51 protein-coding genes, 2 tRNA genes and 1 pseudogene (1 of these 54 running past the window's edge) are annotated in these 57,671 nt (G+C 46.6%); 25 read left to right on the top strand and 29 right to left on the bottom strand.

Translation table 11 applies throughout. The features are described from left to right. On the top strand, positions 1-1,101 hold the end of the coding sequence (locus tag WJT86_RS08430) for a DUF4159 domain-containing protein (protein ID WP_346337123.1). The gene continues 1,665 nt to the left of window position 1, outside the view; the window shows 1,101 of its 2,766 coding nt (coding positions 1,666-2,766); the start codon falls outside the window, past its left edge; its stop codon occupies positions 1,099-1,101. Further along, positions 1,098-3,170 (top strand): hypothetical protein, encoded by a 2,073-nt coding sequence (locus WJT86_RS08425; protein ID WP_346337122.1) that lies wholly within the window; start codon positions 1,098-1,100, stop codon positions 3,168-3,170. Before WJT86_RS08430 ends, WJT86_RS08425 begins: the two co-directional genes overlap by 4 nt. A gap of 4 nt (positions 3,171-3,174) precedes the next feature. On the opposite strand, the gene WJT86_RS08420 is transcribed toward WJT86_RS08425, so the two are convergent. Next, positions 3,175-3,675, bottom strand: a complete 501-nt coding sequence (locus WJT86_RS08420; protein WP_346337121.1) for a GNAT family N-acetyltransferase — start codon at positions 3,673-3,675, stop codon at positions 3,175-3,177. Positions 3,676-3,873: 198 nt separating this feature from the next. Further along, a complete protein-coding gene (locus WJT86_RS08415) occupies positions 3,874-4,377 on the bottom strand; it encodes an NUDIX domain-containing protein (protein WP_407066950.1) in 504 nt (167 codons plus the stop codon). 139 nt (positions 4,378-4,516) lie between these two features. Here WJT86_RS08415 and WJT86_RS08410 point away from each other — a divergent pair, with 139 nt between their 5' ends. Then, entirely contained in the window at positions 4,517-5,416 is a 900-nt protein-coding gene (locus WJT86_RS08410; protein WP_346337119.1) for a metallophosphoesterase family protein, read from the top strand. A 49-nt stretch (positions 5,417-5,465) separates the two neighbouring features. Here WJT86_RS08410 and WJT86_RS08405 read toward each other — a convergent pair whose 3' ends face one another. Continuing rightward, positions 5,466-6,392 (bottom strand): sugar kinase, encoded by a 927-nt coding sequence (locus tag WJT86_RS08405; RefSeq protein WP_346337118.1) that lies wholly within the window; start codon positions 6,390-6,392, stop codon positions 5,466-5,468. Between the two features lie 212 nt (positions 6,393-6,604). Between WJT86_RS08405 and WJT86_RS08400 the strand changes: the two genes are divergently transcribed. The 6 genes from WJT86_RS08400 to WJT86_RS08375 all read left to right on the top strand — a co-directional run bounded on the left by WJT86_RS08400 (position 6,605) and on the right by WJT86_RS08375 (position 11,686). Next, the gene (locus WJT86_RS08400; protein ID WP_346337117.1) at positions 6,605-7,303 is read left to right on the top strand and encodes a fumarylacetoacetate hydrolase family protein; all 699 of its coding nucleotides are present in this window, start codon (positions 6,605-6,607) and stop codon (positions 7,301-7,303) included. Between the two features lie 139 nt (positions 7,304-7,442). Continuing rightward, positions 7,443-8,288, top strand: coding sequence for a transporter substrate-binding domain-containing protein (locus WJT86_RS08395; protein WP_346337116.1), 846 nt, complete (start codon positions 7,443-7,445; stop codon positions 8,286-8,288). A gap of 132 nt (positions 8,289-8,420) precedes the next feature. Then, a complete protein-coding gene (locus WJT86_RS08390; protein ID WP_346337115.1) occupies positions 8,421-9,266 on the top strand; it encodes a lysine/arginine/ornithine ABC transporter substrate-binding protein in 846 nt (281 codons plus the stop codon). 137 nt (positions 9,267-9,403) lie between these two features. Beyond that, positions 9,404-10,147, top strand: coding sequence for an ABC transporter permease (locus WJT86_RS08385; protein WP_346337114.1), 744 nt, complete (start codon positions 9,404-9,406; stop codon positions 10,145-10,147). A gap of 3 nt (positions 10,148-10,150) precedes the next feature. Further along, on the top strand, positions 10,151-10,888 hold the full coding sequence (locus WJT86_RS08380; RefSeq protein WP_346337113.1) for an ABC transporter permease: 738 nt from the start codon (positions 10,151-10,153) through the stop codon (positions 10,886-10,888). 18 nt (positions 10,889-10,906) lie between these two features. Next, positions 10,907-11,686, top strand: a complete 780-nt coding sequence (locus WJT86_RS08375) for an ABC transporter ATP-binding protein (RefSeq protein WP_346337112.1) — start codon at positions 10,907-10,909, stop codon at positions 11,684-11,686. A gap of 2 nt (positions 11,687-11,688) precedes the next feature. On the opposite strand, the gene pncB is transcribed toward WJT86_RS08375, so the two are convergent. Next, on the bottom strand, positions 11,689-12,981 hold the full coding sequence (gene pncB / locus WJT86_RS08370) for a nicotinate phosphoribosyltransferase (protein ID WP_346337111.1): 1,293 nt from the start codon (positions 12,979-12,981) through the stop codon (positions 11,689-11,691). A 260-nt stretch (positions 12,982-13,241) separates the two neighbouring features. Between pncB and WJT86_RS08365 the strand changes: the two genes are divergently transcribed. Both WJT86_RS08365 and mobA read left to right on the top strand, forming a co-directional pair. Continuing rightward, positions 13,242-14,360 (top strand): Mrp/NBP35 family ATP-binding protein, encoded by a 1,119-nt coding sequence (locus WJT86_RS08365; RefSeq protein ID WP_346337110.1) that lies wholly within the window; start codon positions 13,242-13,244, stop codon positions 14,358-14,360. 9 nt (positions 14,361-14,369) lie between these two features. Then, entirely contained in the window at positions 14,370-14,996 is a 627-nt protein-coding gene (mobA, locus tag WJT86_RS08360; protein ID WP_346337109.1) for a molybdenum cofactor guanylyltransferase MobA, read from the top strand. Here the strand turns inward: mobA and WJT86_RS08355 are convergent, their stop codons facing one another. After that, complete coding sequence (locus tag WJT86_RS08355) at positions 14,997-15,227, bottom strand: sulfurtransferase TusA family protein (RefSeq protein WP_346337108.1); 231 nt, start codon at positions 15,225-15,227, stop codon at positions 14,997-14,999. 19 nt (positions 15,228-15,246) lie between these two features. Continuing rightward, on the bottom strand, positions 15,247-16,083 hold the full coding sequence (locus WJT86_RS08350) for a universal stress protein (RefSeq protein WP_346337107.1): 837 nt from the start codon (positions 16,081-16,083) through the stop codon (positions 15,247-15,249). Positions 16,084-16,692: 609 nt separating this feature from the next. Between WJT86_RS08350 and WJT86_RS08345 the strand changes: the two genes are divergently transcribed. The 3 genes from WJT86_RS08345 to WJT86_RS08335 all read left to right on the top strand — a co-directional run bounded on the left by WJT86_RS08345 (position 16,693) and on the right by WJT86_RS08335 (position 18,293). Next, on the top strand, positions 16,693-17,367 hold the full coding sequence (locus WJT86_RS08345) for a L,D-transpeptidase (RefSeq protein ID WP_346337106.1): 675 nt from the start codon (positions 16,693-16,695) through the stop codon (positions 17,365-17,367). A gap of 139 nt (positions 17,368-17,506) precedes the next feature. Continuing rightward, positions 17,507-17,728, top strand: coding sequence for a NepR family anti-sigma factor (locus tag WJT86_RS08340; protein WP_346337105.1), 222 nt, complete (start codon positions 17,507-17,509; stop codon positions 17,726-17,728). Beyond that, complete coding sequence (locus WJT86_RS08335; RefSeq protein WP_346337104.1) at positions 17,718-18,293, top strand: sigma-70 family RNA polymerase sigma factor; 576 nt, start codon at positions 17,718-17,720, stop codon at positions 18,291-18,293. The genes WJT86_RS08340 and WJT86_RS08335 overlap by 11 nt, the downstream gene beginning before the upstream one ends. 65 nt (positions 18,294-18,358) lie before the next feature. On the opposite strand, the gene WJT86_RS08330 is transcribed toward WJT86_RS08335, so the two are convergent. After that, a complete protein-coding gene (locus WJT86_RS08330) occupies positions 18,359-18,550 on the bottom strand; it encodes a hypothetical protein (protein ID WP_346337103.1) in 192 nt (63 codons plus the stop codon). Between the two features lie 307 nt (positions 18,551-18,857). Between WJT86_RS08330 and WJT86_RS08325 the strand changes: the two genes are divergently transcribed. The 3 genes from WJT86_RS08325 to WJT86_RS08315 all read left to right on the top strand — a co-directional run bounded on the left by WJT86_RS08325 (position 18,858) and on the right by WJT86_RS08315 (position 23,723). Next, positions 18,858-20,804 carry a PrkA family serine protein kinase gene (locus tag WJT86_RS08325; RefSeq protein WP_346337102.1) on the top strand — a complete coding sequence of 649 codons (1,947 nt, stop codon included), beginning with the start codon at positions 18,858-18,860 and terminating at the stop codon, positions 20,802-20,804. 69 nt (positions 20,805-20,873) lie between these two features. Beyond that, positions 20,874-22,169, top strand: a complete 1,296-nt coding sequence (locus WJT86_RS08320; RefSeq protein ID WP_346337101.1) for a YeaH/YhbH family protein — start codon at positions 20,874-20,876, stop codon at positions 22,167-22,169. A 15-nt stretch (positions 22,170-22,184) separates the two neighbouring features. Then, positions 22,185-23,723, top strand: a complete 1,539-nt coding sequence (locus WJT86_RS08315; RefSeq protein ID WP_346337100.1) for a SpoVR family protein — start codon at positions 22,185-22,187, stop codon at positions 23,721-23,723. Between the two features lie 52 nt (positions 23,724-23,775). On the opposite strand, the gene WJT86_RS08310 is transcribed toward WJT86_RS08315, so the two are convergent. From WJT86_RS08310 to WJT86_RS08300, 3 genes are all read right to left on the bottom strand, one after another. Beyond that, the gene (locus tag WJT86_RS08310; protein WP_346337099.1) at positions 23,776-24,552 is read right to left on the bottom strand and encodes a 3-hydroxybutyrate dehydrogenase; all 777 of its coding nucleotides are present in this window, start codon (positions 24,550-24,552) and stop codon (positions 23,776-23,778) included. A gap of 94 nt (positions 24,553-24,646) precedes the next feature. Continuing rightward, complete coding sequence (locus WJT86_RS08305; protein ID WP_346337098.1) at positions 24,647-26,041, bottom strand: GntP family permease; 1,395 nt, start codon at positions 26,039-26,041, stop codon at positions 24,647-24,649. A 293-nt stretch (positions 26,042-26,334) separates the two neighbouring features. After that, positions 26,335-27,372 carry an RluA family pseudouridine synthase gene (locus WJT86_RS08300; protein WP_346337097.1) on the bottom strand — a complete coding sequence of 346 codons (1,038 nt, stop codon included), beginning with the start codon at positions 27,370-27,372 and terminating at the stop codon, positions 26,335-26,337. Between the two features lie 163 nt (positions 27,373-27,535). Between WJT86_RS08300 and WJT86_RS08295 the strand changes: the two genes are divergently transcribed. Together WJT86_RS08295 and WJT86_RS08290 are read left to right on the top strand one after the other, a co-directional pair. Then, positions 27,536-27,611, top strand: a tRNA-Glu gene (locus WJT86_RS08295). Between the two features lie 156 nt (positions 27,612-27,767). After that, complete coding sequence (locus WJT86_RS08290) at positions 27,768-28,019, top strand: hypothetical protein (protein WP_346337096.1); 252 nt, start codon at positions 27,768-27,770, stop codon at positions 28,017-28,019. 56 nt (positions 28,020-28,075) lie between these two features. Here the strand turns inward: WJT86_RS08290 and WJT86_RS08285 are convergent, their stop codons facing one another. The 12 genes from WJT86_RS08285 to WJT86_RS08230 all read right to left on the bottom strand — a co-directional run bounded on the left by WJT86_RS08285 (position 28,076) and on the right by WJT86_RS08230 (position 45,234). Beyond that, a complete protein-coding gene (locus WJT86_RS08285) occupies positions 28,076-28,648 on the bottom strand; it encodes a hypothetical protein (protein WP_346337095.1) in 573 nt (190 codons plus the stop codon). A gap of 195 nt (positions 28,649-28,843) precedes the next feature. Beyond that, a complete protein-coding gene (sugE, locus tag WJT86_RS08280) occupies positions 28,844-29,158 on the bottom strand; it encodes a quaternary ammonium compound efflux SMR transporter SugE (RefSeq protein ID WP_346337094.1) in 315 nt (104 codons plus the stop codon). A 72-nt stretch (positions 29,159-29,230) separates the two neighbouring features. Beyond that, on the bottom strand, positions 29,231-29,620 hold the full coding sequence (locus WJT86_RS08275) for a DUF4260 domain-containing protein (RefSeq protein ID WP_346337093.1): 390 nt from the start codon (positions 29,618-29,620) through the stop codon (positions 29,231-29,233). 105 nt (positions 29,621-29,725) lie between these two features. Beyond that, positions 29,726-32,845 carry an autotransporter family protein gene (locus tag WJT86_RS08270; RefSeq protein WP_346337092.1) on the bottom strand — a complete coding sequence of 1,040 codons (3,120 nt, stop codon included), beginning with the start codon at positions 32,843-32,845 and terminating at the stop codon, positions 29,726-29,728. 457 nt (positions 32,846-33,302) lie between these two features. Then, a complete protein-coding gene (locus WJT86_RS08265; protein WP_346337091.1) occupies positions 33,303-36,416 on the bottom strand; it encodes an autotransporter family protein in 3,114 nt (1,037 codons plus the stop codon). 637 nt (positions 36,417-37,053) lie between these two features. Next, on the bottom strand, positions 37,054-39,456 hold the full coding sequence (locus WJT86_RS08260; RefSeq protein WP_346337090.1) for a glycosyltransferase: 2,403 nt from the start codon (positions 39,454-39,456) through the stop codon (positions 37,054-37,056). Positions 39,457-39,585: 129 nt separating this feature from the next. Beyond that, positions 39,586-40,527 (bottom strand): glycosyltransferase family 2 protein, encoded by a 942-nt coding sequence (locus WJT86_RS08255; protein ID WP_346337089.1) that lies wholly within the window; start codon positions 40,525-40,527, stop codon positions 39,586-39,588. Between the two features lie 5 nt (positions 40,528-40,532). After that, positions 40,533-41,414: a glucose-1-phosphate thymidylyltransferase RfbA gene (rfbA, locus tag WJT86_RS08250; RefSeq protein WP_346337088.1), complete on the bottom strand. Its 882-nt coding sequence runs from the start codon at positions 41,412-41,414 to the stop codon at positions 40,533-40,535. A gap of 25 nt (positions 41,415-41,439) precedes the next feature. Next, on the bottom strand, positions 41,440-42,372 hold the full coding sequence (gene rfbD / locus WJT86_RS08245) for a dTDP-4-dehydrorhamnose reductase (protein WP_346337087.1): 933 nt from the start codon (positions 42,370-42,372) through the stop codon (positions 41,440-41,442). Between the two features lie 18 nt (positions 42,373-42,390). Continuing rightward, complete coding sequence (gene rfbC, locus WJT86_RS08240) at positions 42,391-42,945, bottom strand: dTDP-4-dehydrorhamnose 3,5-epimerase (RefSeq protein WP_346337086.1); 555 nt, start codon at positions 42,943-42,945, stop codon at positions 42,391-42,393. A gap of 20 nt (positions 42,946-42,965) precedes the next feature. After that, positions 42,966-44,027: a dTDP-glucose 4,6-dehydratase gene (gene rfbB / locus WJT86_RS08235; RefSeq protein WP_346337085.1), complete on the bottom strand. Its 1,062-nt coding sequence runs from the start codon at positions 44,025-44,027 to the stop codon at positions 42,966-42,968. 175 nt (positions 44,028-44,202) lie between these two features. Continuing rightward, entirely contained in the window at positions 44,203-45,234 is a 1,032-nt protein-coding gene (locus WJT86_RS08230; protein WP_346337084.1) for a glycosyltransferase family 2 protein, read from the bottom strand. A gap of 264 nt (positions 45,235-45,498) precedes the next feature. Here WJT86_RS08230 and WJT86_RS08225 point away from each other — a divergent pair, with 264 nt between their 5' ends. Beyond that, on the top strand, positions 45,499-48,729 hold the full coding sequence (locus WJT86_RS08225; protein ID WP_346337083.1) for a glycosyltransferase: 3,231 nt from the start codon (positions 45,499-45,501) through the stop codon (positions 48,727-48,729). Positions 48,730-48,766: 37 nt separating this feature from the next. On the opposite strand, the gene WJT86_RS08220 is transcribed toward WJT86_RS08225, so the two are convergent. Then, complete coding sequence (locus WJT86_RS08220) at positions 48,767-49,939, bottom strand: MFS transporter (protein ID WP_346337082.1); 1,173 nt, start codon at positions 49,937-49,939, stop codon at positions 48,767-48,769. A gap of 248 nt (positions 49,940-50,187) precedes the next feature. Here WJT86_RS08220 and thiM point away from each other — a divergent pair, with 248 nt between their 5' ends. Then, entirely contained in the window at positions 50,188-50,985 is a 798-nt protein-coding gene (gene thiM / locus WJT86_RS08215; RefSeq protein ID WP_346337081.1) for a hydroxyethylthiazole kinase, read from the top strand. Positions 50,986-50,992: 7 nt separating this feature from the next. Here thiM and WJT86_RS08210 read toward each other — a convergent pair whose 3' ends face one another. Beyond that, positions 50,993-51,358 (bottom strand): hypothetical protein, encoded by a 366-nt coding sequence (locus WJT86_RS08210; RefSeq protein WP_346337080.1) that lies wholly within the window; start codon positions 51,356-51,358, stop codon positions 50,993-50,995. A gap of 42 nt (positions 51,359-51,400) precedes the next feature. On the opposite strand from WJT86_RS08210, the pseudogene WJT86_RS08205 reads away from it, so the two are divergent. Continuing rightward, positions 51,401-52,132, top strand: a pseudogene (locus WJT86_RS08205) (NAD-dependent epimerase/dehydratase family protein); the annotation flags it as partial. 37 nt (positions 52,133-52,169) lie between these two features. Here the strand turns inward: WJT86_RS08205 and WJT86_RS08200 are convergent. Next, entirely contained in the window at positions 52,170-53,327 is a 1,158-nt protein-coding gene (locus tag WJT86_RS08200) for an MFS transporter (protein WP_346337079.1), read from the bottom strand. Positions 53,328-53,424: 97 nt separating this feature from the next. Here WJT86_RS08200 and WJT86_RS08195 point away from each other — a divergent pair, with 97 nt between their 5' ends. Next, positions 53,425-54,330, top strand: a complete 906-nt coding sequence (locus WJT86_RS08195) for a LysR family transcriptional regulator (RefSeq protein ID WP_346337078.1) — start codon at positions 53,425-53,427, stop codon at positions 54,328-54,330. 10 nt (positions 54,331-54,340) lie between these two features. Here the strand turns inward: WJT86_RS08195 and WJT86_RS08190 are convergent, their stop codons facing one another. Then, entirely contained in the window at positions 54,341-55,369 is a 1,029-nt protein-coding gene (locus WJT86_RS08190) for a LysR family transcriptional regulator (RefSeq protein ID WP_346337077.1), read from the bottom strand. Positions 55,370-55,408: 39 nt separating this feature from the next. On the opposite strand from WJT86_RS08190, the gene WJT86_RS08185 reads away from it, so the two are divergent. Together WJT86_RS08185 and WJT86_RS08180 are read left to right on the top strand one after the other, a co-directional pair. Then, positions 55,409-55,765, top strand: a complete 357-nt coding sequence (locus WJT86_RS08185; protein ID WP_346337076.1) for a DMT family transporter — start codon at positions 55,409-55,411, stop codon at positions 55,763-55,765. A 2-nt stretch (positions 55,766-55,767) separates the two neighbouring features. Then, positions 55,768-56,088 (top strand): DMT family transporter, encoded by a 321-nt coding sequence (locus WJT86_RS08180; protein ID WP_346337075.1) that lies wholly within the window; start codon positions 55,768-55,770, stop codon positions 56,086-56,088. Between the two features lie 16 nt (positions 56,089-56,104). On the opposite strand, the gene WJT86_RS08175 is transcribed toward WJT86_RS08180, so the two are convergent. From WJT86_RS08175 to WJT86_RS08165, 3 genes are all read right to left on the bottom strand, one after another. Then, entirely contained in the window at positions 56,105-56,707 is a 603-nt protein-coding gene (locus WJT86_RS08175) for a LysE/ArgO family amino acid transporter (RefSeq protein WP_346337074.1), read from the bottom strand. A 151-nt stretch (positions 56,708-56,858) separates the two neighbouring features. Further along, positions 56,859-57,287 carry a VOC family protein gene (locus WJT86_RS08170; protein ID WP_346337073.1) on the bottom strand — a complete coding sequence of 143 codons (429 nt, stop codon included), beginning with the start codon at positions 57,285-57,287 and terminating at the stop codon, positions 56,859-56,861. A gap of 133 nt (positions 57,288-57,420) precedes the next feature. Further along, a tRNA-Met gene (locus WJT86_RS08165) sits at positions 57,421-57,497 on the bottom strand. Positions 57,498-57,671: the final 174 nt, after the last annotated feature.

Below are 57,671 nucleotides of genomic sequence, written 5' to 3'. Positions count from 1 at the left end.
ATTCCAAATAGTAATAGGGCATCTGCTGAATCTCCACCCGGATTTTATGGCCCGGAAGAAACCGGAATCGCCCAAAACACCCTGCTTCCGACAGATAACCTCTATACCTTCAAAAATATTCCGGCATCGTTTGAGCAACGGCAGATTGGGGGCAGTGATACGCGTGATTTACGGGCACCAGTCTTACTTGCAGCATTGTTGCTTTTCCTGATTGATACCCTGCTTATGCTCCGTATGAGTGGAACACCCTTACGGATAAACCGTCGCCTCTTCAAAAACAGCCTACCCACTCTTCTGGCAGTATCTTTAGCAACCGGAATGTGGGGAGTTCCCAAGGCTCAGACATCTGAAAGAGAGCCCGCAGCGCTTGAAACAAGACTTGCCTATATCATCACCAATAATCCATCTCTGGATGCGACAAGCAAAGCCGGACTGACTGGTCTGGGGCAGTTTTTAAGTCTCAACACAGCCTTTGAACCAGCTCCACCTTCAGCCGTTGACCCGGAAAAGGATGAGCTGGCTTTTTACCCGCTCATCTACTGGCCCATATCTTCAACACAGCAAACCTTATCCAATAAAGCGATTAAAAATCTCAATGCTTACATGAAGAATGGCGGCACCGTTCTGTTTGATACCCGGGATGCACTGCGTAGTCTTGGCACGATGCAACAAACAGAAGAGACATCAGCACTCAGAAATATCCTGTCGCAGTTTGACGTGCCAGCACTGGAGCCAGTTCCTACAGATCATGTCCTGACAAAGACATTCTATCTGCTCAAGTCTTTCCCGGGCAGATACGACAATAGCCCTTTATGGGCTGAAGCATCAGAAGCACGGGATGCAAATGATGACACTCCAGTGCGTGCGAGTGATGGTGTTTCTCCTGTTCTGGTCACTGGAAATGACTTTGCAGCTGCTTGGGCGATAGGTGAGCGCAATGAGACTTTATTTCCGGTTTCAGGTAGCGATCCACGACAGAGAGAAATGGCCTTCAGAGCCGGTGCTAATATTGTGCTCTATACGCTGACAGGAAATTACAAGGCTGATCAGGTTCATGTAAAAGATCTGCTGGAGCGGATGGAGCGGGAGCACATGCAATGATCTCCCTCTCAATCGCACCGTTTATTTCCATGCCGGTCTTCTGGGGGCTGCTTGTCATCTCGGCCCTGCTCTCGGTCTTATGGATCGCGACACGCGGCCTGTCTGGCCTGTGGAGGAGCCTGTCTCTGGGCCTGCTCTGTCTGACATTACTCAATCCGTCAGTCACGAAGGAGAATGCAGAGCCTGTCAAAAGCATCATTGCAGTCGTCACCGATAAAACTGCTTCTCAAAAACTCGGTCATCGTCAGGCCATTACAGATGCTGTTAAGGCAGATATCACGAAGAAGCTCGAAAAGCAGGACGTAGAAGTCCGTTTCATTGATGTCACTGACGCACCGGATGATGGTGGCACGCGGTTATTCTCTTCCCTGTCATCCGGCCTTGCCGATATTCCAAGAAGTCGGATTGCCGGCACCATAATGATTACGGATGGTGTCATTCATGACATCCCGCAGTCAGCCCAACAGAATGATATTCCCGGCCCGCTTCATGCTCTCATCATAAGCCAGCCCAATGAGATGGATCGACAGATCCGTCTCCTCACAACACCACGTTATGGCATCATTGGCAAAGAACTTGAAATCAAAGCTATTGTTGAAGAGAAAGGTGGTACAGGCATTGCCCCTGTTGCCATCACACAAAACGGTCAATTGTTTGGCAAAGTCGACGTTAAAACCGGAACGCCATTCTCATTCAAGATCAAGCCAGAGCACAGTGGCAGCAATGTTTTTGAGCTGGAGGTTCCACCACTCCCGAATGAGCTCAGTTTGCAAAACAACCGCGCTATTCTGAATCTTGAAGGCATACGGGATAAACTGCGTATTCTGCTTGTTTCAGGTCAGCCTAATCCTGCAGAGCGAACATGGCGCAATCTTCTGAAATCGGACCCTGATGTTGAGCTGGTGCATTTCACAATTTTGCGTCCGGCAACCAAAGGCAACAATACACCAATTGACGAGTTATCGCTGATTGAGTTTCCAATTCATGACCTTTTCGTCAATCAAATTGACAGCTTTAATCTGGTAATCTTCGATCGTTATGCCAATCAGGGCTACATCCCTGCTTTCTATTTTGACAATATCTCACGCTATGTATCAGCAGGTGGTGCCCTGCTAATCGAGGCAGGCCCTGAGTATGTTGATTATACCAGTATTGCCAGAACCAGCCTTGCAAACCTGTTACCTAATCGACCAACCGGCCAGATAGTGGAACAGCCTTTCAGGCCATCCCTGTCAGAAGTCGGCAAAAAGCATCCTGTCACCGGAACGCTACCGGGAAGTGATACATCCCCACCACAATGGGGAAATTGGTTCCGGATTATCGGTAGTGAAGCAGCTCCTGATAAAACCCTGATGGTTGGCCCATCCAATATCCCGCTGCTTGTACTGGATAAATCCGGGCAGGGCCGCATCGCAATGCTGATGTCTGATCAGGTCTGGTTATGGGCACGTGGTTATGATGGTGGTGGCCCATATCATGACTTACAGCGTCGTATCGTCCACTGGCTTGTCAAAGAGCCATCGCTTGAAGAAGAAGCTCTTCGCGCAACCTTAAGCGGAAATCAGATTCTGGTTGAGCGCCAAACAATGAAGGCAGAGCCAGAAGCAACATCTATCCAGATGCCTGATGGGTCAACACAACCAGTTGAGCTTAAACCAGCCGCTCGGGCGGGTATCTTTTCTGGCAGCATCCAGTCTGCTCAATCTGGCCTTCATACTATCAGATCAGAAGAACTAACGCGCTTTATCAGCATAGGACCGGATAATCCGCGCGAATTTATTGACGTGTTCAGCAATACGGAACTGATCCGGAAATTTGCAGAAAGCACTAAAGGTTCTGTTCGCCGTGTCACAGGTTCTGGAGATGATGTCTCCGGCATACCGGCCATCTATGCCAATCATAGCGGCTCAACATTTTCAGGTACGAACTGGATTGGCTTCTCCAGTACCAATAGCCGGATCATTAAGGGCATTGGTTCATATCCGGCGACAACCGGCATTCTGGCCATTCTTGTTCTGGCCGGAATGTTAGTCCTCACCTGGCTGGTTGAAGGCAGACGGAAAAGATAAGTGCTTAAGCGCCAGGTCTGACCTGACCATGCACCTGTTCCATAATACCCGGCTCCAGTTCTGCAGCCAGAAATCTTGCCGGATTAACCGGACCGGGTAACACCAGCTTACCGGGTTGAACAACTTTAAAGCCAAAGCGTCTGTAATAGGGCTCATCCCCAACCAGAAGCACCAGCTTATGGCCAAGGCTTTTAGCTGTCTGCATGGATTTTTCCATGAGGGCCGCACCAATACCACGGTTCTCGAAGTAGGGATCAACTGTCAATGGGCCAAGCATCAATGCTGGCAGATCACCTGCAATAACGGGTGTCAGGCGCACTGAGCCAACAATCAAAGTCCCAACCAACGCCGTGAAAGAAACCTCAGGCAGATGGGGAGCCCCTTCCCTTAATCTTGAAGCCGTGCGGGCAAAACGCCCGGGGCCAAACGCGCGCTCATGCAGACGCTCGACAGCTTCATTATCGGTTGGAAGTTCAGGACGTATAATAAGGGAGAGATTATTCACAGTAGGCCCCTTTGCAACAGGACAGGACAAGGCTCTGCTTTTCAAAGGAAAAGCGGTTATCCAATTCGTCGTCGCAAAGATATCGTCTGCATCAGACCATGAGCCTTTTCAAAGGAGTGAATAAAAACGGTAAATTGCTCTAGCAGTGCTTTCATAACAATGCAATCAGCAAAATTGTATCTATAGGCAACAATTCAACTACCACATGGATGTTGCAGGTATCTTACCTAAAATTTCAGCCAGACGTCTGCGGGTTGCCGGCGTTGTTGACTCAGGCAAAGCATTAATCGGGAAGAAACCGGCCTCAGCGATTTCCCGGTCTGGCTTTTTAGGCGCAATAACCCGGAAGTCCCTTACCACATAAATCAGGACATGATCACGTTTTGAAACGTGCCGATTAAAGAACACGCCATGAAGCAGAGGTTTTCCGGTAATCTCAATATTACCCTCCTCACGCAGTTCACGCGTCAGGGCTTCTTCGACAGTTTCTCCACTTTCCACACCGCCCCCCGGCAGATACCAGCCGGGAAGATAGGTATGCCGGATCAGGAAAATACGCTCCTGATCATCAAGTACGGCAACACGAACACCTAATGTCAGCCCGCGTTTAAAACGCCAGAATATATGGAGCCCGGCCTTTACAATTTTACGGAGCAAACGGATTGCCAGTGAGGGATTATCAACAGTATCCCCCTGCCCCATCACAGGAATTTTGTGTTTTGCTTGATCTGCCATAGTTTTCTTCGCAACGTTCAATTGTTCTGCCTCATCATTATAGAGCAGATAGCTTCATGAAGTTTAAATACTGTTATTTAATATTATTCTCCGTTATGGAGAATTCATGTTTCGCTTGATCCAACTGACAGATTTACATATTGCCCCACTCCCTGCCCTCAAGTTGAGCCAACTATGGGGAAAAAGACTGACAGGCTGGTTAAACTGGCACAAAGGGCGGCACCGTGTTCATAACAGAGACATCCTTGAACAGCTCATTCATGCCGTTGTCGCACAGAAAGCTGATCATATCGCCTGTACGGGAGATACAACCAATCTCAGCCTGCCTCAGGAATGGATAACCTCTGCCGACATCCTGAAAAAACTGGGAAACCCGGAAGATGTCAGTTTTGTACCTGGCAACCATGATGCCTATGTTGAAGGCGCTCTTGAAGGGCTGCTTGAAACAGTCAGGCCTTATGTGCTTGGCGACAGCGCGCAGGATATCCATTTTCCATATGTCAGACGTCGCGGCAAGATTACCCTGATTGGTTTATCATCCGCTATCCCGACACCGCCCTTCAAAGCCTATGGTCAGCTGGGTTCAAAACAGCTACAGGAACTTGAAAAGCTCTTGTTGGAATTGGGTCAGGATCATTCCTGCTGCAGGGTTATCATGATCCATCACCCACCCTTGATCGGTGGCACCAGCCCAGCGCGCGAGTTGAAAGATTCCGCAGCCTTTGAGGAGGTTATAAAAAAAGCCGGGGCTGAGCTGGTCATCTATGGTCATAACCATCGAACCAGCATTGCGCATATCGCAGGCCCTCAACAGGCGGTTCCGGTTATCGGCGCCCCTTCCGCATCGGCAAGCAAAGCCGATGCAACCCATCGTGCAGCCTACCACCTCTTTAAGATAGAAGATAAAGACAACGGCCATGTCATCACGCTGGAGCGCCATGGGCTTGATGAGACAGGTCATGACCTGCTGCTTGAGACACGTCAACTAACGCCAGAACGCCAATAAAAAACCGGAGCCCTCTCAGACCCCGGTATTTCAAAAATGTAAAGGCAGCTTACTTCTGAGCCATAAATGCCTCAACCTGTGCACGGGTTGGCATTGGCGCAACGGCGCCCTGCCCCAGAGTTGAAAGTGCGGCGGCCTCATTGGCAAAAGCTGCTGCCCGGAATGGATTATGATCTTTAACCCATTCAGTCAGGAACGCACCATCGAACACATCACCGGCACCCGTTGCATCAATCGCATTCACAGGGTGGGCCGGAATAACCTGCACCTCAGATTTTGTTGCAATCATTGTGCCTGATTTACCCATTGTCAGAGCAACAATAGAGCTGCCGTTTTTCAAATAGAACTGGCAAATATCTTCAGGTTTATCGAGACCTGTCAGCTGTTGGGCATCATCCATTCCCGGCAGGGCAATATCCGCAAGGCCAACTGCTGCATTAATAACAGCACGCGCCCGGTCCAGATCCCATAACCTCAGACGTAGGTTTGTATCATAACTAACCGTTACACCATTACGGCGTGCATGGTGGATTGCGGCAAAACCGGCATCGGCACAAGAGCCGGATATGGCCTGACTGATGCCTGAGACGTGCAGGATTTTTGTATTCTCAATTGCTTTCAGCGGAAGGTCTGCCGGGCCTACAAGGCTCGCAGCCGAGCCTTTACGAAGATAGGTAAAGATATGTCCCTCTGGGCCATAGCTGATAAAATAAATGCCGGTCCGTGTTCCTGGCCGAACGACAACCGTTGAACGATCAACACCTTCCTTATCCCAAAGCTCCAAAAAGTCTGAACCAAACTTATCTTCACCAAGATGGGAGAATACCCCTGTCTTTGCTCCAAGACGGGCCGCTGCAATGGCACAGTTGGAAACATCACCACCAAAGCCCGGCAGATAAAGGTTATCTTCACCACGCTTGGTTTCAGCAAGTTCCATGAGAGGTTCACCGAAGGCGAGAATATCAAGTTGTGCCATAAATCCACTCCACTTGGTCGTATCTGTGAATACTAAATATCAGCTCCTTACAGATATATCACTTATAACACAGTTATGAAACCTGCTCCTGCGGTTGAATGTCCCGGATGCACATCCCCTTGATCTAAAGCATAAACAGGACAGAGAAAAACACCTTGAATACAAAGGGATATCACAGCATAATCCCTCTATTATCTTTTCTGGAGGCCTCTATGTTTTTTGCGATACCAGCCCCCATCATGCCGACAATTTCTATTGCAGTTTCAAATGATCTTTTTCCGGTACATCGCATCTACTGCGTTGGCCGCAACTATGCTGCCCATGCAAAAGAAATGGGACATAACCCAGATAAAGAACCACCATTTTTCTTCATGAAACAGGCTGACACAGTCCTATCCGTTCCTGACGTGGAACAGGCAGAACTGCCATATCCTTCTATGACGGAAGACTACCACCATGAGGTTGAATTAGTTGCAGCCCTCGGCATTGGTGGAAAGGATATTCCCGAGAATGAAGCTCTTCAGCACGTTTTTGGATATGCGATTGGTCTTGATATGACCCGCAGGGACAGACAACAGGAAGCCAAGAAAAACAATCACCCATGGGAGATTGCCAAATCTGCCGATCATTCCGCCCCAATTGGCCCTCTCCATCTTGTTGGAGATGTCGGTCATCTTCATGAAGGGAGCATCTCCCTTTCTATTGATGGGGTCGAAAAACAAAAAGGCAATCTAAATGACATGATCTGGTCTGTTGCTCAGCAAATTTCATATCTGTCCCGCTATTTCGAATTAAAACCGGGAGACCTTATCTTCTCCGGAACTCCGGAAGGTGTCGGACCTGTCAAAAGAGGACAGTCGCTCTCGGCCAGTATCGAAAAGCTTGGAACAATTAATCTAAAGGTTGTCTAGCTTGTAAACTTTATCTGGAAAAACAGGTTGCTAATGATGTGTTTTTCTATGTTTATACAAACAACGTGCTATCAAATATAATCTTTGCCGCTGATACTCATCTATTATCAAGCGGCGTCTTCATTGAGAGAGGGATATAATGAGCTTCAAGAAAGTGCTTGGTTTAGCTTTGATCGGCGCAACAGCCCTTCTGACTCAGGCAACAGCTCAGGAAAAGAGCATAAAGATTGCACTTGAGGGGGCTTTCCCTCCCTGGAATACCACTCTTCCAAGTGGTGAGATGGCAGGCTTTGAAGTCGAGCTTTCACGTAATCTTTGTGAACGCATGAAGATTAAGTGCATATTGGTTCAGCAGGATTGGGATGGCTTGCTGCCAGGTCTCTCTCTTGGAAAATTTGATGCTGTCATGGACGGCATCAGCATTACGGATGAACGCAGAAAAGTCTTTACCTTCTCCATTCCATACGCTCAGGAACCAAACGGTTTCATTACAGATAAAGATAGCCCACTGGCAAAACTGCCTGGCGATGGCAAAATCTATAATCTTGATAAAAATGAAGCAGAAGCCATCAAGATTATTGATGAGCTCAAACCTTATCTGAAAGGTAAGACGCTGGGTGTCCAGACATCGACAACCCACTCCCGCTTTATTGAAAAATATATGCCGAACTTTGCAAATATTAAGCAATACAAGACAACGCCAGAGCACGATCTGGATTTGGCAGCAGGCCGGGTTGATCTGATTATTGCTGACCGCAGCATTTTCAGGGCTTCGTTAGAAACACCAGCCTTGAAAAACTTCAAGCAGACAGGTCCGATGTTTGTTGGCGGTATTATCGGCAGTGGTGTTGGTGTCGCTTTTGCAAAAGGCAACGATGAACTTAAAGCCAAATTTGATCAGGCTATCAAAGAGGCCATTGCGGATGGCAGCATGAAAGCTCTCTCAGAAAAATGGTTCAAGGTCAGTAACACACCAGAACTCTAATCACTCTCCATGCCTCGGGCAGATAAACAGCATGCTCGGGGCAATGTAAAAGCAATAAATGGGGTACATTCACCAAGCATTGCCATTAAGGAGCCTGTTCATCTATGACAGGCCAGAAAGTGAAGGTTGAGCATGACGTTTCTTAAAGTGATCAGTGTCGCAACAGCAGGCTTTATCGCTATTTGTGGCACAGCAGCTGCTCAGACAAGAACGGTAAAAATTGCCAGTGAAGGCGCGTACCCTCCATGGAACATCACACAGCCAGATGGAAAGCTCGGTGGCTTCGAGATTGAACTGGCCCAAAACCTCTGCGAGCGCATGAAGGTAAAATGTGAGATTTCCGCTCAGGAATGGGATGGCCTTATCCCAGGCATGAACGTTGGTAAATATGATGCGATCATGGCCGGCATGAGCATTACTGAGGAACGTCTGAAAGCCATTGATTTCTCCATTCCATATGCCCGCGAACCAAATGGTTTCATGGTTGAAAAGGGTACCAAGCTTGCAGATATGCCGGGTGCCGGCAAGGTCATCAATCTTGATAAGGATGAGGCTGAAGCCATTAAGGTTCTGAACGAAATCAAACCCCTTCTGAAGGGCAGAACACTGGGTGTTCAGATTTCGACAACCCATTCTCTGCTTGCTGACAAATATCTGAAGGGCGCTGTTGAGGTTAAACAATACAAGAGCACCCCTGAGCATGATCTCGATCTCTCGGCAGGTCGCATTGATATCGTTCTTGCTGATCGCAGTACCCTTGATACATCTCTGGCCACTCCAGAACTCAAGAACTTCACACATGCTGGCCCAATGTTTGTCGGCGGCGTTGTCGGTAATGGTGTTGGGGTCGGTCTGCGCAAGGGCGATAAGGAACTGAAAGCCCTTTTCGATGCTGCAATCAAATCGGCAATTGAAGATGGAACGGTTCAGAAGCTCTCTGAAAAGTGGTTCCACGCAGATAACACTCCAAGAGACTGATTATTTTCACGCTTCCCGCCTCTTGTGACACCCGTTACAGGAGGCGGGATTTCTTTTTTTGAAAAACGAATGACTTCTGGCCTTTTTCGTTATAGATGCTTATTGGCCTATGAGGAAAAGGGAACACACCTTCAAAGATGGAAACCATCATCGGATATATAACGGATATCATTACCGGATATATCGAATTGATATTCGGGGCGAATGGCTGGATTGGCATGTTGCTGTCTGGTGCGGGAATGACGATTCTCGTCGCCATTGGTGGCTTTTGCTTTGGTGGTGTTGTCGGTTCATTCGTTGCCTGGGCAAAGATTGCAGGCGGCACAACGGCCCGTACAGTAGCCAATATTTATACAACCATCCTGCGTGGCGTTCCTGATCTTCTGATCATCTATCTTTTCTATTTTGGTGGTTCTGCACTCCTCACCTCCATCGGGCAGATGTTTGGAAGTAATGCCTTTATTGGGCTCCCATCCTTCATCACCGGTGTTATGGCACTGGGTATTGTATCGGGGGCCTATCAGGCTGAAGTCTTCCGCGGCGCCTATAGTGCCTTGTCCAAAGGTGAGCTGGAAGCAGCAAAGTCTGTCGGCATGCATCGTAACCTGATGTTTCGCCGCATTATTGTCCCGCAGGTTCTGCGCTATGCCATTCCCGGCCTTGGCAATATCTGGCAGCTTATTCTGAAACAGTCAGCTCTGATCTCCGTTACAGGATTGATTGAGCTTTTATTTGTCTCCCGTATGGCTGCCAGTGCCACACGTATGCCATTCCCCTTCTATTTCACGGCTATTGTTATTTATCTGGTTATCACAGCTGTCTCAGGGTGGGGCTTCAAGAAAATGGAACAACGCGCCATGCGCGGTGTGAAGGGGGCATAAGTCATGACCTCCGGCATTTTCCCTACGTGGTTTTCAGACGAGTTAGATTTCTATCTCATGATTTTCAGCAAGCTGCTTACAGGTGTTCCAACAACCCTGCAGCTTGCAATCTATTCGGTCTTCATGGGCTTCTTCTTCGCTCTGTGCCTTGCACTGATGAGCCGTTCAAAGATAGGCCCAGTCTCTGCCCTTGCCCGCGGATATATCTTTACCTTCCGCGGCACACCAATGCTTATTCAGCTGTTCCTGATTTACTATGGCATGGGACAGTTCAGACCATTCCTGCAAGAGATCAATCTCTGGTGGTTCTTCCGCGATGTCTATTATTGCGCAATCCTTGGCCTGACGATGAATACCGCCGCCTATGGCGCAGAAATTATCCGTGGCGGCCTGCAATCAGTTCCCCATGGGCAAATTGAAGCGGCAAGAGCTGCCGGCATGTCTGGTTTCACGCTTTATCGCCGCATCATATTCCCGATTGCACTTCGACAGGCATTACCCGGATATACCAACGAAATCATCCTGATGATCAAGGACACCTCGCTGGCCTCACTGATCACGCTTGTCGAGATTACACAGCTGGCGGACGGCCTTCGTTCCCAGACTTTTAGGCCGGTTGCTGTTTACACATGCGCCGGTGTCATTTATCTGCTGATTAACTTTGTCGTGACCTGGTTGGTCGGAAGAGCCGAATATCGCTTAAATCGGCACTTGCGCCCCATCAAGGTAGCGACTGTATGACGTTTCAAGGAGCATCTCTTGCCTTCTTCATCTGACAATGTGGCATTAAAGGTCAGTGGCATTCATAAAAGCTTCAACGGGAATGAAGTCCTGAAAGGGATTTCTCTTGAAGCTCACGAGGGTGATGTGATCTCAATTCTTGGGTCTTCCGGCTCGGGGAAATCGACATTTCTGCGCTGTATCAACCTGCTGGAAACGCCGGATGCAGGGGATATCTGGATTGGTAATGAGCACATCAAGCTACGCCGCAACAGCAAAGGCATGATGCAGCCTGCTGACCCAAAGCAGATTGATCGTATTCGCTCACAGGCTGCTATGGTCTTCCAGAGCTTTAATCTCTGGTCCCACATGACTATCCTCGAAAATATTATCGAGGCACCTATTCATGTGCAGAAGCGCCCACGTCAGGAATGCATTGAAGAAGCAGAAGCCCTACTGGCCAAAGTTGGTATCGCAGATAAGCGCGATTTCTACCCATCTCACCTGTCCGGTGGACAGCAGCAGCGTGCCGCAATCGCTCGTGCTCTTGCTATGCATCCTCAGGTCATGCTGTTCGATGAACCGACATCCGCCCTTGATCCAGAACTCGTTGGTGAAGTTCTGCGTGTCATGCGTGGCCTTGCTGAAGAAGGCCGCACCATGCTTGTTGTCACCCACGAAATGGGCTTTGCCCGTGACGTCTCCAACAAAGTCATCTTCCTGCATCAGGGACAGATTGAGGAACAGGGCAATCCGAGCGAAGTCTTTGGCAATCCAAAGTCCGAACGCTTTAAGCAGTTTATTTCTAACAGCCGGTAATCTTAAACGATTACCGGTTTAGCCACCTGCTTGCCCACTTCAAATACACGCTGATATCGCTCAATTTCAGCCCGCGGCCCCATGGCTTTCGTCGGGTTGTCGGACAGTTTTACTGTCGGGCGATCATCTGCGGATATGACTTTGCAGACAATTGAGATCGGGTCGAGTTTACCTTCTGGGGCAAAACCGCGAAAATCATTGGTCAGCAAAGTGCCCCAGCCATAACCGATACGCATACGGCCATGGAATTTCTTATGAATGGCCCGGATTGTATCGACATCAAGTCCATCCGAGAAAATCGCAAGCTTCTCTTTCGGGTTCTGACCGCGAGATTTCCACCAGGCAATCGCCTCTTCACCACCAACGAAGGGGTCTTTCGAGTCGATACGGATGCCTGTCCAGTTTGCCACCCACTCTGGCGCATGCTCAAGAAAATGCGTTGTCCCGTAGGTATCTGGCAGAATAACCCGAAGGTTACCTTCGTAATCCTGCTGCCAGTGCTCCAAGACCTTGTAAGGAGCCTTAAGCAGCTCCTCATCATCATTGGCGAGAGCCGCATAAACCATTGGCAGTTCATGGGCGTTTGTACCGGCCGCCTCAACTTCACGGCGCATCGCGATCAGGCAGTTTGAGGTTCCGAGGAAATGACTGCCAAGCCCTTCACTCATCGCCTGCACACACCAGTCCTGCCACAGGAAACCATGCCGACGGCGCGTTCCAAAATCACTGATGCTCAGATCAGGCAGTTCACGTAAGCTTGTAATCTTCTCCCATACACGCGCCATGGCACGGGCATAGAGAACCTGAAGCTCAAACTTACCCATATCTTTCAGGACACTACGGGAACGAAGTTCGTTGAGAATGGAAAGTGCCGGAATTTCCCACATTGTGGTTTCAATCCACGGCCCATGAAATGTCAGGACATATTCACCATCACGCTTTTCAAGCAGATATTCAGGAAAACGGAACTCTTCCAGCCAGTCCATAAATTCAGGCGAAAACATCTGGCGTTTGCCATAGAAGGTATTACCCCGTAACCAGGTTGACTCACCCGGCGTCAGACGAAGAGACCGCATATGGTCAAGCTGTTCGCGTAATTCACCTTCATCAATCATCTCCGCCAACCGGACTTCCTTTGTCCGGTTACGAATACCGAACGTGACCTGCACATCCCGCATTCTGCGAAAAATGGTTTGCGCCATCAAAAGCTTGTAGAAGTCTGTATCCAAGACTGAACGAACAATCGGATCAATCTTCCAGGTGTGATTATAGACGCGGGTAGCAATGTCGACCATTGCGAACAGTTCCTTCTTTGTTACGGCCTGCTCATTAAAGCATTTTTTCCCTAAGGGGAAATTTCCCGTGTGAAGCTCCTACAGGCTTAAAGCCCATATTGCACCATAACCAGTTACGTATCCTTAAAATTGTAACAGAACACCATACCCAGCATTCATAAATATAAGCTATTTGCGCCACAGCGAAGACAGCTTATAAAAATCATATATATCCGTTAGATAATAAAACACCCCTCAGGGATAAAAGGAAGGACTCCCCAGTGTCGATATCCAAAGAGCAGATGCTCCAGGCTTTAGCGCATATCAAGACACCAGTAACAGGTGAGAGCCTTGTTGCTTCGGGTAAGCTATCGGACATCATTATACAGCCACAGGGTCAGGTGATGTTCTCAATTGCAATTAAAGCACCTGAAGCATCCGTATGGGAACCCGTCTGCAGACAGGCAGAAGCTGCGGTTAAAGCTCTTGGTGTCAGTGAGGTGTTTGTTAGCCTGACAGAAGAAATCCCGGCGGGTTCACATCAAAAAGCCTCTGCGCAACCCAAAGGCCCCGCGTCGCGCCCGTCAGTCAAAGCCAGTCAGCCCGTTGAAGGTGTAAGGCATATTATTGCCGTTGCCTCGGGCAAAGGTGGTGTTGGGAAATCAACAACGGCAGCCAATCTGGCCCTTGGATTAAAATCTCTTGGCCTCAAGGTTGGCATTCTGGACGCCGATATTTATGGCCCCTCAGTCCCAAGATTATTTGGGCTCACTGGCAAGCCAGCAGTCAATGCTGATAACCAGCTTGTGCCCTTAGATGGCTACGGCCTCAAAGTCATGTCGATCGGCTTTCTCGTTGATGAAGAAGCCGCCATGATATGGCGCGGCCCAATGGTTATGTCCGCCTTAACCCAGCTGTTACGGGACGTCGCATGGGCAGAACTCGACGTACTAGTCATCGACATGCCGCCCGGAACGGGGGATGCCCAACTGACCATTGCCCAGTCAACACCCCTATCCGGCGCAATCATCGTTTCCACACCACAAGATCTCGCCCTGATAGACGCCCGTCGCGGCATCACAATGTTCAAACAGGTGGAAATTCCAATTCTTGGTCTGATTGAAAACATGGCGACCTTCATCTGCCCTCATTGCGGACAGAGCTCTCACATCTTTGGCCATGGCGGTGCACGCGATGAGGCGGCGAAGCTCAACGTCCCCTTCCTTGGAGAGGTTCCGTTGAATATGACCATCAGAGAACTCTCTGATGCAGGTCGCCCGGTTGTCATTGCTGACCCTGATGGCCCCCATGCCAAACTTTACAAAGATATGGCACAACAGGTCTGGAATTCCTTATCCTCCGGCAATAATCGCAATGCGCCGCGCATTGTTATTGAATAACAACATACGATGCCAAAACTTCCCGAAACAGCTGGCATTATTCTGGCCGGCGGTCGCTCAAGCCGCATGCAAGGATCAGACAAAGCCTTGCTACCTTTCGGGAAGGTGACATTCATTGAGAACGCCGTCATCAGACTGTCCCCTCAGTGCCATCTGATTCTTATCAGCAGCAATAGCGAAGATACATCGTTCAGGCAGTTTGACTGCCCTATCATCAATGATGGCCCTTTCTTGGGCCGCAGTCCGTTAGCAGGCATATACGCAGCAATGAGCTGGCTTGGGGAGCATCGACCGGACATCCAATGGCTTACGAGTATCGCCGTTGATACGCCATTCTTCCCGGATGATTTTGTGAGCAGACTCCACGAAACTCAAAAAACTTCGGGCAAGCTTGCCGTCATGGCAAAATCCGGAGGAAGACAGCATCCGGTCAACAGCCTATGGTCCGTTAAGCTTATTTCGCAACTGAAACAAACCTTGACTGAAAACAGTCACCTGAGCATCAGCCGTTGGTTGCAGGAACGTGATTGTGCAGAAGCTGTCTGGGATCACTCACCCATTGACCCATTCATGAATATCAATACCCCAGAAGAAAAACGGGCTATAGAACAATTACTCAATAAATCGGCTCATTAATCAGTCAATTTTCTGAAGATGAAACCATAATCTTCCATCTTCCTGATACTGTTTAAGTAATACGGCCCCCTGTTCACGGGCTGTATTTGGGATATCAATAACAGCCATTGGATCTGTACAGATAACACGCAACTCTTCCTTTGCCTGCATCTGTATTAGCTTCTTTCTCACACGAAGTGCAGGCAAAGGGCATTTCAGCCCTGTCAGGTCCAGAACAGGTTTATCTTCCACAGGTCCCCACAAGTCATTATCAGTGAGCAAAAAGAACAGGCAACTGTGCTTCATACAGAATTGTATTTGTCGCGCCACCAAAAATCATCTGGCGAAGTCTGCTCTGTGTATAGGCACCTTTGATAAGCAGATCACACTTCTTATCCATGGCTGTTTTCAAGATCATGTTTCCGTATTCTTCAGTCACAGTATCCAAGAACATATGCTCAGCCTTAATGCCACTAATATTGAGCATACGCACCATTTCTTCTGCTGACGGACCACCGACATTCCATCCATGAATACCAAGTACCGTGACGTGCTTAGCTTTCTCGAGCAACGGCTTTGCAAATGCAACAGCACGCGCCGTTTCACTGCTGCCATTCCAGGCAATCATTATATGCTCATTCAGGCTGTGCACTGGTTCTGGTGGGATCACCAGAACTGGGTGTCCACTCTCGAATAAGGCAGATTCCACCGTTGTAATACGCGGAATAGGTTCTTTAGTACTTGGACGACCCACAACCGTAATATCAAAGCACCGCCCTTCGGCACCCAGCATCGTATCCGTCGTTGGTCCTGCCGGATGCCATTGCCAGCACAAACCATCAGGTTTGTCTTCGGCACGGGGTATTTTCTTGGCTGTAAAGTAATTTTCAAAAGTCTGGCGAGAGGCCTCAGCCATTTCTTTACGAATTTCATGATCCCAGACAGAAGGCAGGCCGACAGCAACATCCATGATCGGTACATCAGGCAAATCAACACCAATGGCTGCACCTTCAATATAGCTATCGAAGAGCTTGGCTAAGGTAACACTCGCCTCAAAAACATTATGTATCAAACTGTGCTGTTCAACAGGTACGAGAATGGTTTTCATAGCTCTCCTCCCTTAAGAAAGCTCCAGCCTTATGGAATAGCCAGAACCTTTCACGTGCTCATTAGCTGCTGCCGTAGGCTTCTTACCGCAGCCCCCTTTCATTTCGGGAGCTTTTCCATTGCAACCATATCTGACTTCCGAAGAACGAGCACCAGATCATTTATCCCTCTCCTGCTGTAACCTCATCTTGGGATATAACGTGGGGCAGCATGTCTGAGTTCCGACAAGTGCATAAAATTTCACGATTTATCTCATATATTTGTCACAGACTGCCCTTTTTTACGCCTTATTTACGGGGCTTAATAGCCCTACCAAAGAGGAGAGACCCTTGGGGCAGTGAAAGCTGCCCCATTTTTTTTTACACACACCTCAGAAAAATAATCTCAAAATATCCAAATGCGGATATATGGCATTTAGGTGTGTTTCTTTAGCAACAATACGTTATTTCCCGTACAAAATGTCGCACTAGGTCTTGCACATTCGAATAAGAGCGAGTGAAAGATATATTTATGTGAATCATCCCAAGCGGTTTGCAATTGGTAACAAGGCTCGTTCTTCAGCCTGTTACTATAGTTCAAACAGCTGTATGAAAGAGAAAAGCTTAAAATAATGTCTATCAGCCGCTTTGCTGCCCTGGCACTTCTTGCCCTACCGCTCGCTGCCTGTCAGCCAAATGTTCCTCAGGAATCCATGACAGACCCTCAGGATGCTACTGAGGCAGATATTGCCAGATGGTATATCGGCACGATCCCTGATGATCCTTTTGATATCCCACAGGTTGATACCAATCTTCTCCCAGAAGAAATGGTTCGCCAGACCGTCAAGTATAATGGCTCAGAACAGGCTGGAACAATTGTTGTCGATATTGACAGCCGTCATCTCTATCTGGTTCAGAACAACGGAACAGCCGTACGTTATGGTATTGGTGTTGGTAAGCAAGGCTTCAGCTGGAAAGGCGCAGCTCGCGTTGGCCGTAAAGGCGTCTGGCCAAACTGGAGCCCGACATCAACAATGGTAAGGATTAAGCCTGACCTGCCACGTCACGTCAAAGGTGGTCTTGATAACCCTCTCGGCGCACGTGCTCTCTACCTGTATAATGGCAACGTCGACACACTCTTCCGCATTCATGGCACGAACGAACCATGGAGCATTGGACAGGCCGTTTCATCGGGCTGCATCCGCATGCTCAATCAGGACGTCCTTGATCTCTATCAACGCGTTGAAGTTGGCGCTCCTGTTATCGTAAAGCGGACAGGAAAAAGAGTTGTAGCAAACGCTGAGTAAGTATAAAGACACGCTGAATTGAAAAAATATTCCCCGAAAGTCATTTTTTAATGATTTTTGGGGAACTAAATCGTAAGCTTAACGTTATCGGTGTATGAAGGTTTTCATGCAAAAGGATCGAGAAATGAGGGGTAGGAATTTGCACAATTCGCAAAAAAAATCCGAGTCTCCTGTTCTGCTCGACAAAAAGTTGCGTGACCCTTCGCTTCCCGAGCCTACGCTGGATCAGACTTCGCAAGACCGTATTGGTTCTGAACTCAGAGCCATGTACTCAGATCTTGCCAGTCAGCCTATTCCCCAGCGTTTCCTTGATTTAATCGGGAAGCTCGGAACCACCGAGGACGATGGGCATGGCGAATAAGAACGAAATACGCGAGCCTCTGCTAAGGGCAATCCCAAGTTTACGTGCATTTGCAATCTCCCTCTGTGGCGATATGGATCGTGCAGATGATCTGGTTCAGGATACGCTTGTCCGGGCCCTTGCGAATGTTGAGCGCTTTGAAGCTGGCACAAATCTGAATGCTTGGCTTTTTACAATCCTGCGCAATCTTTTTCATTCTGAATACCGCAAACGCCGCCGTGAGGTTGAGGATGTTGATGGCGCCTATTCGGATACTCTGACCAGTTTGCCAGAGCAGGATGGTCATCTTGACTTTGAGGATTTGCGGGTTGCACTTACACAGCTCCCAGCGGATCAGCGTGAAGCCGTGCTACTCGTCGGCGCTTCCGGGTTTTCTTATGAAGAAGCCGCATTGATATGTGATTGTGCCGTCGGAACAATCAAAAGTCGCGTTAATCGTGCAAGAGTTCGCTTAGCAGAGCTAATGGATATCTCTGATACATCTGATTTATATTCTGACCAGCTTTTAAAAAGCTCATTTCAGACGGGCTCCTTTGCAAACAGAAGCCCTATTGGAATTGGCTAAAAGCATAAAATCAAAATAAAAATCTATTCTCCTCAATCATTACAAGAATAGATTTATCAAATAAATTATTTAGTCTTTTCAGACTTGTTATTCTTCCCCTCCTGAATAGCAAGTTCCACTGCTGCTATACAATTTTCTAATTCAGATATTTTTGTTAAAGTATTATTTGTTGGCAAAACATCTGCTTCAGATGAAACTACAATTAGACGCCTCTGTTCTGCTTTTAAGCGATCTAAAAAAATTTCAATCTTATTCATTTTATCCCCATTGTCTAATAAAGAACCGACGGTTATCTATATCCCATATTTTCTAAAACATACAACCATAATTAGACTACAAAATAAATCATAATCAATTATGTCTTTCTATTAAATATAACATAATTACATATATAAAGTATTTAAAAAAATTTTCTAAAATTATTAATTTTTGAAATAATATTTTACTCAACAATATCCCTTTAAAAATACCCAACCTGCTACCATTGTTTAGGTTTGCAGATGGCAACCTTAACGGCTGGCAAGGGTTATCTCTTTGAAGGAAGTCATTCGAAGGAAGGTTACCATGACCCGTGATATGGACCTCTTCAAAGCCTATACAGAGTCTTACGAACAACGCCGTGAGACTGAGATGTCTCTTATGGAATATCTAGAGGGCTGTCGGAATGACCCGATGATGTACGCATCAGCCCCGGAAAGAATTCTTGCCGCTATCGGAGAACCAGAGCTGGTGGATACCTCCAAGGATACACGTCTTGGCCGGATATTCATGAACCGGACAATCCGCGTCTATCCTGCATTCTCTGAATTCTTCGGAATGGAAGAAACGATTGAGCGTATTGTTTCCTTCTTCAGACATGCAGCCCAAGGATTAGAAGAAAGAAAGCAGATTCTTTATCTTCTTGGCCCTGTCGGTGGCGGTAAGTCATCATTGGCAGAGCGCCTTAAGGCATTGATGGAGATTTACCCCATCTACGTCCTTAAGGCAGGTGATGAAATCAGCCCAGTATTCGAGAGCCCTCTTGGCCTGATCAACCCCGAACAGATGGGTGACCTTGTCCGTGAGCGCTATGGCATCCCTTTACGCCGCTTATCCGGACTGATGAGCCCCTGGGCTCTCAAGCGTCTTGATGAATTTAATGGCGATATATCCCGCTTCAGAGTTGTCAAACTCTGCCCATCGCGCCTCAGGCAGATTGCAATTGCCAAGACAGAACCGGGTGACGAGAACAATCAGGACATTTCCTCCCTGGTTGGTAAGGTTGACATCCGCAAGCTTGAACGCCTTCCCCAGTCTGACCCGGATGCCTACAGCTATTCCGGTGGGCTGAACCGAGCCAATCAGGGTATTCTCGAATTTGTCGAAATGTTCAAGGCACCGATCAAGATGCTCCATCCGCTGCTAACCGCAACGCAGGAAGGCAACTATATCGGAACGGAAAACATTGGTGTCATCCCCTTCTCTGGCATTATCATGGCCCATTCAAACGAAGCCGAATGGGTGACATTCAAGTCGAACAAAAACAATGAAGCCTTCATTGACCGTATCTATGTAATCAAGGTGCCTTACTGCCTCCGTGTTACGGAAGAAGAAGCGATTTATAACAAGCTGGTCAGAAGCTCAGAACTGGCAACGGCACCATGCGCCCCAGGCACACTGGAGATGCTAGCCCGCTTCTCTGTTCTGTCGCGTCTGCGTCAACATGAAAACTCAAATCTGTTTTCGAAGATGCGGGTTTATGATGGTGAAACTTTACGTGAAGTTGATCCGCGAGCCCGTTCCTTGCAGGAGTACAAGGATGTTGCAGGCGTTGACGAAGGCATGGATGGTATCTCAACCCGCTTTGCATTCAAGGTACTCGCGGCAACCTTCAACCATGATACGACGGAAATTGCAGCGGACCCCGTTCATCTGATGTACGTACTGGAATCGACCATCCGTCGTGAACAGCTTCCTGAAGATATCGACAAGCGGTACCGTGAGTTTATCAAGGACGAGCTTGCACCGCGATATGCCGAGTTTATCGGCAATGAAATCCAGAAAGCCTACCTCGAATCCTATCACGATTACGGACAGAACCTGTTCGACCGTTATGTCGACTATGCTGATGCCTGGATTGAAGATCAGGATTTCAAGGATCCAGATACCGGCCAGCTTCTCAATCGGGACCTCCTGAATCAGGAGCTGACAAAGATTGAAAAACCTGCCGGAATTGCCAACCCGAAAGACTTCCGTAATGAGGTGGTCAAATTCTCTTTACGGTCGCGTGCCTCAAATAACGGGAAGAACCCATCATGGACCTCTTATGAGAAAATCCGTGAAGTTATTGAAAGACGCATGTTCTCTCAGGTTGAAGACCTCTTGCCGGTTATCAGCTTCGGTTCAAAGCGCGACAGTGACTCTGAAAAGAAACACGGAGACTTCGTCGAGCGCATGGTTGAACGCGGCTATACGGAGCGGCAGGTCAGACGCCTTGTCGAATGGTACATGCGCGTCAAACAGGCTGGCTAACTGGAGCCGCGATGAAAACAGATATCGCCCGTTTTGGGCGATATCATAAGAAGATTAAGGAGAGGCAGCATGTACATTATTGATCGCCGCCTCAATTCCAGCGGCAAGAGCCTTCCAAACCGGCAGCGTTTTCTGAGACGCATCCGGAGCGAAGTGCAAAAGGCGGTTCATGACCTCTCCAAGGAACGTAAAATCCGTAACCTTGAAGCAGAGGCAGAGATTGATATCCCAACAGATGGTATAAGGGAGCCCTCCTTCCAGAAGAAATCCAACTCAGGCTCACGTTCAGTTGTTCTGCCGGATAACCGACGTTATGTCGAAGGAGATACCATTCCTCGTCCGCAGGGTGGTGCGGGAGGCTCTGGCTCAGAAGGTTCACCTGATGGTGAGGGTGAAGACAGCTTCCGCTTTATTCTCACCAAGGAAGAATTCCTTGATCTGTTTCTGGATGATCTTGAACTTCCGGATATGGAAAAGCAGCGTGTTGCAATGATTGCCTCGGAAGCCCCCCGGCGTGCCGGATATGCAACTGATGGCTCACCTTCACGGCTTGCTATTGCCAGAACCATGCGGAATGCCATGTCACGCCGCCTAGCCCTGAGAAGGCCAACCAGTGGAGAGCTGGAGGCACTGGAAACACAAATCAACGAGGCTGAAGCAAACGGCCAGTATGATCTTTTGGCAAAACTACGGGAAAACTATGAGGCCCTTAAACTCAGAAGCCTCAGAATTCCGTATATTGACCCGATTGATCTGCGTTACCGGCGCTTTGAAAGCTTTCCCAAACCTATGGCGCAGGCTGTCATGTTCTGCATCATGGACGTTTCCGGTTCCATGACAGAACATATGAAAGACCTCGCCAAAAGGTTCTTCATGCTGCTCTATATCTTCCTGAGCCGCCGCTATGACAACGTCGATATTGTTTTCATTCGCCACACACATGAGGCAAGTGAGGTTGATGAAGAGACATTTTTCCGTTCAACAGAAACAGGTGGCACAATTGTTTCATCGGCCCTGGTGAAAATGCGGGAGATTATCGCCGAACGTTATGCCCCAAGTGACTGGAATATTTATGCCGCTCAGGCATCAGACGGTGACAACTCACCGGGAGATCATGTCTCCACATTGGAAACACTGGCGCAAATACTACCAAACTGCCAGCACTTCTCTTACATCGAGGTTTCAGAGCCTTTAGAGATGGCGACGGTCTACGATCATCAGACAAGTCTGTGGCGTAGTTTTACTGAGCTGGTTCCCTATGCCAGCAATCTGGCTATGCGCCGCGTTTCAAACCCGAATGATATCTATCCTGTTTTCCGTGATCTCTTCCTCAAACGCGGGATGAGTACGGAAAAGCAGACCTGACCGGAGGCCCGCGCCATGACTGCTGACCGTCTCCTCTTCCATAGTCCGGATTGGGATTTTCAAACAATCCAGCGCATTCATGATGCCGTTGCCGAGATTGCTCTTGGTGAACTGAAGCTGGATATTTACCCCAATCAGATTGAAATTATCACATCTGAGCAGATGCTGGATGCCTATGCTTCCACAGGCATGCCCCTCTTTTATAAACACTGGTCCTTTGGCAAGCATTTCACAGCCAGTGAAGCCAATTATCGGCGCGGTTTGATGGGGCTCGCCTATGAGATTGTTATCAATTCAAATCCCTGCATCAGCTACCTGATGGAGGAAAACACAACCACAATGCAGACTCTGGTTATTGCCCATGCTGCATTTGGCCATAACCACTTTTTCAAAAACAACTACCTGTTCAAGCAATGGACAGATGCTGAAGGTATTCTGCCCTATCTGGAGTTTGCTAAAAAATTCATTTCACAATGTGAAGAGCGGTATGGCCCGCAGCGTGTCGAGAAGCTACTGGATGCGGCCCACGCCCTGATGGCGCACGGTATCCATCGCTCACCCAGACGTAAACAGCCTGATCTTTTATCTGAGCAACGCCGGGAGCAGGAGCGTATCGCCCATCAGGAAGCCATATACAATGACCTGTGGCGCACAACCGTCTATAATGACGACAAGCAGCCAGTCAAAGATGTTGGCCTCAGCCAGAGGATGGCCTTGCTGGAGCTGCCACAAGAGAATATTCTGTACTTCCTTGAGAAGACAGCCCCCCGTCTCCAGCCATGGCAGCGTGAAATTCTACGGATTATTCGCCAGATTGCGCAGTATTTCTATCCGCAGCGCCAGACAAAGGTTATGAATGAAGGCTGCGCAACATATTGTCATTATCGTATTCTGACACGGCTGCATGAAAAGGGTCAGATATCGGATGGCTCTTTCCTTGAGGTCTTGCAGTCTCACACAAATGTCATTGCTCAACCGGGCTTTGAGCATCCGGCTTTTAATGGCTTCAACCCTTATGCGCTTGGCTTTGCCATGATGCAGGACATTGAACGTATCTGCAAAGAGCCAACTGAGGAAGATAAAGCATGGTTTCCGGAGATTGCCGGAACCGGCGATGAAATGGCTGTCCTGAAAGACATATGGGCAAACTACAGGGACGAGAGCTTCATTGCGCAATATCTCAGCCCACACCTGATCAGGAAGTTTAAGCTCTTCCAGATCACTGAAGATTCTGATGAGCCTGAAATTTCTGTCGATGCCATTCATAATGAACGTGGCTACAGAATGATCCGCCGCACTCTCTCCCGTCAATATGACATCGGTTGGCAAGACCCGGACATCAAAGTCGTTGACGTAGATCTGGCTGGCGACCGTCGTCTGATACTGCACCACAGCACTCTTCAGGGGGCATACCTTGAAGAGAATGGAACGCAGGCCGTGCTCCAGCATCTAGCTGATATTTGGGGTTATGATGTGCAGTTAAAAGAGGTCAGTTCAGTCAGTGGCGTTACATTAGGAGAGTTCACGGCGCATCCACGACCAACATTCCTTTAAAACAAAAAAGGCCTCCAAATGGAGGCCTCTTCTTTTTATGGACACAGGTTGCTTATTGGGCAACCCAGCCACCATCCATGTTCCAGGCAACGCCACGGACCTGATCACCAGCCGGGCTGCAAAGGAAGACAGCAAGACCACCGAGATCTTCAGGACGAACGAAAGCGCCGGATGGGTGCTTTTCTGCAACCAGATCATGGCTGGCTTCTTCAACCGTAATACCCTGTGCCTGTGCCTTGGCTTCGATCTGCTTCTGAACCAATGGTGTCAGAACCCAGCCTGGGCAGATTGCGTTACAGGTCACACCTGTACGAGCAGATTCCAGAGCAACAACCTTTGTCAGGCCAACAACACCGTGCTTGGCTGCAACATAGGCACTCTTCTGGACAGAACCAACAAGACCATGGGCTGAAGCAATATTAATAATGCGGCCCCAGTTCTTTTTCTTCATATCTGGCAGTGCCATACGGATTGTATGGAAGCAGGACGAAAGATTCAGAGAGATGATGGAATCCCAACGCTCAATCGGAAAGTCTTCAACATTGGCCACATACTGAATGCCAGCATTATTGACGAGAATATCAACACCACCGAATTCCTTATCAGCATAGGCGATCATATCTTCAATTTCGGAAGGCTTTGAAAGGTCTGCACCATGATAACCAACCTTTGGTGCGCCAGCTTTTTTTACAGCGGCAACTGCAGCATCGTGATCACCAAAACCGTTAACGATAATGGTGGCCCCCTCTTTGGCAAGAGTCTCTGCAATGCCAAGACCGATACCGCTAGTAGAGCCGGTAACAAGCGCGACTTTTCCTTTTAGCGACATTTTATGTACTCCTTGTTGTTGGCACGATGGCCAACAAGTTAGAACTTCTCTTTATTTGCAATACCCCGCACTTGGCGGGGTATTTTTTGTATTCTTATACAAGACCAGTCGTATAGTAGAAGCCGATCACGAAGAAAACAGCAAGGGTTTTAATGACTGTCACAGCAAAGATATCCTTATAGGATTCTTTGTGTGTGAGCCCCGTCACAGCCAGAACCGTAATCACCGCACCGTTATGAGGCAGTGTATCCATACCGCCAGATGCCATAGCGACAACGCGGTGCAGAACTTCCATCGGAATACCAGCCGCATTACAGGCTGCAATGAACTGCTCGCCAAGAGCTGCAAGCGCAATACTCATACCACCTGATGCAGAACCGGTAACACCTGCAAGGGTCGAAACACTGACAGCCGCATTAACGAGTGGGTTTGGAATGCCAGCCAGCATATCCTTCACGACGCTGAAGCCTGCAAGGGTCGCAATCACCGCACCAAAACCATATTCGGATGCCGTATTCAGACCAGCCAGCATCGCACCTGCAACAGCCTGCTTGCTGCCATCGGCAATCTTCTTGCTGATGGTTTTCCATGCAAAGATAACAATGAAGATGATACCTGTAAGCAATGCACCTTCAACAGCCCAGATACCAACAACGCTGGAAATCTTGGTGACCAGCGGGGCCTTCATACCCGGCATTGAAACCGTGTGGCTCTCGCCGTACCAGACCGGGATCATACGCGTCAGAACAAAGTTGACGATACCAATCAGGAAGAGCGGTGTAATTGACAGAATTGGGTTTGGCAGATCAGCTGTATCAACAGGCTCCGGCTCATTCACAAGCGGACCAGTGGCATAACCTTCACCCTTGGCAACACACGAAATACGGCGCCAGTTAAGGTAGGAAATACCGACAACCAGAACGAACAACGTACCAACAACACCAAGGATAGGAGCGGCCCATGTGGTCGTGCCAAAGAAGGTTGTTGGAATGATATTCTGAATCTGCGGTGTGCCTGGCAGAGCATCCATCGTAAACGAGAATGCACCAAGTGCCACAACGCCCGGAATCAGGTGCTTTGGAATGCTGTTCTGACGGAACAGCTCAGAAGCAAATGGATAAACGGCAAACACAACAACGAACAGTGAAACGCCACCATAAGTCAGAAGTGCGCAGACAATAACAATCACCAGAATGGCGCGATCTGCACCAATCCACTTGATAACTGCCGCAACGATGGACTTTGAGAAGCCGGACAGCTCAATCAGTTTACCAAAAACGGCACCGAGCAAGAAGACCGGGAAGTAGTTCTTCACGAAGTTGACCATTGCACCCATAAAGGTGTCACTGAACATCGGCGCAACAGATGATGGCGATGTCAGCAGAACAGCACCAAGAGCAGCAACAGGCGCCATAAGAATGACGCTATAGCCACGGTAGGCCGCAAGCATAAGGAAGCCGAGTGCGGCCAATACGATAATGAAATCCATGTTCTCCCCCCAGAGATGAGGTAGGTTTTTGAAAATGTACCTGAGGGGGATTTCACCCCTCAAACCAAGTCGGCGAACTTATATTTTTCTCACACTGAAAAATACCCACGCGAGCAGTTTTACTAGGTTTTTTAAAGCCTTAATTCTTATACTTTAGTATAGAAGGAACAGAAAATTATTCTCACAACAAGCTCGGGGAGAAGTAAAAAAAAGATGCCGCAGAGGAAATTCCCGATAAGAATCAAAGAAGAAGGTTATGCGCAAATCTATACTTTTGAATATTCATGCAGAAATTATTTCTGCAGGCATTTAACGACGCGTTGCATATCGTCAGGGATCGCACTTTCAAAGTACATGACTTCACCTGTTACGGGGTGTTCAAACCCAAGAACAGCCGCATGAAGTGCCTGCCTGCCTAATGTCTCCAAAGCCTCACGGGTTTCAGGCCGCAATTTACTGATCTTAGTCAAAAAGCCAGCTCCATAAGTCATATCCCCCAGAAGCGGGTGCCCGATATGGGACATATGTACCCTGATCTGGTGTGTGCGGCCTGTCTCTAACGTACAGCGTACCAGTGCAACAAACGGCTGCTCCTGCCCATCATTAAACGTCTGCTCGACACTATAATGCGTTATGGCAAAGCGTCCGCGACTGCGCTCTTCTTCCTCACCATCATTCTGTGACTGATGCCATTGACGGACAACCGCTATCTTCTCACGGTTATGCGGTGAACGGGCCAGTGGCGCATCAATCGTTCCTTTTTTACGATCAGGAGCCCCCCAGACAAGAGCAAGATACGAACGTTCAAGCGGTCCGGTACGACCATGATCAGCAAATTGTGCGGCAAGGCCCTGATGGGCACGGTCAGTTTTTGCCACAACCATCAAGCCAGTGGTGTCTTTATCAAGACGATGGACAATGCCCGGACGTTTAACTCCGCCAATACCAGAAAGGCTTTCCCCACAATGGTTGATCAGCGCATTGACCAGAGTGCCGGTTTCATGACCAGCAGCCGGATGTACAACAAGCCCGGCCTGCTTATCAATGACAATCAGCTCATCGTCTTCATAAATCACATTAAGCGGAATGTTTTCACTGACAGGCTCCGCAGCAACAGTCGGTGGGATGATAAGTGAGATAACAGCACCCGGGCCAACCTTACGCTTCGTGTCAGCCACAACAGCGCCATCAATTGTAACCTGCCCATCCTTAATCAGCCCCTGCAAACGATTACGAGACATATCAGGCAGAGCTTTCGCCAAGGCACGATCAAGCCGCTCTACGGCTTCATCCTCGGCAATCTGAACTTCCCTGACTTCACTCTCACTCACGCCTGTTACTCCACTGGCTCATTTCAAGTAGTTCGATACCCGCAATCACGCCATTGTGCAAACGCTTGTGGCACAAGCACCAGAGAGTTCCAGCTAAAAAAACAGAATTTATCTGATCTTGAGGCTTGCTGTGAAGCAGAATGACCGATATACCACCCCCAACGCTCCCTTCGTCTAGCGGTCTAGGACGCTGCCCTCTCACGGCAGAAACAGGGGTTCGAGTCCCCTAGGGAGCGCCAGATTTTCCGCCTTTAAGATTCTTAGTTATAGCCTCTGCCAAACAACCTCATTTGCCTATATAATATAATATTTTAAGTGGCACTTTTTCAAAATATCTAGCAAGATTGCAAGATTTTAAAGAAAAATAAGAGCCGAATAGGCAAGGTAACAGAACAATGGCAATTGAATATCAAAAACCGATTAATATAACACTTCTAGAACGCATTCAACGGATGCGGAGTTGTGCTACATATCTTTCAGGTCAAACATTTCAAACCGCCTTCCTAGAAATTAAAAATCAGTTTGAAATTATTCAACATTCGATTTTTGCAGAATCGATAAAAATTGAATTTGAAAAATTATTACGTTTATTAATTAAGATTGAGGAATGTTTTTTCACAACAGAAAACGAACAAAAAAATATATGACATAACTAGACAAATAGAGGTTAGTATTGAAAAGCTTTACAGAAAATATATAAGATTTATTTCTTCTTAAAATATGAAAAAAGACTCATCAAATCAATACCAACTCCCATAAAAGTTGGCTTTACAATAATAGCATCTGCAAGTGAACCGGGGGTTCTTCTATCTATTCTTTCAATAATTCTAAATTTTGAAATGGCAGTTTTATCGTAAATATCAGAAAAAATAGATTTAATTAAATTAACAACATCAGTTGGTGTGTCACATACCTTATTAAGAGGAATAAGTATCATATTCATTTCATCATCATGAATTCTATTATTACAATTATGCCAACGTGAATTTTCCATAAAATATCTTGGATGTCTGTTGGTTATGAGTATTGCAGGAAGTATATTTTTTGTACTTTTATTGTTAATATGATGCCATGATAAAACTTCATTCTCAAAATGACATCCAACACCTCGGATAATAACAGCACTATTTGCAGATGCTTCTTCTGCCATCTTAAAGAAATTATCTTTTAAGGTTTCACTTAATGGTTCTTTCCAACCATAATCCAATATATATATCCAATAATCTCTATTAGTGGAATCTGGTATGTTACTCAACGAGTGAACCATCAGACCCATAAGTTTATCCTTTTTCTCAAAACAGAAAAATACGATTATAAAATTACTGTTTATATTTATTTGTTTCAATTATTATTTTTATATTATCCACTCTCAACTCAGTAGTCATTTTGATCAAATATTCTTCAAATTGACTAAGAATTTATTATTTGCCGCATTAATGATGTGGCATTCTTGTAGCTATCTGCAACCATTTCACGAAGACAGCTTCATCATGACCAAACCGCTGACAATCAGGACAGCTGCGATAATGCGCATTGTATTAGCCGGCTCGCCCAGAAACATCAGGCCGACGATGAAGGCCCCTACCGCGCCGATGCCAGTCCAAATGGTATAGGCTGTACCGAGTGGCAGGGTTTTCATTGACATGGAAAGCAGCGCGAAGCTGGCAATCATGGCAACGATGGTAATGACGGAAGGGCCCAGTTTTGTGAAACCGTGGGATTGTTTCATGAAGAATGCCCAGACGATTTCAAGAATTCCAGCAAAGGTCAGAAGTACCCAAGCCATGTAACGTACCTTTCGCATCGCCTCCGGGCTGACTACGGGGACCCTTAAAACCCGCCCGGGAAATGCACAAACTTATTCAGAGTCTTTCTTTCTACCGATCCGTCCCAGATGGGTATCATGGAACGAAGTTGTAGATTTCAGGCCATAACCCAACACGCGATCAAATGCGATATGGGCCGCCCAGATCAGGGAAAGCTGCCCCAGATATCCGAACTCAAAACAATACCCTATTGCACCAAGAACAAATGGTCCGAACAGGGTATGCATGGCATTATATACAATCGCCCCGACTTTCCTACCGGCAAAATAAGCAAAAAAGCTCAGATCCGGGACAAAGAACAGAATGGCAAACATCGGCCAGGTGTAACCGGCAAAAAAGTATATCGACCATAATATGACGAATAATGCGGCCGCCTCAAACCGTAAAATGATCCCGGCTCCAAAGCCAACCTGCCCTGTCATTTTCTTCTCCTGAAAGAATAGGAGGTTGGCTCTAGCACATTCCCCCCAAAATAAAAAACGCTGCCTTTTCAGACAGCGTTCTTGATTTCGTCTCTATCAGGAGCATTACCACTTGTAGGTGATACCCAGACGGCCATCCCAAGCTTCATAGCCCCGGTTATCCAGAGAGCGGTTGTATGAGCCTGTTGCAAACACCGTCATACGTTCCGATACCTGACCGGAGACGCCGAGGCCGAGTTCGCCCCATGTTCCGTTCAGCGGCGACCGGATGGAGACAGGATTGTAACCATAGATATCCGTCACTGTTGTCTTGGTCTTGCCCATAAACTCATGCCAGACATTGGCACGTATCCATGCCTTGATCATCCTAGGCTGCTTACGCCGGTCTTCCTCAACATTCCATTCTTTGGTCAGACGGACACCGATACGGCCACGCAAGGACTCGCCACCCGTCATATCAAAACGACCACGGCCATCATTAATCTTATCAAAGGACAGGTTCTGATAAGCGATCTGGGCCTGGGGCTCGATTGTATAGCCATTGCCAAGGTCGAACTTATAGCCACCTTCCAACGAGGCAATAATGCCAAAGCCGTTGGTTTTTTCTTTCAGGCCATAAATGGAGCGGCCTTCAACGTCATACCAGGTTCCCTGAACAATGGCATCAGTATACCAGCCATCAGCATCATGATGGGTCCAATAGCCACCAATGGTATAATTATCCATATCAATGCTGCCGGCCTTACCGGACCAGGCACCATCAACACGGGCATCAACCTGACCATAGCCAACATAGATACCAAGCTTGTCTAATGTCCCGTCCTGTTTGACACGGCCATAGAGATCAAGCCCGGCCTGAACTCCAAAAATATCAAACTCGTAATTTGGGCCATTCTTCTCAAAGTTATAAGAACGACCACGATCGCGTGAATGATGATCCCCAATAAACCGGGCCCATGCCCCGTAGAACCACTCCTCACGTTCACGCTTCTTGGCCTCAACTTTAACAAGCTGCCGCTGACCAAGCTTGTCTTTCACGTAGTACTGTTCCGTTGTGGGCGTGAATGGCGGCTCAAATGTATCACCAACACGCTCATGCAATGTATCAAGCATCGCATAGCCATATTGCAAGCCAATCGGCATAATAGCAGACACAAGCGGAACTTCCGGACGGTAGGATGGAACCGTAACTATTGCAGGTGGCTGGGCAGGATCAACCACACCATCTGTAGGAGGAAGAACATTGTCCTGTGTCTCTGAACGCAGGTACCAGTTCTGATCATTCACATCTCCACCCGTTGCAGCATTACCGCCATGGTAGAGGAAATATTCATAAGCACCGGCAAGTACTGGCGCACCGAGCATAAAGGCGCCGTGGGACGTTCCGTCATTGGTTTGGACAAGTTTAATACCATCACCAACAGTCAGGGCTCCCAGACCACCGATGTTATTGACCAATATATTAGCCTGTCCGGACGTTGCACTTCCATTGAGATTCAGGATCAGAAGATCACTGTTCTGCGTCACGCCGTCATTGAGATAAGTATTAAAGATAACGGTACTGCCGGAAGCAAAGGATACCTGATTACTATCAACAGTGAAAACACCACGAACGGACGTCTGATCGCCTGCGATATTCAGCGCGCCACCCAAAGTGAACTGATCAGCCAAAACAGTACCAGCAACGCCACCCTGAAGTGTTGAGCCTAGAGCTGTTGTAAATGTTGTTTCCGCACTGCTACCAACATCGGCAGCATGAACCCCGTAAACAGCATTATTGGCAACTTCAAAAATACCGGCCTGAACATCAGTACTGGCATAAACATTAGACCAGCGATCACTGGCCAGAGACTGTCGTGAACCATCAAAACTGACAATTCCCGCACCAGTCTTGATAACCGACAGCAATCCGTTTGATGCATAGCTGGTGATCGGATCATAGAAGGAAATCCGGCGCCCGGCTTCTGCATTAAACGTAGCACTGGAAGTGCCGTTGCCATTGTTCAGATAAATAGCATTAGCCGCAGCTGTCGTTGCAACACCATGGGTATTACCGGTAAACTCAATATCAGCACCATCGGCATTCAGTATCAGGCTATTGCCAACAAAGACGGCCCCACCCTGATAGTTACTCCGGTTGCCGCTAAAAACAGAATGACCGGCACCGGTTGCAAAGCTCAGGTTTCGATTGGCATAAATTGCACCGCCATTACCGCTGGCCGTATTACCTGTTACCTCAGCACCTGCTGTAAACGTGCTAGCCTGATTACTAAACAGGGCACCTCCAGAACCGTTGGAACCACTCGCAGAGTTACCCGTGAAGATTGTAAAACCATTAAATTCTGTAGTTCCGGTTGCATAAACCGCACCGCCCCGGCCTACACCTGAGCTGACAGAGTTATTGGTGAATGTTGCATCTTTATTGAAATAAATATTGACGGAATCCATGGCACCGCCGAACCCTTGTCCGGTATTGCCGTCAAATGAAGCCGTCCCGTTGAAGATCACAACATTTGTCCCAACAGCAGAGAAAATAGCACCACCAAAACCCAGAGCATGGTTGTCGTTAAAAACCGCGTTCCCTTCGAGGGTTATATTCCCTGAGTTGACGTAAAGAGCACCACCATTGCCAGTACTCTCGTTCCCTGTCGCATAAGTCGTTCCACCAACTGTCAGACTACCAACAGTAACGAACAGGCCACCGCCACCACCACTGGCCAGAGGGGTATCTGTATGAGAGGATGAGTTGTTGGTCAGAATAAGATTACCACCAATGGAAACACTGCCATTGCTGGTATAGAGGGCCCCACCGACACCGCCTTTTAACCCATCATATAAAGCATGATTATCATCAAAAGTGACATTCCCTGTAAAGGTAACACTCTTGGCATCAACGGCGCCACCGCGATATGAAGTTTGGTTGCCTTTGAAAACAACATCCCCACCATTAAAAGACAGATCACCCGCTGCATAAACAGCCCCGCCTCTGGTATTCGTAATAACAGGTACTGTGAATGTTATAATGCTGCCAGCAGCAATATTGACTGTTGTTTTGGATGTTGTGTCGTTGACACGCGTTGATACAAGCTGCGTCGTATCATACGTTATCGTCGCAGCAAGGGAGCTTGTCCCCGCCAACAGCGCAATCACAGAACCCGTTACCAATATAGCAGAAAGACCACTGAATACGTCAGACGTATCTAAACCTCTTACAGATTTTTTCATAATCTGCCCCATGTTTTCTTGAGTTCTTATAAAAAATTAAATTCAACACATATTTTATTAATCAAAAACATTCAAGTTAATATTAATATATTTTCATATCAAATATTTTATATAAATTTACAAATAAAATATTGTAATATTTCACCAAAATCAAAATGACTTCTATTAAAGAAAACTTATAAGCCTCTCTTTTTTCTTAAAACCTATTTAAGAAGGATAGCCTATTAATAAGTATTAAAATAATATAAATTTTACAGAAATATCATATATAACCTTATTTCATACAAAAAAGAATAACATCATAAATATAAAATATTATCAATATATTCTATAAAATACGTTTGACTTCCCATTTTCCAATGATTATGCCCCTTAACACTTGAAGCTTTTCCTACATTAAGTACAAAAAAACGCTGCAAAAATGGCAGCGTTTTTAAAGTCTTATAATATCAAAGCATTACCATTTATAGGTAGCGCCCAAACGGCCATCCCAGGCTTCATAACCTTTGTTATCAAGCGAGCGGTTATAAGCACCTGTTGCAAAGAGTGTCATACGATCAGAAACCTGCCCGGAAACACCAACGCCGATCTCACCCCATGTTCCATTGAGCGGTGAACGGACAGATACAGGATTCAGGCCATTAACATCGGTAACCGTTGTTTTTGTGCGCGCCATGAATTCATGCCAGATATTACCGCGCAACCAGGCCTTAATTTTACGTGGAGACTTCTGGTCATTTTCTTCGGTATTCCATTCCTTGGTCAGACGCGCACCGATACGTCCACGTAAGGAATCTCCACCAGACATATCAAAATAGCCGTGCCCGTCATAAATCTTGTCAAAAGAGAGATTCTGATAGGCAATCTGAACCTGAGGCTCGATTGTATAGTTGTTTCCAAGGTCAAACTTATAGCCACCTTCAAGCGATGCTATAATGCCAAAACCATCGGTATCTTCTTTCAATCCATAAATGGAGCGGGCCTTGGTCTCATACCATGTCGCCTGAACAACAGCATCAGTATACCAGCCATCTGCATCAAGATGCGTCCAGTAACCACCAATGGTGTAGTTATCCATGTCAATCGAACCGGCCTTACCAGACCAGGCACCGTCAACACGTCCATCAACCTGACCATAGCCAACGTAAATACCTAGCTTATCAAGCGTACCGTCCTGCTTGACCCGTCCATAGAGGTCCATACCGGCCTGAACACCCAGAATATCATATTCATATTTTGGGCCACTCTTGATGAAGCTGTACTTATCGCCCTGATCATGAGAACCATGTTCACCGATCAAACGCGCCCATGAGCCATGGAACCACTCTTCGCGCTCTTTCTTTCTCTCCTGAACCTTCACCAGATAACGGTTACCCAGTTTATCCGTGACATAATACTGTTTGACAGTCGGGATGTAGGGTGGGTCGAAGGTGTCACCAACACGTTCGTGCAGGGTATCCAGCATACTATAACCATATTGCATACCAATCGGCATAATAGCAGAAACCAGCGGCACTTCCGGACGGTAAGACGGAACCTTAACTTTGGTTTCAGGAACCGGATCAACGACTTCCGGTGGGGTTGTCGGAGGTTCAATCTTAGTTGGAGGCGGCTCAACGGTTACCTCAGCCTCGGTACGCAAATACCAATGCTGGTCATTGACATCACCACCTGTTTCAGCATTCCCACCATGATAGAGGAAATACTCATAAGCGCCGGCAAGAACAGGAGCGCCTAACATAAAGGCATTGTCTGAAGTACCGGTTCTGGTTTCGACCAGACGTATTCCGTCGCCAACAGTGTAAGCGCCAAGCCCACCGATATTATTTACATATATCAGGGCCTGTCCGGTTGTTGAGCCAGATGAGTAACCATTGGTCAGGTCAAGAACGAGAAGGTCTGTATTCTGGACAACACCGTCATTCAGATAGGTATTGAAGAGAACCGAACTTCCGGCTTCAAATGTGACATTGGTTGCCTGAATTGTGAAAACACCGCGAACATCGGTGCGGGCGCCAGCAATATTCAGCGCACCTGCATGTGTAAAGTTATCAGCCCGGACTGTACCTGTTACACCGCCCTGAAGAACTGTTCCGGCTGCCGTCGTGAAGCTGCTGGATGTTAGCGGGGAGTAGGCATCCATACCATTGATGCCGTAAACAGCACCATTGGCAATTTCAAAAGTACCTTCCTGTAGCTGCGTATTTGCCAGTAGTTTTGACCAGCGCTCACGGTCTTCAGTCATCCGCGAGCCATCAAAACTGACCGTACCCGCACCTGCTTTAACAACAGACAGTACACCATTTGCTGCATAGTTCTGAGCCGGATCGAAGAAGGAAATACGTCTTCCCGCATCAGCCTGCAGAGTTAAAACCGCTGCCTTTGAGTCATTGCGCAGATAAAGCGAGTTTGCAGTTGTTGCAGCGCTAGACAAAGTACCATTCTGGGTATTGCCAGAGAAAACAATATCAGCGCCATTTGCAACAAGAGTGACATTACCCTTGCTGGCATAGATCGCTCCTCCCAGGTTGCCGACAGAGCTGTTACCTGTGAAAGATGTTGCATTCGCCCCGGTAGAGATGCTCAGATTAGCACCTGCAAAAATGGCACCGCCATGACCTTCTGACATATTGCCAGTAAACAGGGCCCCATTCTCGAAGACCGAGTCCCCAGCAGAGTTCAGACCGCCACCATTACCGGCAGCCAGATTAGCATTAAAAGTAGCAAGACCTTTAAATGTGCTGGTTTTGGTTGTGTAAATTCCGCCACCAAGCCCCTTGGTATTGCTCGCGGCAATAGGCCCATTGGCAATATTATTGCTGAAATTGACAGTATCTTCAAAAACAGCATTGCTGGCTGTGATAGCACCACCTGAAAGCCATGAGGAATTTCCCTCAAATTCAGCCTTACCCTTAAACTGGAGTGTTGAGGAGCCTACTGCAGAATAGATTGCCCCACCACCAACAGCTGCTGAATTATTTGTAAACTTCACATCGCCATTGAAAACGTGGTTTACGTTACCTGCCATATGCAGAACACCACCACTTGTTGTCGCGTAGTTATCGGAAGCAGTCAGTGTCCCGCCTACTGTCAGCGAGCCAGACCCAAGGTATATGGCACCACCACCATATGTGGAGGTTACAGATGATGTATCAACGTTAGTGCTTCTGTTATTGGTCAGCACAAGATTACCAGTAACGGTGATATTGCCATCCTGACTTGAAATAGCTCCACCAACACCGTTTGTTTCACCGTTATAATTTGCCTGATTATCGATGAATGTTGCGTTGGAATTTATTGTAATATTACCCTCAGAGAAAATCGCACCACCCTGTACAGTCGCGCGATTACCCTGAAAAATCACACTCCCACCATTTATAACCAGACTGGGCTTCGCATACAGAGCCCCACCATAGCTGGCAGCAGTACCAGACTTAAAAGTCACAACTGCGGCAGGGTCGATGGAAAGAACAACATCAATCTTCTGGGAGATTGGAGTATTTACCGTTTGAGTTGAACTGTAAGTATAAGTGATAGCGTTAGCAGATGTCGCAAGCATAAGCGCAGACACAGAAACAGCAGCGAATACATTCAGTTTATAACAAGACGCCTTATGCGTCGCCCGTGCAAGCGCATGACAAAACATTTGGAAACAGCCCCTAACTAATTAGAAATATTTATTAAATAGGATCCACCCATTTTTTATATGCGCTACATATGACGTTGATTACATTCTGTCAAAGAAAATTTTTATCTTTTTATCTGTATAAAGGTAGGCAATTATCAATTAAACAATGCAAGAAAGAATTATAAACCACTTAATAAAACGCATAATAAACATGAAATTATATTAAATGAAAGCCTTACATACATAGGAAACAATCATTTCCAGTTTTAAGACGGAAAGGGCATCCAAAATATTGGTCATCAACATGCTGAAAGGAATAAAATTCTACCAATTTCAGCAGTATTTAATCTGTTGATTAAAGTTTTTTTCACAACCTATAAGTATTCACCAAACGAACACCCTAAGCCTCATGACTCCACTACCCTGCGTACGGTCAGATGCTGCATTGTCCATTCTTTGGCTAGACGGCAGTAATATGTCACTGCTGATGTTTCCAAAACACCCACGAGCAGCGTTTCATCTCAAGAATTAATTAAATCAGCAATGACATCAGATTTTTAAGTTAAGATTTTTGATAAGTTTACTGAAGTCCATATAGCTTGATATAGCTGTCAGTAATTTTATCCATGCAATAGGTTTCACCGCAGCTCTGGGCTCCCTTTGCAAAAGCAGAATATGCTGCCTCATCAAGAACAGCCAACATTGCCTCTGAAACCTCAGAGATAAAGGCATCATCATCTTGCAGCAGCTGCACAGTCATGCCTGCCTGCTCTTCCCCCTCATGTAGCATTGAAGCAATCTCGCCAATATCTGTTGCGATAACAGGTTTACCGACCTGCATCGCCTGTATAAGCGTCAAGGGGAAAGATTCACCGGGAAAACGGGTTGGCAGTAAAGCACAGTCAGACAGACGGTAAATTCCCTGAACCTGTTTCTGAAACCCGAGAAATTTTACGTTTTCATTAGACGCGTAAAGTGAACTGAGGCGATCAGCTTCATCACCATTCCCACACAAAAGGAGAACCAGACGGCGCTCTGTTCTGGCCTGAGCATGCTCTAAGGCTTTGATAGCAATCTCCCAGCCTTTTTCTGGCAAAGCCCGGGATACAATTGCAAAGACAAAATCCTCTAAGCCAATACCAAGATCGGCCCGCGAAAGATAAAAATCATCAGGATCAATCGGCATTCCATTCGGCATTTGTGTGGCTGCAATATGCGCCTTCTTTTCTGCCGGCAGATATTCAAGATGTTTCAGATTACGATCAGTCAAATAGACCCAGTGACTGACCTTTTCTGCAACAGTATTAAAGAAACCGCGATCAACCGGGGCTGTCTCGTATGAGCCATGCAATGTAACCACATACGGAACATCTGGCATTTCACCAGCTTCATAGAAGAACAAGCGTTCAACCAGATAAAAATGCGTATGAATCAGATCAATTCCAGCCTCTGACAGGAAGCGCGTCGCACTTTTGTTCCGCACCTCATCCGCTTCATAGATGGCAATACGTGGGTCAAGCTGACTACGAATTGCCTGATTTTCTCCTTCTCTCTTGAGACAGAGAAAAGAGACACGATACCCTTTCTCAACCAGACTATTTGCAAGATGGAGGGCCACGATTTCCCCACCCCCAGTATAAAAGCCAAGAGAGCCCACAAGGATATGTCTCGCCTTATGACGAACCATCATAGGCTTCTCAGTATCAAATATCCCAGACAGCGATCCGAGTTGACCTGCCTGATTATTTGCATTGAACAAAGCGATAACGTTTTGCTGAAACTTCACAGCCGTTTCAAGCGGGATATCCCACTCTTCTCTCAATCGACAGAGTAAGCGCTCATGCTCTTTGTAATACTCAGGCTTTGAGAATGATGAAACAGACGTATTGGATGTATGCTGTCTGAAATAGCTGACAGCTTCAGGGACATAGGCAATCTTCCCGCCGCGAGCCAGCATCAGATAAAGATACCAGTCACCCAGAACACGGTACGACGTTGCCTCTTTCCAGATGGTATCTTCAACAGGCTGCTTACGGATCAGACAACCACCCACATTGGCAATAACATTAGAGACGCCAAAAGCATTGTCAAACCAGGCTTTGGCAGGGCGTACCAGACGGTTCTGCCAGATACCGGCCTCTGCTCGTTCCCGATAAGCATCAAGGCCTTCATATGGAGTACCATCTTCGCGAGCAAACTGAATTTTCCCGAATGCCATCATAACAGCATCATCAGCGAACTCAGAAACAGTATTCTTCAAAAACTCAGGATCAGCAAAATCATCGCTCTCACAGATCCAGATCAGCTCTCCGCTTGCCTGCTCGATACCTTTACGCCACTGCTTAAAGATGTTGCCGGAGTTATGCTCATTGGCAATCAGTGTAATAAGAGAAGAATATTTTTTCTGATACTCTCCGATAACCTCAAGACTATTATCGGTTGATGTGTCATCCAGAACGATAATCTCAATATTCTTATAGCTTTGATTGATAATACAATCGAGACGCTGAGATAAAAATCGCGCATGATTGAAATTCGGAATAATGACAGAAACCAGCGGCTGGTAATCCGTTCTCAACACTCTGCGATCATTGGCAACTTTGGAGCTACCTCGCAGTTTGGAGCGGAGGATGAGAGCCAAACGGTACAGTTTGCGCAAAATTGCCCGCACGATTTTTCGCAGAGCCGGAAACCGTGTCAGCAGCTTGCGGAAAGGTGCCGTCATCCGCCAGCTTGTACTGGTTTCCAGGACAGATTTCTCAAGCGATTTATTGATAAGCTGACTGGTCAGTATCTGATTTTTTTTGGTCAGCTCTGCAATCTTGGCCTTATCTTTCTCAGCCTGAGCTACATAGTTTTTTATTTGCTCTTCAGTACTGACAGCAACATCCTGACGGAAAAGAAAGCCCTGCTGTTCAACATGAACGGAAGAGCGCTTTTTGGAAGCAGCAGCTTTTCTGGTTGGTTTCTTTTCAGAAGTCATGGCCTGTTACTTTAACCCCAGATACGAAACAGAATCCGGTCATTAGAAAATCTTCGCTGGAGCTATAGCACAAACAATATGCGAAGCTGAACCAATGAATGCATCATCCCCAAACCGCAAAGGAAATGATCAAAGCTTTCCAAGAATAAAGGCAATAAGCATGCCAACCTGACCGACACGGCCCTGCCGATAAACTTTCATCTGCAGGCTATAGCGCAAACGGGAAAAGAAAGATGAGCTTCGTGCTTGCTTAAATGATAGAAACAACGCCCGATTATCTTCAGACAATAAATCAATGCTATTTTCTAAAGCTTGCAAGTTTCTGCCAAGCCACGCCTGTGTCTGCCCACCCAAAAGGCGGTCTAATTGCCCGCGAAGCGCGAAGAACCCGGTTTTCGCACCAATCAGGTTTGAAGCATGTTGGCGATAATCAAGGCTTTCATAATCATCGCAATAAACCTCCCCACCCGCACCAGACACAATAAGATAAACCCACCAGTCATGGATCGGTATCAAGCCTGCCGGCTGCGTTTGCAAAGATTTCTGAACAAGTTCATAAGCGGCCCGATTGAAAACCATCGTGTTACCGCTTGTAAAATTCTGTATCAAAGCATTGGCAAAAACTAGTGGTTTTGAAGGTTGGACAGTTGTACCGAAAGGATGCCCCTCAGCATCAATCAACCGCACTCTCGAGCCATAGAGAGCGGGGACATTCTCTGGGACAGATGACAACCAGCGCCGCGCTCTTTCAAGCTTATCAGCTTTCCAGATATCATCCTGATCACAGAATGCGAAGAAAGTTGCCTGCTCATTTTTCTCTGAAAAGAACGAGAGAAAATTAGCAGTCACCCCTGACCGGGGCCCCTGTCGAACCGATAAAGGTAATTTTTGCTGACTATGATATGCTTCCAGCACCTTCAATGTGCCATCCGTGGAAGCATCATCCGAGACCAGAACTGAAAAATTCTGGTCTGTTTGTTGCACGAGAGACTGCAACTGCGCATCAAGATAGTGCTCCCCATTATAGGTGCACAGGCAAACACATATCTTTTCTGCGCCTTTGCTTGGCATACCTGTCAGATCTTGAAGCCGGTATTATCCGCAATACGCTGCAGATAAATGCCATATGTGCTCTTACCAAGCTCGCGACCAAGCTCACGCAGGTGATCCCGCTCAATAAAGCCTTTATGGAAGGCAATTTCTTCCGGGCAGGCAATCTTAAAGCCCTGACGGCGTTCAAGCGTTTGCACAAACTCAGAAGCTTCAAGCAGGGAATCCGGTGTACCTGTATCAAGCCAGGCAAATCCGCGCCCCATACATTCAACGGAGAGATTGCCACTTTCAAGATAAACGCGATTGAGATCTGTAATTTCAAGCTCACCACGAGGTGAAGGCTTCAACTTTTTAGCAATCGCAGATGCCTGTCCATCATAAAAATACAGGCCAGTCACAGCCCAGTTTGATTTTGGCTGAGCAGGCTTCTCTTCAATGGAAGTCGCATTGCCATTGTCATCAAAATCAACAACACCATAACGCTCAGGATCAGAAACATGATAGGCAAAAACGCTTGCCCCTTCTGTCCTGGCAACTGCATTGGCCAGAAGCTTATCCAGATTATGGCCATAGAACAGATTATCCCCGAGGATGAGCGCCGATGGCTCGCCTGCTACGAATTCTTCACCGATAATATAGGCCTGAGCCAGTCCATCCGGACTTGGCTGCTCAGCATAACTGAGCTTAAGGCCCCACTTTTCACCGCTTCCCAGCAAAGCCTTGAAGCGAGGTAGGTCATGAGGTGTTGAAATAATCAGAATATCACGAATACCAGCCAGCATCAGAGTGCTTAGCGGGTAGTAAATCATTGGCTTATCATAAACCGGCAACAACTGCTTTGAAGCAGTCAATGTCATCGGGTGCAGACGCGTACCGCTTCCACCAGCAAGGATAATACCCTTCATCTGTATCTCCAGAATAACGCCACTATTATGAAGCGGACTTTTTTGAACCAATGAGCCGATCTAATACAATATCAAGCGACAACTTCCAATCTGGCATCGTCACATTGTGTATGTGTTTGATTTTTGAAGTATCCAGTCGGGAATTAAATGGGCGCTTCGCCTTTGTGGGATATTCAGCAGATGTCAAATCTTTAACCGCAGCAGAAGGCGCTCCACGAAGAGTAGCTCCTGCAAAAATGGCGCGGGCAAATTCAGCCCAGTTTGCCTCACCGGCACCAACCAGATGGAAGATTCCGCGTAAGGTTGCATCATCTGGTTTTGCATTCAGATTAGAGGCAACCTTAAAAATCGCATCAGCAATATCAAGAACAGATGTGGGACAGCCATATTGATCGGCAACCACGCCAAGCTCAGTACGACCTTCTGATGCCAATCTCAGCATCGTCTTGACGAAGTTTGCTCCGAATGGTGCATAAACCCATGCTGTCCGCAAGATAGCATGATCAGTTGTCGCAGCTGCAACAGCCATTTCACCGGACAGCTTTGTCTGCCCATAGACCCCCAGTGGAGATGTTGGATCATCTTCCTTGCGGTAGCCTTCGGCTGTTCCGTCAAAAACATAATCTGTCGAGACATGAATGCAAGGAATAGAAAGTCTCGCAGCAACCTGCGCGATAATGCCCGGAGCAACACCATTGATTGCCTGAGCCAATTCAGGCTCATCTTCCGCCTTATCAACGGCCGTATAGGCGGCAGCATTAACTAAAATCTGGGCCCCAAAAGCCGATACCGCTTTGAATATCTGCGTCTCAACAAGCTCTGGGGAAGCAGACAGATCCAGTTCAGGATATCCCAGCAAAGCGACAGTCGTACCATGCTGCTCTGCGCGCTCCTCAAGGGCCGTTGATAGCTGACCACCTGCCCCAATCACAAATATCTTTAAAGCATGTGCGTTCATAAAAAGCTCCAAACCCTTTTAGAAATAATCAGGCAGATCAGCCAATACAGGATGTAACTTATCCTTGTCTGACAAGGTTAGTTCACTCTCTGGCATTCCCCAGTCAATTCCAAGAGCCGGATCATTAAAAGCCAACCCTTTATCATTCTCGGGAGAATAAGGCGCTGTTACTTTATAAAAAACCTCGGTATCCGGAACGGTTGTAATAAACCCATGAGCGAAGCCCTTCGGAACCAGAAGCTGCTTCCCATTCTCAGCGGTCAGTTCAACCGCAACGTGCTTGCCAAATGTTGGAGAAGCTTTCCGCAGATCCACAGCCACATCAATGATAGCACCGCGAACAACACGGACAAGCTTATCCTGCGCGACCGGGTTTGTCTGAAAATGCAAACCACGCAATGTCCCGCGAGGAGCAGAATAAGACTGATTGTCCTGAATAAAATTTAAATCCAAGCCAACTTCACGCAGACGGGCATCATTCCAGGTTTCGCTAAACCACCCTCTTGCATCACCAAAGCGACGAGGGGTGATGACAATAACCCCATCAAGAGCCGTCTTTTCAATTTCAATCATTGTATCTTATCCGTAGCTTACTATGCATTTACGCCAAGGCGCTCACCCTGATAACCACCACTGCGAACACGTTCCCACCAGTTACGGTTTTCAAGATACCAGCGAACAGTCTTTTCAAGACCGCTCTCGAATGTTTCGGCTGGTTTCCACCCAAGATCACGTTCAATCTTTGCCGCATCAATCGCATACCGGGCATCATGCCCCGGGCGATCTGTAACATAGGTTATGAGCTTTTCACGCGGACCAATAGATGCATCTGGTGCATATTTATCAACCAGCGCACAAACTGTTTTCACAACATCAATATTCTGACGTTCATTATGCCCGCCAATAGCATAAGTCTCACCGACAGCTGCCTTTTCGGCAACCAGAATGAGCGCATCGGCATGGTCATCAACATAGAGCCAGTCACGCACGTTTTCACCATTGCCATAAACAGGCAAAGGCTTGCCTTCAAGCGCATTCAGGATCATCAGCGGAATGAGCTTTTCAGGGAAATGGTAAGGCCCATAATTGTTTGAGCAATTGGTGACAACAACCGGCAATCCATACGTATGGAACCAGGCCCGGACGAGATGGTCCGAAGATGCCTTTGAAGATGAATATGGCGAACGCGGATCATAAGCCGTCTCCTCAGAGAACATGCCTGTTGCCCCAAGAGAGCCAAAGACTTCATCGGTTGAAATATGATGAAAACGAAAGGTCTTGGCTTTTTCACCATCCAGAGACCGCCAGTACCGCAGGCTTTCCTGCAGCATCGTGAATGTACCGAGAACGTTCGTCTCAATAAAAACCCGTGGCCCATCAATGGAGCGATCCACATGGCTCTCTGCCGCCAGATGCATCACAACATCCGGCTTGTGGGTTTCAAGAGCAGAGCGTACCTGCTCTGCTTCACGAATATCGCCTTTCACAAAGGTATAGCGCGGATCATCAGCCACCGGATCAAGGCTGTCCAGATTGCCAGCATAAGTCAGGGCATCAAAAATGATGACTTCATGCTCACTGTTCTCAATCAGACGCCGAACAACAGCCGACCCGATAAACCCGGCACCGCCGGTAACTAAAAAACGTTTCTTCATGATCCTGTATTATCTCGTGCTGGATGTGATTTCATAAAGCGAAATCACATACTTTATGCCTTGTTATATAGCTGAATAGTCTAAAAACTTCCAAGCTTCAACTATCGTGCCTTTAAAAGCGAAAAGGCCCTTCCCGCGAGGAAAAGGCCTTTTAACACGAACTCAGCTTATTGGCTTAATGCCGAACAGAAAAACGTGCGAGCCGCATGGCCCGTAACGCCCACTTCGCCAGAAAGCGTGAATTCTTTAATAAAACAAACTTCTGCAACGCCAGGCGCTTTCTCTGACGCGGCAGAAGGTTATCGTTTTTGAGACAAATGTCTGTAAATTCACTTAAAATTCTCATAGTCTCAGATTTGTTAGCAGCCAGAACACCATCCCGCTCAGGATTCATTTCAAGCAGGGACCGATAGGCGTCGACAGCAACAAGTTCATTAAAACGGGGATAGAGGCACTGTCTCAGATAGTACCGATCCCGAAGCGGTTCATCAGGAAAACTTTCAACCAACTTCTTGAAATACCGAAAACGGCTCTGCGCCATTTTGATACTATATGAAGTGCTTTCCCCGTGGATACACCAGACTGATACAGCACGATCCAAATAGTAATTTGTGAACCCCTTGCGGAAAATCCGTACAAAGAGATCATCATCCTCATAACCTGTAAATTGAGGATCAAAGCCGCCAACGGCTTCATAAGCTTCTCGTGAAATGATTGAAGCTGTTGGCAGGATAAATAAATCCCCCTTAAGCATTTCCATGATATTTGTTTTAGGATGCTTACTAAAATCCTTGATCATAGAAGTACTTATGAGATTACCATTCCCATCAGCCTCACAAACATCACCATAAGCCCAACCAAAGTGGGGGTCATCATCCGGAATCGCACCCAACAAAAGTTCATTATGATTTTTCAGATAAAAGTCATCCTGATCAAGAAAGCATACATAATCTGATTTTGAAGCAGCAACGCCAGCATTACGGGCTGCCCCCTGCCCGCCATTTTCCTGATCTATTACCCGAAACTTAAGTTTCTTCGCCAACTTATGAAGAAAGTCCGCCTCTTCTTTACGGGAACCGTCATTCACAACTATTAATTCATCAGGTACAACAGTTTGACCTAGAGCGCTTTGAACCGCTTGCTCGATAGTTTTGGAACCATTATAATACGGTATTATTGTAACTATACTTTTAGTCGCTTTAGCCATAACCATTCCAAGTACATAAACTCCAGCTTTCTAATTATCTGAACCCATACGAAATGACAACATAGATTAGACCTATTCAAAACCGAAGATAACAATCTCCACATTATATTTTTTAACTTTTCTGCTCTTCAGCAAGGGGGGCAACATATAGGCACATATGAGATCAAAACTAATATTGCATTTACTCTATAGAAAGTGTGATTCCAAGATATATTTCCTAAGGAAGCGACACAGAATATAAATTTGTTAAAGGCTTTGTTTAATATGAATAAAAAATTTCCAAATTTAGCACAAAATAAAAAAACATCTCCTAACGTGCTGGGGGAAGAAGAAAAAGCTAAATTGAAGAGAGATATCCAACAACAAAGATTGGTTCTTCAGAGTCTGGAAAAACGCAATCAAAGCTATAAACAACACATTGACAGAATGCAGAATGAGCTAAAAGAATATTTGCTCATTATTGATGATTTGAGCCATAAGAACACAGAACTGCAAGCTCATCTGCACGCGCTCTATAGCTCGACAAGCTGGCGCGTATTAGCACCTGTTCGAATAAGTCTCAGACAAATTAATAGAATAAAGAATGCTCTAAATCTGATCCCTTCAGCCCTACAACAAGGTGGTGGGATTATAAATACTTCTAAAAAAGCAGTCCAACTTTATCAAAAATTTGGTTTTTCTGGAATCAAGTCTGGTTTTAGAAATATTGCAATGAATAAATCTGCTACAGCTCCTTCCCCTATCCCATCTTCTGTTTTCGGAATCGCAGAGGATGAAGCACAGGAGATATTCTATCGGCAGCAAGCAGAAATTCCTCAATATCTCCAAAAAGAACTTGCAGAGGAGTTTTTATATAAACCCTTAATTTCTATCATTATGCCGGTTTACAACACACCGGTTCAATGGCTTGAACGTGCAATACAGTCTTTACAGGAACAAACTTATACAAATTGGGAATTATGTGCGGTTGATGACTGCTCTCCGGAAACGGAACAGCGTAAACTTTTGAAAAAACTTGCTCAAGACGATTCACGTATTCGATATCATTTTGCAGATAAAAATGGTGGTATTTCGAAAGCTTCGAATTTAGCGCTGGAAATGACCCAAGGTGAGTTTATTGCCCTTGTAGATCATGATGATGAGCTTACAGCAGATGCATTTTTCTGGGTAGTCAAAAAGCTAAATGAAAACTCTGAGATTGATTTTCTCTACTCTGATGAATGTAAAATTGATGACACACCGGCACGGAAATTATTCCACTTCATTTTCAAACCGGACTGGTCTCCAGAAATATTATTTAACGGTATGCTGACCGGACATTTGACTGTCTACAGAACTGCACTAGTCAAAAAATTAGGAGGCTTTAGATCTGAGTTCGATTTTTCACAAGATTATGACCTTGCTTTGCGCGTAACAAGTCAGGCTAAGAATATCGTGCATATTGAGCGGATTCTTTATCTGTGGCGCGCAATTCCAGGATCAGCGGCAGTTGAAGGTGGCAAAGACTTTGCACGCATTAGCAATATTGCCGCTTTAAATGACTATTTAGAACAGCATAACATTGATGCAGAAGCTATACCGTTACCACATGCAAATTATGTTCGGTTAAACATTCCCAAAGGTATAAAAGCTTCGATAATAATTCCATCAGATGATTATAATAATCTAAAACTTGCAATCGTCTCTATTCTTGAAAAAACAGATTTTGACAATTACGAAATTGTTTGTGTCTGCAATTCTAAGCTAGCCCAAAAGCTAAGTGACGAGTTCAAAGACAATAAAAAAGTTGTTTTTTCTCCATACGACAAGCCATACAATTTCTCAGACAAGTGCAACCAAGGCGCGCATGATGCAACTGGTGATATTGTCATCTTCTATAATGATGATGTCTTCCCAGTTGAAAGCAATTGGCTTCAGAAGCTAATTGAATACCTATTTATTCCTGGTGTTGAAGGTGTTTCTCCTAAACTTATTAGAGAGGACAATACTATACAGTACGCAGGAATGATCTCAGGAACACCAGGTCTTTGTGGCACTGCCTATAATAATTGCCATAAAGATGCGAATGATTTTTTCCTATCAATGCATAAGTATGTTCGAAATGTCTCTGTTTTATCAGGAGCATGTTGTGCACTTAGAAAGAATATATTCCTGAAAGTTGGTGGTTTTGACGCGATCAATACACCGGATGGACATTCAGATTTAGACCTTACTTATAAACTGATTGATGCTGGCTATCGCTGTGTCTACACTCCCCATTCATTGCTATACCATATCGGAAATCATTCGTGGGGAAGTAAGAAAAATAAGTATAAAGCTGATATCTTCTGCCTAAAAAAATGGGGAAAGTATCTATCACATGACCCACATTTTACCGATACAATGAAAGAAGCCTTGTACTTAGATTTTAGATTTAAGTACAAAATATATGCATCTCATCTGGATCCCCACAAAACCTATTCGGGCCCAGATGTCTTATTTGTATCGCATGAATTATCCGAAACTGGGGCACCATTAATGCTGTATTATGCAGCTCTGGCAGTACTGAACAATGGTGGGTTTCCAGTTGTTATCTCACGTCAGGATGGCCCTCTGCGCACCAAGCTGGAAGAGGCTGGAATTGCAGTAATCATTGACGCAAGTATCACTGACAATCACTTCCTGTTCAATGGTTTTGCTAAGAACTTTGATACAGTTATTATCAATACAGTCGCTTTGCACCAGACAGTTCAGCAACTTACAAAACTTGATGATTTACACATCATATGGTGGCTTCATGAAGCTAGGGCATTAGAAAAAGATTTAAGTGTTTTTGATGGTATTGAGGCGTCTAGAATTGAAATAGTTTGCGTTAGTGAATACGCAAAAAGCTTCATCCCAAAAGAACACAAGTCTCAAGTCCTAGCCAATGGTATTCCAGACTTAAAGCCACAAAAAAATACTCAGAATAAGGAATTTACCTTTTCACTTATCGGGACAATTGAGAAAAGAAAAGCACAAGATACTTTTGTTGATGCTATTTTAATGCTGCCTGAGCACATTAGAAAGTCATGCAAATTTAAAATTGCTGGGAAGCTATGGAATATGAATCTCAAGTTCTGGGAAGAGATAGAAACCAAGATCTCGAGATATCCTGAAATAGAATATCTCGGCTCTCTCTCTCATGAACAGACAATCGACCTTATTTCTCACAGTGATGTTCTTGTATGTTGCTCACGGGATGAAGCTTTTTCTTTAACGACTGTTGAGGCCGCAGCATTAGCAAAACCAGCAATTGTTAATAAGAATGTCGGCGTATCTGCAGTATTCACTGATAAGAAATCATGCTTGTTTTTTGAAGCGGACAATGTAGCTTCACTAGCTGAAACAATGATAACTGCTTTCCAAAATAAGGAAGCAACTATCCAAATTGGTAAAGAAGCTCGGAAAGTTTATAGTGAAAAACTTTCAATTGCCAAATTCCAAGAAAATTTCCTTAAGAAATTAAGTGCTTGAAAACAAAGCCTACAGCAGGATTGTAGGCTTTGAATATTCAAGAGGAGCTATATGTTTCATCTCTTACAAATGCTAAGATAATACCTGCAACCAGAACTAGCCCTCCCATCGCCCCACAAAATCCTGCTACAGCGCTCCAGCCGCCCCAATGCCAGAACCAGCCGCCTAGGGAGCCTAGCACGCTGGAGCCGATGTAGTAGCAGAGTAGGTAGAGGGATGACGCATGGCTTTTATTTTTGATTGCAAGCTTTCCAACCCAACTGCTGGCAACGGAATGAACGGCAAAGAAGCCGAATGTGACGAATGCAATACCTGTAATAATGAATGCGAGACTGGTTGAGAGCGTACATGCAATGCCGCATAGCGTGATGATACAGCCAGTTAACATTACCGGTCCTCGACCTAGTTTATCAGCGAGACCACCAGCCAGAGATGAGGCCAGCATTCCGAAAATATAAGAGAAGAAGATTAATCCAACTTGAGAGTGCGTCAGGTTGAACGGCGCATCCAAGAGCCGGAATCCCATATAATTATACACCGTAACAAATGAACCAACCCCAAGAAACGCCGTTACAAATAACAGAATCTGCTTCTTATCGCCCAAATGGCCTTTCCATGCGGCCAGATGATACATCAGTCCCAGCCCCTTTTGGGCAATAAAATTTCGAGAGGGCGGCAAAAGCAACAGAAAGCCGAATGCTACGATCAAATCAATAACAGAAACAACTTCCAGAGCCGTCCGCCAGGAGTAATGTTCAGTCAGGGCCCCAACGGCGACACGCCCAATCATGCCACCGAATGCATTCCCGGCAACATATAGCCCCATTGCCAATCCAAGGCGCCATGGTGGCATTTCTTCGGCGAGATAGGCCATAGCAACAGCCGGTACGCCTCCAATGACAATTCCTACCAGCGCACGGGCTAACAGAAGCAGCTCCCATGTTGGTGCAACAGACGCAATGAAATTCAAAACAGCAGCACAACAGATTGAGGCAAACATCAATCCGCGCCGGCCAAGTGTCTCTGACAAAGCTCCCGAACACAAAATTGAGAATGCAAGAAACCCTGTTGTTAACGACAGAGATAGCGAACTGGTTGCCGGATCAACGCCAAACTCAGCGGAAAACTCCGGCAATAATGGCTGCGTTGAATAAACCAGAGAAAAGGTTGCAAAGCCTGCGAGAAAAAGCGCAATGCTTATTCTCAGCATAGGCACATCCGTTGTTCTCTGCTCCGGGGATATCTTATCTGGCATCATGAGGGATTACCGATTATCAGCTTAAGGGTATTCTACCTATATGCTTCTTTCTATCGTAATATAATGCTGCTTTGTAATATGAGGATAAGAACTAATGCGAATGGAGAACAGCTTCATTCGTGACACCTTTGGCATGATATGCCATATAATAGCGGTCTCTAAAAGATTTGCTGACAGCAAACATATATTGAGAGGAAGCTATGACACTTTCTGTAACTGAAGTTTCCCAAATCCGCTCTCTTCCGCTTCAAACGAGGCAAACCCCTCCTCTCGTACACTGCCTGACCAATCAGGTTGTCAGTAATTTTACAGCCAATATTCTGCTGGCTCTTGGCGCCTCTCCTGCCATGGTCACAGCTATTGAGGAAACAGCGGAGTTTGCAGCCATTGCCAGCGCCCTGCTGATTAATATCGGCACAATTGATACCCCACGTTATCAGGCCATGCGCGAAGCCATTGCCGGTGCCAACAAAGCCGGGAAACCCTGGGTATTTGACCCTATCACAGCAGGTTTGCCTTTCCGTATGAAAATAGCAGCAGAATTCATTGCTGAGAAACCAGCCGTTATCCGCGGGAATGCCTCTGAAATAATGTCATTGGCATCCCTAGCCAATACATCCTTCAAAGGCATTGATAGTAAAGCCGGCTCAGAAGAAGCCCTTAACTCCGCTCAACAGCTTGCCAAGGATATTGGTACGGTTGTCGCGGTAAGCGGTGAGGTTGATTATGTTACAGATGGACAGCGCATCATAAAAATCACTGGTGGCCATCCACTCATGACAAAAGTAACAGGCGTTGGATGCGCATTAAACGCCGTTATTGCAGCCTATATTGCCGTTGCGAAAGATCCGTTTCTAGGAACAATCGCTGCTCTCGCAGCCTTTTCACAATGTGGCTCTGAAGCCGCGTTTCAGGCAGAAGGTACGGGCAGTTTTTCTGTCGCTTTTCTGGATAGATTGACACAACTGCAAGAGATATCCGGCTTTGGAAGTCTGTAACTTTGCCTCACTTGCGCTGGGCTGATGCCATAAGTGCCCTCAAGAAAACAAGTATTGCATTACTGACTAATCCCCCCTCCTCAATAGCAAGCCCGTGCGTTAACGCAATAAAATGACGAGCTAACTGGATAGGTGGCGCAGGTGGAATGAGGTCATGTTTATCAAAAAGAACCTCAATCAGACGGCCGAATTGTGCCTGCTGCTTGCTGTTAAAAACTGCAAACAATTCTGAAAATGCAGGACTACGATTAGCATGTAATTGTAATTCAATTGCTAATGTTGCCCATTCTGTTTGGTCATCAAGAGATTGAACCCATTTCTCCAAACGTTCAAAAAGCTCTTCCCCAGAGACAGCTACAAAGGTGGAAACCATTGGGATGAACTATATAGTATCAATGTTTAGGGTACTTCAGACCTTATCGAAAGTGCTTACAACCTCGGTATTCGGCGTTTTATTCAAACCTCCTCTATCGCTACTCTTGATGGACCTGCGGGGTCTTTGATTGATGAAACATGCTCACGGGAAGTTGCCGATGCTGATGATTACTACCGCAGTAAAATTCTGACAGATGAAGTCATTCAGAATTTTATTCAGACCCATCAAGACATGAAAGTTGCCTTTGTATTACCAGGATGGATGTGGGGCCCTGGAGATATTGGGCCAACCTCTGCCGGACAATTACTGATTGATGTCAGTAATCAACGTCTTCCCGGACTTATTCCCGGCAGCTTCTCAGTTGTTGATGCACGTGATGTTGCAACTGCCCAGATTTCAGCTGCAAATAAAATTCATACTTCAGACGTCAATGGTGAGAAATATCTGGTAGCTGGCCGCCATATGGTCATGAAGGACCTTATCCCTGTTATTGGGAGAATAGCAAAGATCACAACACCTCAAAGATATATACCACTGCCATTATTATATATCTTTGCCATAGCTTATGAGTTTTATGCCCGCATAACCGGAAATCATGTCCTGATCAGTCTTGCAACAGTCAAACTAATGTCGCGGGAAATGGACAGAACACATTTTGATAGCAGCAAAGCTACAAGCAAGCTCGGCATAAAATTCCGCCCTCTTCAGGAAACCATTCAGGATAGCTTGAACTGGTATCAGCAATCGGGATGGCTCAAGCCAATCAATTGACATATCAAAAAGGGCTGGCTTTTCAGCCAGCCCAGATTTAGCAAGTAACAGGTAAGCGCTTTTTAATATTCAGAGCTGCAACCATAATTGCAATAGCCGGAAACACACCTGCCGCAACAGGTACAAAGCTTAAACCCAAGCCATGGTCGATGACAGCACCACCAGCCCATGCCCCAATGGCATTGCCTAGATTAAACGCAGCGATATTAAAACTGGACGCCAGACTTTGGCCTGCTCCTTCAGTTTTAGACAGAACCCACATCTGCAAAGGTGCAACGGTTGCAAAACCTGCCATCCCCAGAAGCCCAACCAGAGCAACGGCCAATATTTTAGATTGAAACCCAATTGCCATTAAAAACAGAACAATACTGAGAGCAGCAAGAGTTCCAAAAACTGTCCTTAGAAGATTACGATCTGCCAATCGGCCACCAAGCAGATTTCCAACAATCAGACCTCCCCCAAAAACAAGCAATATAGGCGACACAGCACTTACACTGAATTGACTGATCTGCGTCAGCAGTGGTGCAATGTAGGTAAAAACCGTAAAAACGCCTGCATAGCCAAAAACAGTTGTCAGCAAACCAAGAATAACCGGACGCTGTAAGGTTGCACGCACATCGGCACGCCAGTCCGGAGCTTCTGTCAGTCCATCATCATTCGGAACCAATGTCTTAATGATGATGAAGGCGATACTGCCCACTGCGGCGACAGCCCAAAATGTTGCACGCCATCCAAACTGCTGCCCCAACCACGTTCCAAGCGGTACACCAAGAATATTGGCAACCGTCAGTCCGGTAAACATAATGGCAATGGCAGATGCCTTTTTGTCTTCGGAGACGAGCGACGTAGCAACCACAGAGCCAACTCCAAAAAAGGTTCCATGCGCTAAGGCTGTCAATATCCGGGCTACCATCAACCAACCGTATCCTGGTGCCATGGCACAGGCGGCATTACCAATGGTAAATATCGCCATTAATCCCAACAGAACCGATTTTCGGGACCACCTTCCACTTAAAACGGTTAAAACGGGAGCACCAACAACAACACCAAGTGCATAACCAGATATCAAAGTTCCCGCTGTTGCAATTGTGATATGCAGATCTGCGCTGACCTCAAGTAACAATCCCATAATAACAAATTCAGTCACGCCGATACCAAAGGCACCGGCCGTCAAAGCATAAAGCGCTAACGGCATTCTTTCATTCCTTATCAAATCTGAAAGAAAGATAGTGCGGCAGCCTTATATGAGCTAGACTGCATCCAGTAACATCATTTATGAATTGAATGCACAAATGGCTCGTATTGATATTAACCGTTCTGGCGAAATGCAGGTCTTCGTAACCGTTGTTGAGCATGGTAATTTTTCATCAGCAGCGAATATATGCCGGATGTCTCCCTCGGCGATCAGCAAACTGATTGCAAGACTGGAAGCCCGTTTGAATACACGTCTTCTCAATCGTTCAACCAGACGCTTTCAGCTTACTCCCGAAGGTCGAGATTTCTATAAGCGTGCAACACATATTCTGGCAGATATTGATGAAGCAGAACGCACAGCCAGCATAGGTGCCCAGCCTGTTGGTAGAATACGTCTGAATACGAATGCTTCATACGGCACACATATTCTGGCTCACATCCTGCCTGAATTTTTCAAGCGTTATCCAGAAATCACATTGGACATTGCGCAGACAGATACGGTCGTTGACCTACTGGCAGATAGAACAGATGTCGCCGTTCGGGCCGGGCCACTAAAAAGCTCAGCTCTTATTGCTCGCAAGCTCGGTGAGACCACTTTTACTATTGTTGCCTCCCCTACTTATCTTAAACAACATGGTATTCCAGAAACCATTGCTGATCTTAAAAGCCATAACCGGCTAGGATTTAGCTACACACGTGCAACCAATGGTTGGCCTCTACTGGAAAATGGGCTGCCCTCTATCCTTCCGATAACAGGGAACATTCAGATCAATGATGGAGAGGCCCTTCGCCATCTGGTGCTCACAGGGAATGGTTTGGCACGTCTTTCCCATTTCACCGTTAAGGATGACATTAAAGCCGGTCGCCTTATCCCGGTTCTTGACCACCTGAACCCCGGAGATTCTGAAGAGTTTCACGCAATCTATATCGGTCAGGGCGGGCCATTATCAGCGCGTGTAAGGGCATTACTCGATTTTCTGGCGGAGAAGGGCCGCTTACCATAAAGTCATAGATTTATGACGAGCGATCAACCATTCCTTTGACGAACTGATCCAGAAGCCAGAAACCGGCTGGGCCAGGTGGTGTATGTTTTGACCAGGCAACATCCGCAGCAATAGGCCTTGGCCAGCCATTCAGCTTCAACTCAACCAATCGTCCCCGCCCATATTGCTTCACAAGACTACGAGGGAGCTCGGCCCAGCCAAATCCTTCTTCTGCCATCTCCAGTACCATAAGATAATCAGATGCGGACCACACGAGCCCACCAGGCTTCTTATCTGTCGCAGCATAGGTATTGAGATAGATATGGCGGTAACGCGCCAGATGATCACTCGTCAGCTCAGGAATAGCTGCCAAGGGGTGTTTTCTGCCAACATAGACAGCCATCTCAACACGTTCAGGCAAACGACGGGCAATAATATCTGAAGGATAATCACTTTGGGCCGCCAACAACCCCAGTTGAGCCCGGCCGGTTTGCAACAGATCAAGAACATCTGCACGTTCTGCATCCAGATATTCCAACTCGATATCAGGGAAGCGTTTTTCAAAACGGCGTAATATCCCCTGATCGGGATTAAGCTGGTAAATATCAGAAATTACGATTGTCAGCCGTGCTTCAACCTCATCGGCCATTCTGATGCTGAGTTCCTCAAGCCTATCAGAAGCTGCAAGAATTTCGTGCGCATAGCCTAAAACCTTATGGCCAGCTTCAGTCAGCACGGGATAGCGGCCATCACGACTAAATAATGTCAGCCCAAGATCAATCTCGAGGTTGGCGATAGCCGTACTAACCGTTGACTGGGTCTTTCCAAGCTTACGAGCCGCAGAGGAGAAAGATCCAAGAGCCGCCGCTTCAACAAAAGCTTCCAGAGCTTCAGGTGCATAACGCATTTTCAATATATCGATTTCATCAATGGATACTATTTTGATATTACCGGAAAAATCTATAATAGTCACGCCATAGCTGCCGCGGGCCTTAATCAGACCTATCTGTCTCTGCCTGCTTCCCTGCTCCAAGAGTAACAACTCCGAGAGCACCGGCATTTGCCCCATACTAGGGCGCAGCTCAAAATGGAGATTAAAATGATTACGACGGTCTCCAGGACCGGCACAGTAACGGCATGGTCATGCCTGTTTGTTGCAATCCTGGCAGAAATTCTTGGCACATCTTTTATGGCTGATGCCGTACGAAACAATAGTAAGTTTACAAGTTATCTGATTACAGCTGTAGCGTTGGCTGTTTCCTATTACTTTCTTTCCCTTTCAATTCGTCGCATCACAGTCGGTGTGGCTTATGCTGTCTGGGAAGGGCTAGGTCTGACATTACTCACACTGGTTGGTGTTTTCCTTTTCAAGGAAAGTCTGAGTGTAAAGGAAATCTTCGGTCTGTTGATTGCCGTTGCAGGCATCATCTGTGTCGCACTGGGTGAGGAGCATTAATCATGTCACTCACACCACTCCTATTTGTAACCGGTTCTGCCTTTATTGACATCCTTGCCAATATGATGATCGCGAAATCACAAGGCTTTCGTAAATTACGCTGGGGTATTGCCGGTATCTTCCTGATCTGGATAGCATTTGCTATTCTCAGTCAGGCTGTAAAAACCATGGATATCGCCATTGCCTATGCCATGTGGGGCGCGATTGGTGTCACCGGTACTGCTCTTTGTGGGCGCCTGATATTTGGCAATAAACTACGGCCCATTGGTTGGGCTGGCATTGGGTTGGTCACAAGTGCTGTTGTGGTTTTATCCGTTGGCTGAAACCACAATACTTAATCTACAATCCCATCAGCAGACGGAATGCAATCGCCCACATAATGAGGGCGATAACAGCATCCAGAATACGCCATGCAGCCGGCCTGGCAAAAACGGGACGCAACAGAGCTGCCCCATAACCAAGAGAAAAGAAAAATACGAAAGAAGCGCTTGCAGCTCCTAGTCCAAATACAGACTGGTAAGGAGCAAACTGAGTTGATATTGCGCCAACCAGTACAACCGTATCCAGATAGACATGCGGGTTAAGCCATGTCAGTGCCAAGCAGATGGATGCAGCCTTTAGCAGGGAGATTCCTGTATTATCCTGAACAACCAGACTGCTCTCAGCTTTCCATGCAGACAAGGCACTTCTGGCTCCGTAGAAAATCAAAAAAGCAGCCCCGCACCAACGCATAACTGAGACAATCCAGGGAACCTGCTTCACAAGAACATGAAACCCACTCACCCCAAAAGCAATCAGGGCAGCATCAGAAACCGCACAGATCAGGCATATTGCAAACACATGTTCGCGTCTCAAGCCCTGTTTAAGCACGAAAGCATTCTGGGCCCCAATTGCAACAATCAGACCAAGACCAACTGAAAAACCTGAGAAATATGCGTGCATGGAAAATTCTACAATGAAGGATATGCCTAGAGTAATGGTTTCAAGCTAGAAGGGAAGCTCAGTGGTTTTATTGGCATAAAATAGTGACATTCATAAAAGGCCCTGAGCTTCAAACACTAGTAGTTCCCCAAATTACCAGACATAGTCCTGATCACTCGATATTTGAGGTATCAGTTGCGCAAATTCGCAATCTGTGGCCATCAGGGTCAACAGCAACGAATGTATACCCGAACTCCAGTGTTGTTGGCTTGAGAGCAAACTCAATTCCTAAGTTACACCATTCCTTATAAATATCATCAACCTCATCCGTTGTGACATCGCTATAGCTGAGTTCAAAGCCACCGACAAACTTTTGCGGAGTGGGCTCAATTGCGTGTTTCGATTGTAAGCCGATGATAAACCCATCCTGAAGACCAAAAACCGCAAAATCTTTAAACCGTTCTAGAGGTTCATGCTTCAATATTGAGCTGTAAAAAGAGGCACTGACTTCGACATTATCGACATATAGAATAAGGCTATATTTATCCTTCACAGGAGGCTCTTTTTCGCCCGGATAGAGTTGTCTATTGCGCGATTTCATTACCTCAGCCTCTTCGGAAGCGAGTTCCTTAGATTTCTTTTTCTAACTCCCTTCCTCTCCCTTCCTCACTCTCACCCCTATCCCATATACAAAAAGCCCCTGAGCATATCTGCTTCAGGGGCTTTTTAATGTTTGGTTGCGGGGGCCAGATTTGAACTGACGACCTTCAGGTTATGAGCCTGACGAGCTACCGGGCTGCTCCACCCCGCGTCAAAGGATATGTTTGTTTAGTTACAAAAACGCGGCGTCAAGCTTGGTAGCTTACGCCGCGCATGTTTGTAATTCATGTAAAGAGGGATTGTTCTTTGCAGGCCCGGCAATGACTTACTCTCCCGGGTCTTAAGACACAGTACCATCAGCGCTAAGGAATTTAACGGCCGAGTT

It is taken from the genome of Hohaiivirga grylli (genome assembly GCF_039655745.1).
GTDB lineage: Bacteria > Pseudomonadota > Alphaproteobacteria > Rhizobiales > Beijerinckiaceae > Hohaiivirga > Hohaiivirga grylli.
The sequence above is the reverse complement of the archived record's forward strand: the minus strand, read 5'-3'. Positions and strand labels throughout refer to the sequence as shown.

Excerpts from the sequence above, each read along its gene's own strand:
- WJT86_RS08405 (WP_346337118.1), bottom strand. The coding sequence starts at position 6,392 with ATGGCACAACTTGATATTCTCGCCTTCGGTGAACCTCTCATGGAACTT.
- rfbD (WP_346337087.1), bottom strand. The coding sequence starts at position 42,372 with ATGAACGCACATGCTTTAAAGATATTTGTGATTGGGGCAGGTGGTCAG.
- WJT86_RS08380 (WP_346337113.1), top strand. The coding sequence starts at position 10,151 with ATGACCTCCGGCATTTTCCCTACGTGGTTTTCAGACGAGTTAGATTTC.
- pncB (WP_346337111.1), bottom strand. The coding sequence starts at position 12,981 with ATGGTCGACATTGCTACCCGCGTCTATAATCACACCTGGAAGATTGAT.
- WJT86_RS08345 (WP_346337106.1), top strand. The coding sequence starts at position 16,693 with ATGTCTATCAGCCGCTTTGCTGCCCTGGCACTTCTTGCCCTACCGCTC.
- WJT86_RS08385 (WP_346337114.1), top strand. The coding sequence starts at position 9,404 with ATGGAAACCATCATCGGATATATAACGGATATCATTACCGGATATATC.
- WJT86_RS08170 (WP_346337073.1), bottom strand. The coding sequence starts at position 57,287 with ATGAAATCGCGCAATAGACAACTCTATCCGGGCGAAAAAGAGCCTCCT.
- WJT86_RS08310 (WP_346337099.1), bottom strand. The coding sequence starts at position 24,552 with ATGTCGCTAAAAGGAAAAGTCGCGCTTGTTACCGGCTCTACTAGCGGT.
- WJT86_RS08255 (WP_346337089.1), bottom strand. The coding sequence starts at position 40,527 with ATGCCAAGCAAAGGCGCAGAAAAGATATGTGTTTGCCTGTGCACCTAT.
- WJT86_RS08335 (WP_346337104.1), top strand. The coding sequence starts at position 17,718 with ATGGCGAATAAGAACGAAATACGCGAGCCTCTGCTAAGGGCAATCCCA.
- WJT86_RS08220 (WP_346337082.1), bottom strand. The coding sequence starts at position 49,939 with ATGCTGAGAATAAGCATTGCGCTTTTTCTCGCAGGCTTTGCAACCTTT.
- thiM (WP_346337081.1), top strand. The coding sequence starts at position 50,188 with ATGACACTTTCTGTAACTGAAGTTTCCCAAATCCGCTCTCTTCCGCTT.
- WJT86_RS08180 (WP_346337075.1), top strand. The coding sequence starts at position 55,768 with ATGTCACTCACACCACTCCTATTTGTAACCGGTTCTGCCTTTATTGAC.
- WJT86_RS08290 (WP_346337096.1), top strand. The coding sequence starts at position 27,768 with ATGGCAATTGAATATCAAAAACCGATTAATATAACACTTCTAGAACGC.
- WJT86_RS08330 (WP_346337103.1), bottom strand. The coding sequence starts at position 18,550 with ATGAATAAGATTGAAATTTTTTTAGATCGCTTAAAAGCAGAACAGAGG.
- WJT86_RS08230 (WP_346337084.1), bottom strand. The coding sequence starts at position 45,234 with ATGGCTAAAGCGACTAAAAGTATAGTTACAATAATACCGTATTATAAT.
- WJT86_RS08315 (WP_346337100.1), top strand. The coding sequence starts at position 22,185 with ATGACTGCTGACCGTCTCCTCTTCCATAGTCCGGATTGGGATTTTCAA.
- WJT86_RS08395 (WP_346337116.1), top strand. The coding sequence starts at position 7,443 with ATGAGCTTCAAGAAAGTGCTTGGTTTAGCTTTGATCGGCGCAACAGCC.
- WJT86_RS08210 (WP_346337080.1), bottom strand. The coding sequence starts at position 51,358 with ATGGTTTCCACCTTTGTAGCTGTCTCTGGGGAAGAGCTTTTTGAACGT.
- WJT86_RS08320 (WP_346337101.1), top strand. The coding sequence starts at position 20,874 with ATGTACATTATTGATCGCCGCCTCAATTCCAGCGGCAAGAGCCTTCCA.
- WJT86_RS08200 (WP_346337079.1), bottom strand. The coding sequence starts at position 53,327 with ATGCCGTTAGCGCTTTATGCTTTGACGGCCGGTGCCTTTGGTATCGGC.
- WJT86_RS08260 (WP_346337090.1), bottom strand. The coding sequence starts at position 39,456 with ATGACTTCTGAAAAGAAACCAACCAGAAAAGCTGCTGCTTCCAAAAAG.
- WJT86_RS08425 (WP_346337122.1), top strand. The coding sequence starts at position 1,098 with ATGATCTCCCTCTCAATCGCACCGTTTATTTCCATGCCGGTCTTCTGG.
- WJT86_RS08390 (WP_346337115.1), top strand. The coding sequence starts at position 8,421 with ATGACGTTTCTTAAAGTGATCAGTGTCGCAACAGCAGGCTTTATCGCT.
- WJT86_RS08305 (WP_346337098.1), bottom strand. The coding sequence starts at position 26,041 with ATGGATTTCATTATCGTATTGGCCGCACTCGGCTTCCTTATGCTTGCG.
- WJT86_RS08270 (WP_346337092.1), bottom strand. The coding sequence starts at position 32,845 with ATGAAAAAATCTGTAAGAGGTTTAGATACGTCTGACGTATTCAGTGGT.
- WJT86_RS08400 (WP_346337117.1), top strand. The coding sequence starts at position 6,605 with ATGTTTTTTGCGATACCAGCCCCCATCATGCCGACAATTTCTATTGCA.
- rfbA (WP_346337088.1), bottom strand. The coding sequence starts at position 41,414 with ATGAAGGGTATTATCCTTGCTGGTGGAAGCGGTACGCGTCTGCACCCG.
- WJT86_RS08190 (WP_346337077.1), bottom strand. The coding sequence starts at position 55,369 with ATGCCGGTGCTCTCGGAGTTGTTACTCTTGGAGCAGGGAAGCAGGCAG.
- sugE (WP_346337094.1), bottom strand. The coding sequence starts at position 29,158 with ATGGCTTGGGTACTTCTGACCTTTGCTGGAATTCTTGAAATCGTCTGG.
- WJT86_RS08275 (WP_346337093.1), bottom strand. The coding sequence starts at position 29,620 with ATGACAGGGCAGGTTGGCTTTGGAGCCGGGATCATTTTACGGTTTGAG.
- mobA (WP_346337109.1), top strand. The coding sequence starts at position 14,370 with ATGCCAAAACTTCCCGAAACAGCTGGCATTATTCTGGCCGGCGGTCGC.
- WJT86_RS08325 (WP_346337102.1), top strand. The coding sequence starts at position 18,858 with ATGACCCGTGATATGGACCTCTTCAAAGCCTATACAGAGTCTTACGAA.
- rfbB (WP_346337085.1), bottom strand. The coding sequence starts at position 44,027 with ATGAAGAAACGTTTTTTAGTTACCGGCGGTGCCGGGTTTATCGGGTCG.
- WJT86_RS08350 (WP_346337107.1), bottom strand. The coding sequence starts at position 16,083 with ATGAAAACCATTCTCGTACCTGTTGAACAGCACAGTTTGATACATAAT.
- WJT86_RS08410 (WP_346337119.1), top strand. The coding sequence starts at position 4,517 with ATGTTTCGCTTGATCCAACTGACAGATTTACATATTGCCCCACTCCCT.
- WJT86_RS08415 (WP_407066950.1), bottom strand. The coding sequence starts at position 4,377 with ATGGGGCAGGGGGATACTGTTGATAATCCCTCACTGGCAATCCGTTTG.
- WJT86_RS08195 (WP_346337078.1), top strand. The coding sequence starts at position 53,425 with ATGGCTCGTATTGATATTAACCGTTCTGGCGAAATGCAGGTCTTCGTA.
- WJT86_RS08285 (WP_346337095.1), bottom strand. The coding sequence starts at position 28,648 with ATGGGTCTGATGGTTCACTCGTTGAGTAACATACCAGATTCCACTAAT.
- WJT86_RS08185 (WP_346337076.1), top strand. The coding sequence starts at position 55,409 with ATGATTACGACGGTCTCCAGGACCGGCACAGTAACGGCATGGTCATGC.
- rfbC (WP_346337086.1), bottom strand. The coding sequence starts at position 42,945 with ATGATTGAAATTGAAAAGACGGCTCTTGATGGGGTTATTGTCATCACC.
- WJT86_RS08225 (WP_346337083.1), top strand. The coding sequence starts at position 45,499 with ATGAATAAAAAATTTCCAAATTTAGCACAAAATAAAAAAACATCTCCT.
- WJT86_RS08175 (WP_346337074.1), bottom strand. The coding sequence starts at position 56,707 with ATGCACGCATATTTCTCAGGTTTTTCAGTTGGTCTTGGTCTGATTGTT.